We start from the raw sequence: 55747 nt of genomic DNA, 5'->3' as shown, positions 1-55747 counted from the left end.
TAATTAAAAAAGTGGGGATGGGCATCGCCTCACTCAAAAACGGTCAATCATCTCTTAAGGTGAAAGATAAGAAGCCTACACCATAATCTTTGATTCGGTGTAGGAGTATGTCACTAATATCTTCCTTAAATAATGTCCAAGTGTGAGAGTAGTTATCAGCTAAACGTTGTAATCTGACTGGATCTAGTTCAAATCCGTAAATATTTCTCACAACATGGCGAAAACTGAGGTATTCTTCTAATAAACGGGCGTTTTCTTTACTTAAAACAGGGGGACGATGATCTTGTTCTGTACTCATCCGAGTTAAGAGACGTCGATGCCAATCATAGCCCGATGGTAACCCTCCATTGAGTTCAGAGGCAATAATCTGAAAGATTCGTTCACAACCTGTATAAAAGTTATGCAATTTTAAGGCTAAACTTTCCCAGAAAATAGCCTCAAGTTGGGGATTTTTAGGTATTTCTGTTTGGATAAACTGAATTTGTACCTGTAAAACACTGATTTTGTCGATTTCACTGTTGATGTCTGTGATAATCTCCCGTAATTGTGTCGCTGTCATCTGACGCATAGATACACTCTCCTGTTGCTATTACTTTCTTGAGAAAATGTTCATCTAGAGATTCTAGAGGTTTTAAATCTACAGGGCGATCGCTGATATGATTAACTTTGGCTAAGGCTTCAAAATAAAGACTCTCAGGAATACCTGCTACGGCTAAATCAAGATCTGATTCGGCGTGAAAGTTGCCTTTTACCAAAGAACCAAATAAAATAATCTTTTGAATGGGATATTCTGCAATTAATAACTCGGCGATCTCTTGTACCTTCTCTCTAGCTGCTTTGGCTAGCTTCTGGTGATATTCTTGTTGCCTTTGTTGTCTTTTTCGCCAATAGTCTAGATATGGTATAGAGTTAGTCATTTGCTTTGGGAACTACTGATGACCTTAACTATCTATAATACTCTGACTCGTCATAAAGAAGCTTTTCAATCTATCGAACCTCAGCGGGTGCGTATGTATTGCTGTGGTATAACTGTTTACGATTATTGTCATTTAGGTCACGCGCGTACTTGTTTAATCTGGGATGTAGTACGGAATTATTTACAATGGCGCGGGTACAAAGTTCAATATATCCAGAATTTCACCGATATAGACGATAAAATCCTCAATCGAGCTAGATTAGAAGGTACATCGATGGAAGCGGTAGCAGAAAGGTTTATTGAAGCTTATTTCGCTGATATGGAGAGTCTCAAGATTAACAAAGCCGATGTTTACCCCAGAGCAACCCATAGTCTCGATGGGATCAAAAATTTAATCACTCAACTAGAAATTAACGGTTACGCTTATCAAGCAAATGGGGATGTTTATTACGCTGTAGATAAATTTACAGATTATGGTAAGCTTTCAGGTCGTAAATTAGAGGATTTACAAGCAGGGGCTAGTGGTAGAATAGAAGCAACAGAAGAAGCTAAAAAAAAGAACCCTTTTGATTTTGCTCTCTGGAAAAGTGCTAAACCAGGTGAACCCTCTTGGGATTCATCCTGGGGAAAAGGTCGCCCTGGCTGGCATATCGAATGTTCAGCTATGGTAAAAGAATACCTTGGAGAAACTATCGATATCCACGTGGGAGGCAATGATTTAATTTTCCCACATCATGAAAACGAAATCGCCCAATCAGAAGCAGTAACTGGTAAACCCCTAGCTAACTATTGGCTACATAATGGTATGGTCAAAGTTGATGGGGAAAAAATGTCTAAATCTCTAGGGAATTTTACCACTATTAGGGATTTATTGGCTCGTCCTGTAGATCCGATGGCGGTGCGTTTATTCATTCTTCAAGCCCATTATCGCAAACCTATTGACTTTACTAGCGAAGCTTTAAACGCTGCTGAAGCGGGATGGCAAACCCTTCAAGAAGGTTTATTATTGGGAAGTAATTTAAACTGGCAATTACCCTCTTTAACGATTATCCCAGAAATTGCTCAACGTTTCCAAGAGGCGGTTGATGATGATTTTAATTTCTCTGAAGGATTAGCTATTGTTTTTGAAATAGCCAAAGAATTACGCAAACAAGGTAATTTACTCCGACACCAGGGGGAAACTACTATACCCCTAGAAGATTTACAACAACAATGGGCGACTTTAGTTGAGTTAGCCGGAGTATTAGGCTTTATCCTTGAGACTAAAACAGAAGTAACCCCAACAGGTTTAACCGATGCTGACATAGAAGCTATTATTCAACAACGTCAAGAAGCCCGTAAACAGAAAAACTACGCCGAAAGCGATCGCCTTCGGGATGAGTTGCAAAAAGCAGGAATCACTCTCATTGATAAACCAGGAGGGGTAACCGATTGGTATCGTGAGTAAGGATAACACCAGCAGTATCACCTTAGAGAAATAACCTCAGCTTGACTAGACTCTCTAGCTACTCTCACTAATAATCCTGCTAGAAATAAACTAGAAACCATAGAACTACCACCATAACTAAACAAAGGTAGAGGTAAACCGGTAGTTGGTAAAACTCCTGTAGCAACTCCAATATGAAGTATTGATTGTCCAACCATAAAAACCATTACCCCGATCGCGATTAAAGCATTGATTCTGTCTTGAGATTTAGTAGCCACACGAAAAGCTACTGTAGCATAAATACTCAGTAAAATTAACAATAAAATACTACCTACGAAACCAAACTCTTCAGCAAAAACAGCAAAAATAAAATCTGTAGATTGAATCGGTAGATAAAACAATTTTTGTTGAGATAAACCTAAACCTGTTCCCCAGATTTTCCCTGATCCTATCGCTAAAAGACTCTGTACCAATTGATAACCGTTTCCCAAAGGATCAGCCCAAGGATCAAGAAAAGACGTTATTCTCATCCGTTGATAACTTTGTAAACTGATACTAATCAAAGCCATGATTAACCCCGCGATCGCTGTTCCCCCCAAATAACCTCCAGGTAACCCCGCAGCCAAAGCGATTAACCAGAATCCCATCCCACACAAAGCCGTAGTACTTAAATTAGGTTGTTTTAAAATTAGTAGTAAAAGTATCCCAAATAAACAGATCCAGAAGATACGTTTCCAAGGTTTAATTTTCAGCCAATTAGCAAATAGTACAGCACATTGTAAAACCAACCAAGGTTTAATCAATTCCGAAGGTTGAATCACGATAAATTTTAAAGACAACCAACGAGTCGCACCATAAACAGTTGTACCCAATCCAGGTACAAAAGTCAGAGTAATTAAAACCAAGACAATTAAAAAACCCCAGGGAGCAAAATCCAAAATCTGCTTAATAGGAGTTCTAACAATCACATTAAATAAGATACCCCCAATCGCGAACCAAATTAACTGTCTTTTTAAATAATATAGACTGTCATCGAAATTAACATAACCCTCAGCCGAAGAAGCCGAATAGAGACTGACTAAACCAATCAACAACCAAATAAAAGTCAACCAATGTAAAAAACGAGCGTGATGAGACCATTGATTGACTTCAGGAGTAACAAAAGGAATTAGATAGCGGAGTATAAACATTATTTAGAAAAGTAAGTACTCATTATTTCTGGTAAAATTTGGTCAAAAGCATTGAGCCTAAAACTAGGGGGTAAAAGATTGACTACTCGCGTAATTATTGTCCGTCACGGTCAAAGTAACTATAACGTCCAAAAACGCATACAAGGGCGTAGTGACAAATCTGTGTTAACCCGTAAAGGTGAACAAGACGCCCAAATACTAGGAGAAACCCTGAAAAATTACTCACTAAGTGCTATTTATTGTAGCCCATTACAACGGGCTTTGAGTACAGCCCAAATTATCCAAGGTTGTTTAGCTAATTCTCCTACCCTTAAATCCCTAGAAAAACTGCGAGAAATCGATCTACCTCAATGGGAAAACATGGTTAAGACAGATGTAGAGCAACAATTTGCTCAAGATTATCATACCTGGAAAACTCAACCGCAACAGTTGACTATGACTAGAGTAACTCCCGAAGGTAGTGAGGAATTTTTCCCTGTTTTATCACTATATCAACAAGCTGAGAATTTCTGGCAAGAAACCTTACCTCAACACGAGGGAGAAACTATTGTGATCGTGGCACACAATGGGATTAACCGTTGTTTGATTATGAGTGCACTAGGTATTGATCCTGAATATTATCACTCTCTGCAACAATCTAATTGCTGTATTAATATCTTAAACTTTACTGGTAAATGGGGAGACCCCGTACAACTAGAATCTCTTAATCAAACTGCTCATTTAGGTGTCGCTATTCCCCCGACGCGATCGCCCCAAAATCCCCTACGTCTCTTATTAGTGCGTCACGGTGAGACAGAATGGAATCGCGCAGGACGTTTTCAAGGTATCAAAGATATTCCCCTTAATGAAAAAGGTAGGGAACAAGGAAGACTCACAGGAGAGTTTCTCAAAGATGTTCCCTTGACTTTCGCTATTTCTAGTCCGATGTTACGTCCTAAAGAAACCGCTGAGATTATTTTACAGCATCACCCCCATCTTATCTTAGAAACTTTTGCTGATTTGGTAGAAATTTGTCACGGTCTTTGGGAAGGTAAGTTAGAAACTGAAATAGAAGCTGATTACCCTGGCTTGTTACAAGCTTGGAAGGATACCCCCGAAACCGTGCAAATGCCAGAAGGAGAGAATTTAACTCAGGTTTGGACAAGAGCGATCGCCTGTTGGCAAAATATAGTTAAAACTAAAAGTAGCGCTGCTGAGCCTCAAGTCGGTATAGTTGTAGCTCATGATGCTATTAATAAAGTGATTATTTGTGCTTTATTAGGTTTAAATCCTGCTAATTTTTGGAATATTAAACAGGGTAATGGCGCAGTGACTGTCATTGATTATCCCCAAGGAAGTGAAGGTAAACCTGTTTTACAAGCTATGAATCTTACTAGTCACCTTGGTTTTGGTATTCTTGATCAAACTGCAGCTGGGGCTTTATAAAATGTGGTGATCACCTCTATGCTGTATCTAGATAAAAGGCAATGAAACAAGAATCTCCCGTTATAATGCGGTAGCATTTAGCTCCGGGAGTGTCAATGGGTTTTGAAGACGAGTCGGAAGGGTGACCTTCCCACTTAGTTTAATAATTTTACATTCTTAATTGTTCATTTTTCATTTTCCTATTCCCTAATGAAAAAATCTCAGGTATATTAATGAATAATATTTTAAATCAAGCAAGTCAAGGAGTAACTAAGAATCTCTCATCTAAACCAACTCCTGACAAAGTTGTTGAAGCTTTACTATTAGCTGAAAAAAATAATAGACAAAAACAACAGAGTTATCAATATCAACAGTTAATCGGTAAATGGCGTCTCTGTTTTATCACAGGAACTCAGAAAACTCGTCAAAAAGCGGGAGTAATTCTCGGTGCGGGTAAATATATACCCCCATTTGTGAAGATCTATCTAACTTATTCTGAAGCAAATATAGGTGTAAATAATACTGTTAATTTAGCTGGAATTAATCTTACTTTAACAGGACCAGTTAAATTTCTTAGTCCTAAAAATATTCTTGCTTTTGATTTTACCAGAATTAATCTAGGGCTATTTAATAAGAACATTTATCAAAGTTATTTAGGAAAAGGTCAAGAAAAAGAAATGAAATTCCAACAAGAAAGAGTTGCCAAACAAGCTTTTTTTAGCTACTTTTTAATAACCGAAGAAATCTTAGCTGCCCGAGGTAGAGAAGGGGGATTAGCTTTATGGGGAAAAGAGTAAAAATTGGTTATGGTTTAATAGCAATTGTCAGCTTATTAATCACAGGAACTACTGCAGAAACTCAGCAGAAAATTGAACTAGAAAAACTTTCTGGGGACATTAGTTTAAATTTAAGAAATGGCTTGTGGAAAGATTGGTCAGGAGAAAGAGTTTATCAAACTATTACCGTTGATTTAACCTGCTCGCGCGGTGAATGTCAATCCACAGCTTGGGGTTACGCACCGAGTTTTCATCAAGATTTAGATCATTTAGGAACAGTAGAAGTCTTAGCAACAGAAAATATCTGGCGTCTGAAGGTTAAATTAGCTGTACAATCTTCACCCTGGACACCAGAAGAAACAGCCACAGCCGATTATATCATCGAATTGATACCCCTTGACGGAAAATTAATCGGTAGTTACGCAGGGGATTTTAATCGAGTACCCGTAAGAGGACCAGTTACAGGAATAGTTAAGAATCATTCTTCTCAACCAATCCCCAATCACCAACCTATAACCAAAGGTGAACATCCACGCTTAATTTTTCGTAGAGAAGAAATACCCGCAATTCGCGCTAAAATCCAAACAGAATTTGGACAACAAATCATGAACAGGTTGTCTGAAGCTTTAGAAAGTGAAATCTATTACGAGGGAATCGCACCTAATGGGGGCTCTCACGCAGCTAGTCATTGTTTTCTCGCCTTAATCAACGATGAACCCGAATCAGCGGCTAAAGCCTGGGAAATAGTCGAAAATACCTTAAATAATCCCGGACCTAGATTATTAGAAAAATCAACCATTACCCAAGGAATAACATTAGCCTATGATTTATGTTATCAATATTGGGACGAAACACAAATTAATCGTTTAACCACCTGGTTAGAGACAGAAACTACTAAACTACTCAATGGAGATACTCACCAAAGGGGTTGGAATGGTAATGCTTGGAGTAATTGGAATGCAAGAGCTAGAGGAGCAGCCGGATTAGCAGCTTTAGCTACTTTAGGGGAGTCATCCGAGTCTAGTAAACAGGTAGAAATTGCCAGAAGGAATGTACAAAGATATCTCCATACAGCTTTAGGCGATCGCGGTTTTGGGACAGAGGGAGATTTATATACTCGTGAATCCCTAAACGGTATTTTACCTTTTTTCCACGCTTATCAAGAGGTTTTAGGTCAAGATTTAACTACTAATTCTCCCTTAGTTTGGGTTATTCCTCATTATCTCAATCGTATGGTTAAACAAGGTCAAGAAGTGTCTGTACCAGCTTATGGAAGACATCGCATTGCACCAACGGGAGATTTATTAGTATTGAGTTGGCAAACCACACCTGCAGAATTTCTCCCCGCTGCATTATGGGTATTTGACGAGTACTTTACTACGAATGGCGTAGGCAATTTTGGTATAGATAATCATCAACCTCATCTAGCTATCTACGCTCTCACGGGTTATCCTGAAGGAATCAGAGCCGAAAATCCTGCTAGATTGATACCTAGGGTACAGGCTGATTCAGTCAGAGGTTTTGTAACCTGGCGTAATCAATGGCGGGATGAAAACGACTTTGTCAGCAGTATCTATCTTAAACGTAATCCCCTAGGTGCTTCTTGGTCTTATCCCGATGTGGGTAGTTTTCGGATCTGGGGTTTAGGGGAACGCTGGGCAATTTCAGGACCAGATCTACCCGAACCTGAAAACGAAAACGTTCTGATGCTGTCTCAGGGGGCTTTTTGGGAATCTGCAGAGCCAATTTTTTGGCAAGCTAATCCCAATGGTTCGGGTATAATCACCCTGAAAACCAATAATGTCTTTAAACCTGATAGCGCTCTTCCTTTGGGGATTACCGCATTAAGAACTTTTGCTGTAGATTATAGTGGAGTAGCTGGAGTACCTGGATTATTCGTGGTAGTCGATCGCTTAATGGGTGCTGTAGATAACGATTATTTTCAAGATAATACCTGGATTATGCACACCCCAGGAAAGGTAGAAATAGAGGGAAATACTTTTATGATTATTTCTGCTTCTGGTGCAACTATGAAAGGTACTTTTATAACTCCAGTATCGGTAAACATTACTTATCAAACCACGGAAACAGGAGGGGTAATTCAAGCTACAGGAGATGATCGCTTTTTTGTGGTCATGACAGTGCAATCACAACCACCACCAGAGTTAGAAATTGTTGGTACTGGTTTAAATTCCCTAGTAAAAATCGGTAATCAAACTATTACTGTGACTGAAGATGGGGTTAAGTTTTCAGTTTTTTGATCTGATACATTTATACTTAGGTGTTAGGTTTTAGGTGTTATTATTTCTATATAATATACTCCACTCCCTATTGCCTGTTGCTTTACCTCACAAATAAGTATGTTTTTAGAACAGGATCTGGTATTACCTCTTATCCCCTTGGCACCTCAATCCTGACGAGGACGAAAGATATGAGTATGTTCAGGGTGATAGAGACGCGATCGCGTTTCTAATTGTTCTTGTCTAGTGCGCAAAGCTGGACTAATAATATACATAGTGGTACGAACTAATTTTTCACTCCTAGTTAAACTAGCCATTTCTGTTAAAGGAACAACCCATATCTGTTCATCAGGCCAACCCACACGGAAACACACAGCTACTGGTGTATCAGGGGGATAATGTTCTAAGAGTTTTGCTTGAGCTGTTTCTACGTGACGTGCAGCAAGATATAAACATAAACTAGCTTGATGAGCTGCTAAACTAGCTAATTCTTCTTGGGGTGGTACGCTAGAAGCGTTACCACTAATACGAGTTAAAATGATCGTTTGTACTAGATCAGGTATAGTTAATTCTACCCCTAATTGGGCTGCTGCTGCTTGAAAAGCGCTAATCCCTGGAACTAGTTCAAAAGGTACGTCAGCTTTAACTAAAGCTTGGATTTGCTCGTGAATCGCGCTATAAAGGGTTAAATCTCCCGAATGGAGACGCACAACCGCTAAATCAGCTCGATATCTTTCAATCATTAGGGGTATAATCTTCTCTAGGGTGAGATTAGCTGTAGCGATTAACTCGGCATCGGGGCGGACATCCTGTAAAATCTGTTTAGGTACTAGAGAATCAGCGTAGAGTATAACATCAGCTTGAGTGATGATTTTTTGAGCTTTGACGGTTAATAATTCTGGATCACCTGAACCTGCACCGATGAGATAAACTTTGGGATTAAGCATTAAGATAAACTATTTTTGGCTTTAATACTTCTTCTATTAAACTACCAATTCCGAGAAATTCTCCTACTGAGTTGGTGACTACTAAATCAGATTTTTCCTCACCAACAGTGAGATTAAGTCTGATTTTTTGTCCTTGATACCAATTTTGGGTTAATTCTGGAGTCAGGGTAATCTTTTCTAAGTGTTGTAAAGCGACTAAGGGAGGAATCAAATTAAAAGTACCCTGTTGCAGTTGAGATTCTAGATCTTCTAGAGTTAAACTATCTTCTAGAGAGAAACCACAACTACGGGTACGAGTTAAACTAGCTAAAGTAGCTTCTATATTCATACTAGCACCTAAATCCCTAGCGATCGCCCTAATATAAGTTCCTCCTCCACAAGCGATCGCCACTTCTAATTCAGGATAAATCCCGGGATACCAACCCAATATCTCTATATCCTCAATAAATACTGTTCTGGTGGGTACTTCTACTTGTTCACCTTTTCTAGCTAATTCATATAATCTTTTCCCACCTACAGAAATAGCGCTATAAGCTGGGGGGATTTGTGGGATTTCTCCTTTAAAATCAGGTAATTTAGCCCGAATATCACTTAAGGTTAACCCGATTGGGGGGTTTTGACTAATTACTTCTCCCTCTAAATCATCAGTAGTTGTACGCACTCCAAAACGGATTCTGGCGCGATAAGCTTTATCAGGAGGTAAAAAATTTAATAACCGAGTCGCTTTACCTACGGCTATTGGTAACACTCCCGTAGCAAGAGGATCTAATGTTCCCCCATGTCCTACTTTTTTTAATCCTAACAACCTTCTCACTTTCGCTACACAATCATGAGAAGTCCAACCCGAGGGTTTATTTAAGTTCAAAAAACCTAGCATTCTATATAAAAACCAGAGGTTTATCCTGTAAAGGTGCAAAAGCTTCCGCGTCAAAACGGTAGAGAGTAGCCGGTCTTCCGGCCCCACGTGAGGTTTTCTCACCAGTATCGAGTAAAAAGCCTAATTTCAGTAAACGACTGCGAAAATTGGAATAATCAGCAAAATTTTCCCCCATCACGGTACTATAAAATTGGTATAAATCATTGAGTGTAAATACTTCTGGTAAAACTTCAAAAGCGATGGGACTATATTCGAGTTTATTACGCAAACGTTGATAACCGTAGGTGATCATCTCATTGTGATCAAAAGCTAATTGGGGGACTTTTTTGACTTCGTGCCAACTGCTATATTGATTAAAAGGTGTGAGTAGTTTAGCTTCGGGATATCTGACTAAAGCAAAATAACTCACCGAAAGATAACGACAACCAAAACTAGCGGGTGATTCTCGTGGATCGCGGTTTGGTCCACCAAAGGTATATAATTGTTCTAGATAAAGGTTATTGACGATAATTTTTTCAGCTAAAGTCCGATAAGCTGTTTCTTCTAAAGATTCTCCCTGACGTACTAAACTTCCTGGTAAACTCCATTTCCCTAAAAAAGGCTCTTCTCGTCTCTTGACTAAGAGTACTAAAAGACGATTAGTGTTATTGTCGATGGAGAAAATAACGTTATCAACTCCAACTTTAAAGTCTGCTAGTGGTTGACTCACAACTGCTGATATAATCCCTTCTGGTTGATATAATTAGCTACAGCTTCTGTTAGCATAGTTTGGTCTCCCTTTTCACGGTAGTTAGTGGAGGAGATGTCGGGAACAGCAAAATTGGCGATCGCGTATTTCCCCCCTAAATTACCCAACTTACTTAAAGATGGATTCTCTAGAGCATACCCTTGACGAGGTATAATCAGAATCTTAACTTGTGTGAGTAACTCCTCGATTTTATACCAACTCCTGATCTGTTCCACTAAATCTGAGCCTATTACTATAGTATATTCTGCTTGTTCTCCCCAAATCTGTTTAGCTTGCTTGAGACTATTGAGACTACGGCGATCGCTTAGTTCTTCTTTGAGGATAATCTTGTCTGAATTAGCTATTTCCCCTATTAACAAGCCTAACATTTTTTGACGTTCTACTAAATCAGCTTGATGTTGTTTGAAGGGGTTATCTGAAGCCCATACAGCTACTAGATCGTAATTTTGGGTTAATCCAGTGAGAATCCCCTGATGTCCGGCTGTTGGTGGATCTGCACTTGTACCAAATAGGGCTATTTTTAGGCTTTTGGGTTGATTTTCCGACATTTTTTACCAAATATAAGGAATCAAATTTGCACTCTTTTCTTGATATTCTGGATAATCTGGGTATTTCTCTGTCATAGTAGCTTCTTTTTGTTTAATTCTTTGATAATAGAGGATAGCGATGGATAGGGGTAAAATATATGACCACCACGAACCTGATATTATACAAAAGCTTAGATAACGTCCTAAATCTCCAAAATAGTTAATATTTCGCGAAAAACGCCAGATATTATCTTTTACTAAACCCGCACCCATTTCTTTAGCGATTAACTTCTGAGTATCTGCTACTGCATTGATTAAACTACCAAAAATATAGACAGGTAAAGCTATAGCTACACTCAAATAAGATATCCCTAGAGGATTACGAAAAGCTAAATAACCTGGCAAACTGTAAAACACACCTACAACTAGTAAAATCAAGATTAATTCTACAATAGTAATTTTTTCCTGAAATATTTGTTCACTTCTCGGAGGGAAAAACCATTGTTCCACCAACCACCACAAACAATAGCTGATGTGAAGACTTAAGTAAATAACCTGACGTAAATCAGAGATACCGTAAATTAGAGCGTAACCCAATAATAGTAAAACTGTTAAAATCTTAGCTAAATTAATTCCTGTTAATTGATTTAAGGTCATACTACTAGCTTTTTATGAAAATTAATCTTTATTATAACTGTTTTAGGTAGATAAGTTTTAAGATGTTGGTTAAGTTAATTATCTATTGGGATAGCTTGGTTACACTTGCTAGATATTTGTTAAATTGATATTTAATTATAACTAATTTTATCTAACCAGTTGTAATCTAGTTGACTGAAAAACTCAGTTGCTGTTTGACTATTAACGGGTTTGGAAAACAAATAACCTTGTGCTAACTTACAACCCAATTCTTGCAAAAAAATATGTTTGGTGTCTATTCAATAAAATTTATCTGTTTAAACTGGAGAGGAGAAATATTAATATGTAAATCTAAACAAGATAGTTCGGGATAATCTTCTAACCAGACTTGTAACTGACGACAAGCTTCATTTAATACCCAATTTCCCAAATGATTAATTAGCCCAGTTTCTTCTGCTCGGGAAATAAAGGTATGAGAATAAATTAAACCACGGGTAGGATGTTGCCAACGTAACAAAGCTTCAAAACCTGTCAATAATCCCGTAGAAAGAGAAATAATTGGTTGATAAAAGAGGCAAAATTCTTGATTATCTATAGCTTTACGTAAATCATTTTCTAACTCTAAAGTTAATACAGCCTGATTCTGCATTTCTGGAGCAAAAATAATCCATCTTTTTACTTTTTGGCTACACAGATGAAATAAAAAAGCTTACAGTATAATCTTTGATTCGCTGTGGGAGTATGTCACTAAATTAAGGTAATTTAACTAAACTTTGTGTTTTTCTCTGTTGAAATAACCCTGATTCCTTGCTATATTAGCGACAGAAAATTTAACTATCTAATGAGCTATTATGCTTTCTAATCAAACTCTCGTGTTTAATAAATTAGTAGGAATAACTGCTACTGTAGCTACCGTTGGGTTAACCCTAGCTACAGTCTCTCCCGCACAAGCTCAAACTCTCACTCTAAGTGTCAATGGTAGTATAGAATCAGGAAATTTACTCGGTACTACTTATACAGGTACTTTTAGTTTTGATGAACCTGTAGGTTCAATGGGCGAGGTTTTTGTCCCTGTCGATTCTTTAAGTATTACTTTTACTGATACCGAAGTTCCCCCCAATACAGCAACCTTTACTGAAGCTGATATGCCTAGTGGACCTGAGGTATTATATTTAGATGGTGATTTACTAGGTCTATCATTCTCTGTTGAAGATGCTCAATTGGGTACAGTTACTTTTGACTTCACTTTTAATCCTGGTTTTACAGAAGTGGGTCAAGCTAGTCTATTTTATAATATACAAGGTGGTGGTAGTGGTACTGGTACTGCTGAGTTTGAAGTTGTTCCCGAACCTACTACCATGTTAGCTAGTTTTGGTATTTTAGGTGTGCTTGGTTGGTATAGACGTAGATCTAAAAAACCAAGTAGGTAAGATTATTTTGGATTGGCGAAACACCCCTTCTTCGGGTAGGTTTTTAACCATGAGTAGATCCGAGGTGGGGTATTTCGTTGCCTGTAGGGATGCGGTACTCACTAAATAAGTTAAGATAGTTAAGGACAAAAATATAAAAAATTCTGTAAAATTTAAAACAATGTCTTTACCTATAGTAGCAATTATTGGCAGACCCAATGTGGGAAAATCTACCCTAGTAAATCGTCTCGCTAAAGATAAACAGGCGATCGTGCACGATCAACCGGGAATAACCCGCGATCGCACTTATCAAACAGCCTTTTGGCAAGATCGAGACTTTACCGTAGTGGATACAGGGGGTTTAATCTTCTCTGATGATAGCGAATTTATCCCCCAAATACGAGAACAAACGATGTTAGCTCTCAATGAAGCTACAGCAGCAATTTTGGTAGTAAATGGGCAAGAAGGGATAACCGCAGGAGATGTAGAAATAGCCACTTGGTTACGTCAACAGTCTGTACCAGTATTAGTAGCAGTGAATAAGTGTGAATCCGAAACTAGTGGAATGTTACAAGCTGCGGAATTTTGGGAATTGGGATTAGGAGAGCCTATACCAATTTCAGCCATACACGGAAACGGTACAGGAGAACTACTAGACGAGTTAATAACCTATCTCCCTACTACCACAGAAATAGAAGAAACCCCCGAAATCAAAATAGCGATCGTGGGCAGACCTAATGTGGGAAAATCTAGTTTATTTAATAGTCTCACAGGAGAAAATCGCTGTATAGTTAGTCCCATCTCAGGAACAACCAGAGACGCGATCGATACCGTTATCGAAAGAGAAGGACAAATCTACCGTTTAATAGATACCGCAGGAATTCGTAAAAAGAAAAACGTCGAATATGGGGCAGAATTTTTTAGTATTAATAGAGCCTTTAGAGCTATACGTCGTTCAGATGTAGTGCTATTGGTTTTAGACGCCTTAGACGAAGTAACGGATCAAGACTTAAAATTAGCAGGACGTATTCTAGAAGAAGGTAAAGCAGTAGTATTAGTGATCAACAAATGGGACGCGATCGAGAAAGACTCCTACACAATTTACGAATATAAAGAACTAATTAATAGTAGGCTTTACTATCTAGATTGGGCAGAAATGATTTTTGTCAGTGCTAAAACAGGTCAAAGAGTCGCCAAAGTCCTAGAATTAGTGCAAACAGCAGCCACAGAACATAAACGTCGCGTTAGTACAGCAGTAATTAACGAAGTTATCCAAGAAGCGATCGCCCGTCAATCACCCCCTACCAGTCGTCAGGGAAAACAAGGTAAAATCTATTACGGAACACAAGTAACCAGTGGACCACCCACCATCGCCCTATTTGTCAACGATCCTCAACGTTTTAGCGAAAACTATCGACGTTATATAGAACATCAATTTCGTCGGCAACTAGGGTTCACAGGGAGTCCGATTCGGTTACTCTGGAAAGGTAAAAAAGTCCGTCAAGCAGAAAAAGAAAGCGTTAATCGCGCGACCAAAGTCTAGCTAGAGGGTAGAATAAAAAAAACAAAAAGTCTAAATTAACAAATAACAATGGAGTCACTCTATCAATACGCCTGGTTAGTCCCCGTCTTACCCCTTGTTGGTGCAACTATAGTAGGTATGGGATTAATTTCATTTGGCAAATTTACCAGTAACTTAAGACAATTAAACGCATTTTTCGTAGTATTTCTAACAGGCACATCCATGGTGCTATCTTTTGCGTTGTTATGGAGTCAAATCCAAGGACACGAAACCTACTTACGCACTATAGAATGGGCATCAGCGGGAAACTTTCACCTCACTATGGGTTATACAATTGACCCTTTAAGTGCCCTGATGTTAGTAATTGTCACCACTGTAGCCTTTTTGGTGATGATTTATACAGATGGTTACATGGCTCATGACCCTGGTTACGTGCGTTTTTACGCTTATTTGAGCATTTTTAGCGCTTCGATGCTAGGTTTAGTAGTCAGCCCCAACCTCGTACAGATTTACATCTTTTGGGAATTAGTAGGGATGTGTTCCTACCTCTTGATCGGTTTCTGGTACGATCGTCCTGCAGCAGCTGATGCTTGTCAAAAAGCCTTTGTTACTAACCGAGTAGGAGACTTTGGCTTACTCCTCGGGATACTAGGGTTATATTGGGCAACAGGTAGCTTTGAATTTGGTGTAATTGGTGAACGCTTAGAAAGTTTACTCAACTCAGGTGCATTAGCCCCAGGCTTAGCCGCCTTATTGGGTATCTTAATCTTTCTCGGTCCTGTCGCCAAATCAGCCCAATTCCCCCTACAGGTGTGGTTACCCGACGCGATGGAAGGTCCTACCCCTATTTCAGCGTTGATTCACGCCGCGACTATGGTAGCTGCGGGAGTATTTTTAATAGCACGTATGTACCCAGTGCTTGAACATCTACCTTCAGTCATGACTCTAATCGCTTGGACAGGTTGTTTTACCGCCTTTTTAGGAGCAACCATCGCTTTAACCCAAAACGACATCAAAAAAGGTCTAGCCTATTCCACTATTTCCCAACTTGGCTATATGGTGATGGCTATGGGGATTGGAGCTTACAGCGCGGGTTTATTCCACCTGATGACTCACGCTTACTTCAAAGCGATGTTGTTTCTCTGTTCCGGTTCGGTTATCCACGGTATGGAAGCAGTAGTAGGACATAACCCTAACCTAGCCCAAGATATGCGGGTGATGGGGGGTTTACGTAAATTTATGCCCATTACCTGGTTAACTTTCCTCATCGGTAATCTAGCTATCTGTGGTATTCCTCCTTTTGCGGGTTTTTGGTCTAAAGATGAAATCCTCGGTCTAGCTTTTACAGCTAATCCGGTTTTATGGTTAGTAGGTTGGTTAACCGCAGGTATGACGGCTTTTTATATGTTCCGTATGTACTTTTTAACCTTTGAAGGAGAGTTCCGCGGTAACGATCAAGCAGCGCGTCAAGTAGTATTAGGTCAGCCAGCTTTCGGACCTGGAGCGATGAATGTTGCTGAGTTACACGAAGAAGATGAACACTCAGACCATGGACATAGTGAAAGTCCTCACGAATCCCCCCTATCTATGGCTTTACCTTTACTAGTTTTAGCCGTTCCCTCTTTCTTAATCGGTTGGTTGGGTAAACCTTGGGCTAACGTCTTTGAAGAGTTTATTTCAGCCCCAGGAGAAGAAATCGTCGCATCTGCTCACCATTTTGATTCTACCGAATTTATAATTATGGCGGGTAGTTCTGTAGGTATTTCTTTGATTGGTATCAGTATCGCGATTCTGATGTACCTAAGTAAGAAAATAGATCCTGCGGCGATCGCTGCTAAATTCCCCGCACTGTACAACTTATCTCTGCATAAATGGTACTTTGACGATATTTACGATCGCGTTTTTGTGAAAGGATTGCGTCGTTTAGCTAGACAAATCCTCGAAGTTGACTATCGAGTAGTAGATGGTGCGGTTAATCTAACCGGTTTAGCAACTCTAGTCAGTGGTGAAACCTTAAAATACCTCGAAAATGGTCGCGTTCAATTTTACGCTCTCATTGTCTTTGCAGGGGTGTTAGGTTTTGTCTTAGTATTTAGCATAGTCTAATTTAAATCTTAAGGAATTAGGCATAATCCCCTAGTTCCTTCTACAATAAATTGGTGATTTAATCAAAATATCTATGACATCATTTCCCTGGTTAACAACAATTATTTTGTTTCCTATTGTCGCCTCCTTGTTTATACCCTTCATTCCCGACAAGGATGGTAAGACAGTAAAATGGTACGCCCTCATTGTGGGCTTAATCGACTTTATTATCATCGTTTATGCTTTCTATAGCGGTTATGATTTAAGTACTTCAGGACTGCAATTACGAGAAAGCTACGCCTGGATACCCCAATTAGACTTAAACTGGTCTGTAGGGGCAGATGGTTTAGCTATGCCTCTAATTCTACTAACGGGTTTTGTCACTACTTTAGCTATTATGGCGGCTTGGCCGGTGACTTTTAAACCTAAGTTATTTTACTTCCTGATGTTAGCGATGTATGGTGGACAAATCGCCGTATTTGCAGTCCAAGACATCCTACTCTTTTTCTTAGTTTGGGAATTAGAATTAGTCCCTGTTTACTTGATTCTCTCGATTTGGGGTGGGAAAAAACGCCTCTATGCAGCCACTAAATTTATCCTCTACACCGCGGGAGGATCTCTGTTTATTCTGGTAGCTGCTTTAACCATGGCTTTTTACGGGGATACAGTCACATTCGATATGCAGAGTATCGCTGCTAAAGATTACCCCTTGAACCTACAGCTGTGGTTATACGCGGCTTTTTTAATCGCTTATGGCGTCAAATTGCCTATTTTCCCTCTCCATACTTGGTTACCTGATGCTCACGGTGAAGCTACTGCACCTGCTCATATGTTACTAGCGGGAATCCTTCTCAAAATGGGGGGTTACGCTCTTCTACGTATGAACGTTGGGATGTTACCTGACGCTCACGCCGTTTTTGCTCCTGTGTTAGTAATTTTAGGGGTAGTCAATATTATCTACGCGGCTTTGACTTCTTTCGCACAACGGAATCTCAAGCGCAAGATTGCCTATTCTTCTATCTCCCACATGGGTTTTGTCTTAATCGGTTTAGGTTCTTTTACCGAGTTGGGAACTAGTGGCGCTATGTTACAAATGATTTCCCATGGTTTAATCGGTGCTAGTCTCTTCTTTATGGTGGGAGCAACCTACGATCGCACTCATACCCTGATGTTGGATGAAATGGGGGGAGTAGGTCAAAAAATGAAAAAAGTCTTCGCTATGTGGACTACTTGCTCTCTGGCTTCCCTGGCTTTACCTGGTATGAGTGGTTTTGTCGCAGAATTAATGGTTTTCGTGGGTTTTGCTACTAGTGATGCTTATAATCCGGTTTTCAAGGTAATTATTGTCTTTCTCGCCGCTGTTGGGGTGATCTTAACTCCTATCTACCTCTTGTCTATGTTGCGAGAAATGCTCTATGGTCCTGAAAACAAGGAATTAGTCTCACATCAAGAGTTAGTAGATGCTGAGCCTAGAGAAGTCTTTATCATCGCTAGTTTGTTAGTACCTATTATTGGTATTGGGTTATATCCTAAAATCGTTACCCAAATCTACGATGCGACTATCACTCAATTGACTCTAAGAGCGCGTAATTCTGTACCTAGTATCACACAAGCAGTTGCCGTTAAACCTGGTCAACAATTATTCTCCTTAGAATCAGCTCCAGAAATTAAAACTATCAAGTAAGGTGAGTTAGGAATGAGCGAATGAGCGAATGGGAGAAAAATAATTAATTCTTCATTCTTCCCACACTCCCCCCTCTCTTACCTATAGATTGGCGCAAACAAAGCTGAAAATTTTTAGGTTTATTTAATCCTGTTACCTTAGCGTGATATGATAGCACGTGGTTTGTTTAGGATTGTTTCTGATTCTAGACAAAAATTTCTTTCCTAACCTCTAGTTTCCATCTAACCGTGTCTGACTCACCCGAATCAAATAAGCAAAACCCCATAGAAGAGTACTATCAGCTACAAAGAACCCTGCTGTTAGTTACCCTGATCTTAACTGGAGTAATTTTTCTAGCCGTTTGGCTAACTTATACTCTGGGGATAGCCCTAAACTATCTTTTGGGAGCTTGTGTAGGCTTAGTTTATCTAAGGATGTTAGGCAAAGATATAGAAGGATTAGGAGGAGGGAAAAGGCGTCTGAGTTCAACTCGTCTGGCGTTAGTTGCCGCTTTATTAATCGTAGCTTCCCAATGGGGACAATTACAAATAATGCCCGTATTTTTGGGATTTTTAACCTATAAAGCAGCAATTATCGTGTATGTAATTCAAACAACCTTGACGCCAGAACAGAAATAGCGCAATCTTTGGGAAAAGATGACCAAATGCAAATAATAGACAGTTTAAGTATGTTCAACGCTTTTCCCCTGGCTTCCCTAGAAGTAGGTAAGCACTTTTATTGGGAGATTGGGAATTTCAAATTACATGGACAGGTGTTTCTGAGTTCTTGGTTCGTGATTGCTATCTTGTTGATCGCTTCCATTCTAGCCACAAGAAACATCCAAAAGATTCCTACAGGTATTCAAAACTTTATGGAATATGTCCTAGAATTTATTCGCAGTTTGGTCAAAGATCAAATCGGGGAAAAAGAATATCGTCCTTGGGTTCCATTTATTGGTACTTTATTCTTGTTTATCTTTGTGTCAAACTGGTCAGGTGCACTAGTTCCCTGGAAACTTATCGAAATTCCTAATAGTGAACTAGCCGCACCAACTAACGACATAAATACAACAGTAGCACTAGCCTTACTAACTTCTCTAGCTTATTTTTATGCAGGAATTAGTAAAAAAGGACTAGGCTACTTCGCGGGGTATTTAGAACCTACCCCAATTTTAGCCCCTTTCAAGGTGTTAGAAGACTTCACTAGACCCTTATCACTAAGCTTTCGTCTCTTCGGAAATATCCTAGCTGACGAATTAGTAGTAGCGGTTTTAGTCGCACTAGTACCCTTGTTTGTACCCTTACCCCTGATGATTTTGGGGTTATTTTTGAGTTCAATTCAGGCGTTGATTTTCGCTACCCTAGCTGCTTCATACATCCATGAAGCATTAGAAGAACACGGCGAAGAGCACGAATGATTTATTAACTCAAAGTTACCGTTCTCTGGTTTAATCTATTTAGTTGACGTTCATTTTTGATACATAAAGGAAAAAAAACTCATGGATCCATTAGTCGCATCTGCATCCGTTTTAGCTGCTGCTCTAGCTGTTGGTTTAAGTGCAATCGGACCAGGACTAGGTCAAGGTAAAGCAGCAGGTCAAGCAGTAGAAGGTATTGCTCGTCAACCTGAAGCTGAAGGCAAAATCCGCGGTACTCTACTATTAAGCTTAGCCTTCATGGAAGCTCTCACCATTTACGGTCTAGTTGTAGCTCTAGTATTACTATTTGCTAACCCCTTTTCCTAATTAAGTTAAACACCAGCCTAGACTAATCCCTGTCTAGGCATCTATCTCACCTAAAGTTGATAAGCTGTCGAGTCAAACTTGAAAAATGACACAATGGACAATATTACTAGCCACTGAAGCAGTAGAAAAAAGTGCTGAAGGCGGGTTGTTTGATCTCAATGCAACTCTACCCTTAATGGCGCTACAGTTTCTCCTGTTAGTAGCGATTTTAAACGTGGTTTTGTATAAACCACTAGGTAAAGCTCTAGATGATAGAGCGCAGTACATTCGCAATCAATTAGGGCAAGCTCAAGAAAGGAAAGAAAAAGCCGAAGGTATAGCCCTACAATACGAGCAAGAATTAAAAGACGTTCGACGCCAATCCCAAGAAATTATCGCAACTGCTCAAGCTGAAGCCGAGAAAATCGTAACAGCCGAAATCCAAAAAGCCCAACAAGAGGTACAACAGGAAAAAGAAGCCGCGGCTCAAACAATCGAAGCCCAAAAATCTCAAGCCTTAGCCTCTTTAGAGCAACAAGTTGATGAGTTAACTCGTCAAATGATTGCTAAACTTTTAGGTCCAGAATTAGTCAAATAGCATAATTGAAAAGAGGGATAATGGGGACGTTTTTTTATCTAGCTAACGAAGGCTTTGGACTGAATTTAGACATCTTAGATACTAACTTAGTTAATCTCGGTATCTTGATAGGCTTATTGCTCTTTTATGGGCGAAAATTCCTTACTCAGTTGCTAACAGACAGAAGAAGCAAAATAGAAGCAGAGATTCAACAAGCAGAGCAAAAAGCAAAAGATGCGGCAGCAGCCTTAGCAGAAGCCCAACAAAAACTAGCTCAAGCTCAAACTGAAGCCGAAAAAATACATCAAAACGCTCTGTCTAGAGCTCAAGAAGTTAAAGAATCAATCCTAGCACAAGGGAAAGAAGAAGTAGCCAGACTGCAAGCAACAGCAAGTCAGGAATTGAGCACAGAAACAGATAAAGTAATCGCCGAGATTAAAGCCGAGATAGTATCTTTAGCTCTAGCCAAAGCAGAAACAAAACTAAAAGGAAATCTAGATAGTTCAGTGCAAGAAAAACTAACTGATCGATCGATAGCTCAACTAGGAGGTCGTTAATGAGTGGTAAAGTAAGCTCCCAAGTAATTGACCCCTACGCAGAAGCTTTGATGTCTCTAGGGAAAGAAAGAAATCTGACCGTAGAATTCAGCGAATCATTACGGGAACTCGCCTCATTATGGGAAAATTCACCAGAATTGAGTAGTTTTCTAGAAAGTCCCTTAATCAAAGCTGAAGGCAAAAAAGCAGTCTTAGGGCAAATACTCGGAGATAGTAATGTTTATCTGAAAAACTTTATGATGTTGCTAGTAGATCGCGGCAGAATAATGTTTTTAGATAAAATAGCTGAAAAATATCTAGAATTATTCCGCAAACTCAATAATGTAGTTCTTGCGGAGGTGACCTCAGCAACAACCATGAGTGAAGGTCAATTGCAAGCAGTAAAAGATAAAATAACCAGCTTATCAGGTGCAACAGCAGTAGAAGTAAAAACCACTGTAGAGCCAGATTTAATTGGTGGGGTCATCATTAAGGTAGGGTCTCAAGTGTACGATACTAGCATACGAGGACAATTACGTCGTCTCGCCTTGAATCTAAGTAAGGGATAATTTTAGGTAAAAGCAGAAGGGAAAAAGCAAGATGATTAGTATTAGACCAGACGAAATTAGTAACATTATCCGTCAGCAGATCGAATCATACGATCAACAAGTTCAAGTAACCAATGTAGGGACAGTACTACAGGTTGGAGACGGAACAGCACGTGTCTATGGCTTAGATAAAGTTATGGCGGGTGAATTAGTAGAATTTGAAGAAGGAACAGTAGGAGTAGCCCTCAACCTAGAACAGGATAACGTGGGTGTGGTACTGATGGGAAATGGAGTAACCATTCAAGAAGGCAGTTCAGTAAAAGCCACAGGCAGAATCGCTGAAATCCCCGTAGGAGAAGCATTAATAGGCAGGGTAGTAGATTCTCTAGGACGTCCCCTCGACGGTAAAGGAGAAATAAATACAGGAGAAACCCGCCTACTAGAATCTATGGCCCCTGGTATCGTAGATAGAAAGTCAGTATGTGAACCAATGCAAACAGGAATTACCGCGATTGATGCGATGATTCCTATCGGCAGAGGTCAACGAGAGTTGATTATTGGTGACCGTCAAACGGGAAAAACAGCGATCGCCGTAGATACAATCATTAACCAAAAATCAGAAGATGTAATCTGTGTTTACGTAGCCATCGGTCAAAAAGCCTCCACAGTAGCTCAAGTAATCGGGACTTTAGAAGAAAAAGGGGCAATGGCTTATACAGTAGTAGTAGCAGCTAACGCCAACGATCCCGCTACCCTGCAATATCTAGCCCCCTACGCGGGAGCAGCGATCGCCGAGTACTTCATGTACAAAGGTAAAGCAACCCTGATCATCTATGATGATTTATCCAAACAAGCTCAAGCTTACCGACAAATGTCACTGTTGCTACGTCGTCCCCCAGGACGTGAAGCCTACCCTGGAGACGTATTCTACCTTCACTCTCGCTTATTAGAAAGAGCAGCTAAACTCAACGATGCTCTCGGTGGTGGTAGCATGACAGCATTACCTATTATCGAAACCCAAGCAGGTGACGTATCCGCTTATATCCCCACTAACGTGATTTCCATCACCGATGGTCAGATCTTCCTCTCTTCTGACTTGTTTAACGCGGGCTTACGTCCAGCCATTAACGCGGGTATCTCTGTATCTCGTGTAGGTTCAGCAGCTCAAACCAAAGCGATGAAACAAGTAGCAGGTAAACTTAAACTAGAATTAGCTCAATTCGACGAACTAGAAGCATTTTCTCAGTTTGCTTCAGATTTAGATCAAGCTACTCAAGCACAACTAGCTAAAGGTCAACGTCTGCGTCAATTACTCAAACAACCTCAAAACTCACCTCTAGCACTATGGGAACAAGTAGTAGTTACCTACGCAGGTATTAAAGACCTACTCAAAGAAATTCCCGTAGAACAAGTGACAGCATTTACTCAAGGATTAAGAGAGTACATCAAAACCAGTAAACCTGAGTTAGCCGAAACTATTCAAACTGGACAAAAAATGAGTGAGGAAACTGAAAAACTCCTCGAAACCACCATCGCTGAATTTACCCAGACTTTTGCAGGTGCAAAAGCTTAAAACACAGGGGGATTGTGTTAAGCAATCCCTATCTTTTGTCCAGATATATTGAGCTTGTCAAAAAATGTCTAACCTCAAAGCTATTCGCGATCGCATTCAATCAGTCAAAAATACCAAAAAAATTACCGAAGCTATGCGCCTCGTAGCAGCAGCTAAGGTACGTCGCGCCCAAGAACAAGTTATCGCCACTAGACCCTTTGCCGATACCCTAGCCCAAGTTCTCTACGGGTTACAAACTCGTTTGAGTCTAGAAGATGTTGACTTACCCCTGTTAAAAGAAAGAGAAGTTAACAAAGTAGCCCTACTGGTAATTTCTAGTGATAGAGGTCTCTGTGGAGGTTATAATGTTAACGTGATCAGAAGGGCTGAACAAAGAGCTAAAGAATTAGAAGCATCAGGAGTAGAATACGAGTTCGTAATCGTAGGACGTAAAGCCAAACAATACCTAGAACGTCGTAATTACCCTATTAACCAAAGCTATTCTAGCTTAGAACAAATTCCCACGGCTTCAGAAGCGGCTCAAATTTCTGATCACCTACTCTCTCTCTTCCTCTCTTTTGCAGTAGATAGAGTCGAGTTGATTTATACTCGCTTCGTCTCTCTGATTAGTTCTCGCCCCGTGATTCAAACACTTTTACCTCTAACTACTCAAGGATTAGAAGTTAAAGACGATGAAATCTTTCGCTTAACTACTCGTCAGGGTGAACTAGATGTAACTAGAGAAACTTACGCAGCTCAAGTAAAGGTTTTCCCTAAAGATATGATCTTTGAACAAGATCCAGTACAGATTCTAGATGCACTCTTACCTCTGTATTTGAATAATCAACTTTTAAGAGCGTTACAAGAATCAGCAGCAAGTGAACTAGCAGCGAGAATGACCGCGATGAGTAGCGCTTCTGATAACGCTTCGGATTTGGTGAAAACTTTGACTCTATCCTATAATAAAGCTAGACAAGCCTCTATTACCCAACAAATCCTAGAGGTAGTAGCAGGAGCTGAAGCTCTCTAGTTAGGAACATATGCCCCCAAATCGTGTTAGAATCGATCAACAGCAAGCAGAACTAGTTAAATCATTGCTCAGTGAAAGTGGTAATACTGCACCTTTTCAAACTTACGCTGATGTACTAGTTTTTGCTGCTGCCTTGGGGGTAAGATATCAATGGCGGACTCCCATCACTACAACCGCTAAAGAACCAACCCCAATTAATCTCGATATTTTTGTCTCCCGTGGTTATGATTGGCTTATACAATTAATAGCGATCGCCACAACCAATAACCCTAAGATTCTTTCCCTCTACGATAACGAAGCAGAAAACGAACGCTTGCGTATTTTTGAAGAGTATGCTAATGGCGGGTTAATTAAATTACGGGATGAATTAAAAGGATCAGTAGATTATTCCGAAACAATTGCTCTATTGCTTAATCAAGAGAGACATAAACAATCAGAAACCGTAGGAGAGTTTGATTTAACTCGTTTTTTGTAGGTTAACAACGTATATTATGAAATGGTGGCAAAGACTCAAGAAAAACTCTCTAGCACGTTTAGGGGCAATAGTTTTATTATGTTTCTACGCGATCGTCATTGGTGCGGATTTTTTTGCTCCCTATGATCCCTATACTCCTCAAATCGATGGTTCATTATTACCACCTACAAAAATTTTCTGGCGTAACTTTCAACCTCATGTATATCCTACCACCCTCGGTCCTACTAATCTAGAAACAGGAGACAGAGAATTAACCAGAGACTATACACAACCTTCACCAATTCGACTATTCGTTAAAGGAAGAAGCTATAACTTTCTAGGATTAACATTAGATCGCCATTTATTCGGTACAGTAGGATCGGGCTATCTCAATCTTCTCGGTACAGATGAACAAGGTAGAGATCAACTGAGTCGTTTAATCTACGGTGGGAGAATCAGTCTTTTTGTGGGTATTGTTGGTATCACTATTTCTTTTCCCCTCGGTATGTTGATTGGGGGTATCTCTGGTTATTTTGGTGGGGTAGTAGATGCAATTTTAATGCGACTAGCAGAAGTGTTGATGACTATCCCTGGAATCTATTTACTGGTAACTTTAGCTGCGGTATTACCTCCAGATTTGACAAGCACCCAAAGATTTTTACTGATTGTCTTAATTACTTCTTTGATTAGTTGGGCCGGATTAGCTAGAGTTACTCGTGGACAGGTATTAACTATTAAAGAACAAGAATTTGTACAAGCAGCTAGATCTATGGGTGCTAGACCATTATATCTGATTATTCGTCATATTTTGCCTCAAACCGCTAGTTATATGATTATTTCCGCTACTTTAGCTATACCTGGATTTATTATCGCTGAATCAGTTCTGAGTTTAATCGGACTAGGTATTCAACAACCAGATCCAAGTTGGGGAAATTTACTCTCTTTAGGTACTAATGCTTCTATTCTCGTCTTACATCCCTGGTTAATTTGGCCCCCTGCTTTGGTGATTATTCTCACTGTACTTGCTTTTAATCTACTCGGAGACGGTTTGAGAGATGCCTTAGATCCTCGTGATTAATTAGAGTCTAATATTATAATAAAAATAACCGTTTTCTCCAAGAATAATGACTAATCGAGCAAAACAACCCTTTTTTCGTCTTTTAGCCTATACTAAACCTTATAATAAAGTTATTTGGCGCGCTACTATTTGTTCTGTCCTGAATAAAGTTTTTGATCTCGCTCCACCCGCTTTAATTGGTATGGCTGTAGATGTAGTGGTTCAACAAGAACATTCTCTACTAGCTCGATTTGGTATCACTAATGTTGTTCAACAACTACTATTTATCTGTTTTCTCTCTTTGATTATCTGGAGTTTAGAGTCTATCTTTGAATACGCTTATGAGCGATTATGGCGTAATTTAGCACAACAAATCCAAAATGATTTACGTATCCATGCTTATAGTCACTTACAAGAATTAGATTTAGCTTATTTTGAAGAAAGATCTACGGGTGGATTGTTAGCGATTCTTAATGATGATATTAACCAGTTAGAAAGATTTTTAGATATCGGTGCTAATGAGATTTTACAAGTATTGACAACAGTAGTAGTCATTAGTCTGGCTTTTTTTGTGATTACTCCTGATACCGCTTGGATGGCGATGTTGCCAATACCTCTAATTTTCTGGGGATCTTTGGCTTTTCAAAAGTTATTAGCACCTCGTTACGCTGAAGTTAGAGAGAAGGTAAGTTCTTTAAGTAGTCGTCTCAGTAATAATTTAAGCGGGATTACTACGATTAAAAGTTTTACTACTGAAACTTACGAAATTGAACGACTCACACAAGAAAGCGAAGCTTATAGTGTCAGTAATCGTAGAGCGATCGCCTTGAGTGCTGCTTTTATCCCTTTAATTCGGATTTTCATTTTAATTGGATTTTTGGCTATACTCTTTTTTGGGGGGATAGAAGTAATTGAGGGTAAACTAGCAGTAGGTAGCTATAGTGTCCTAGTTTTTCTGACCCAACGATTATTATGGCCTTTGACTCGTTTAGGACAAACTTTGGATTTATATCAAAGAGCTATGGCTTCTACTAATAGGGTACTAGATTTACTCGATACACCCTTAACGATTCATTCGGGATCTCAATCTTTACCTGTAGAAACTGTCAAAGGGGAAATTAAGTTAATTAATCTGAGTTTTGCTTATCAACCAGGTTTAAAGGTACTAGATAATATCTCTCTAGAAATACCCGCGGGTAAAACTATTGGGATTGTGGGATCTACAGGTTCGGGAAAAAGTACTCTGATTAAACTAATTTTACGACTATACGAAGTTAGTCAGGGACTAATTACTTTAGACGGTTATGATATTCAAGATATTTGTTTAAGAGATTTACGTCGTGCTATTGGGTTGGTTAGTCAGGATATCTATTTATTCCATGGTACAGTACAGGAAAATATCGCCTATGGTAGTCCAGTGGCTAGTTTAGAAGAGATTATCCAAGCTGCTAAAATAGCCGAAGCTCACGAGTTTATTTTACAATTACATAGGGGTTATGATACTATTGTTGGGGAAAGAGGACAAAAACTTTCGGGAGGACAAAGACAGAGAATAGCGATCGCTCGTGCTTTGTTAAAAAATCCCCCTATTCTGATTCTAGATGAAGCAACCTCCGCGGTAGATAATGAAACTGAAGCGGCAATATCTCGTTCTCTAGAAAAGATTACTTGTAATCGAACCACTATAGCGATCGCCCATCGTCTCTCCACTATTCGTCACGCTGACTGGATTTATGTCCTCGAATATGGAAGAATCGTCGAAGAGGGTCATCATGAGTACTTAATCGCTTTAAATGGTATCTATGCTAATCTCTGGAGAGTGCAAACTGGTAGTAGAAGTTCTGTCTTTAAAGCGTAGCGATTCCTTTACCTGCTAACCAACCTGTTGTCCAAGCATTTTGAAAGTTAAAACCTCCTGTCACTCCATCTATATCAAGAATTTCTCCTGCAAAATATAAACCTCGACAGATTTTACTTTCCATGGTTTTAAAATTGATTTCAGGGAGACTAACTCCTCCACAGGTAACAAATTCTTCCTTAAATACTCCTTTTCCTTGAATTTGAAAACGTCCTTGAGTTAATTCTTGACTAAGTTGTTGGATTTTTTGTTTAGATAATTCAGTCCAAGTGGTGGTGGAGGGAATACCTGTTACTTCAATTATACGTTGCCATAATCTTTTAGGTAATTCTAGGGGAGAAAAAGACTGTACCCGTTTTTTAGCTAAAGAGGTTTTTAATTGTAGTAATTTCTCTTTGAGAGATTCGGGATTTTCTGGAGGTAACCAGTTAATAACTACCGACATTTGATAATTATGTTCAGAGAGTATTCTAGCACCCCAAGCGGAGAGTTTTAAAACCGCAGGTCCACTTAAACCCCAATGAGTGATTAAAATTGGTCCTGTTTGAGTGATTTTGCCTTTTTCTGAGTTAAGAGTGATGGTAGCGTTAGTAACGCTTAATCCTGCCAATCCTTGTAAACGTTGATCTTTAATAGTTAAGGTAAACAAAGAGGGTACGGGTGGTTGGATCTGGTGACCGAAATGTTGAGCAAAACGATAACCTGATGGGTTACTTCCCGTAGCAAGTAAGAGGCGATCGCAGTCTATTTGTTTACCGTTATTTAATTCTAAAGTAAAGCGGTTGTTAATGTGCTTAACTACTTTGACACTAGTATTAGTTACTAATTTTACTCCTGCTTTAGTGGCGCTGTTTAGTAAACAATCGATAATGGTTTGTGAGTCATCAGTTACGGGAAAAATTCGCCCATCTGTTTCGGTTTTTAGTTTTACTCCTCTAGCTGTAAACCAAGCTATCGTATCTTGAGGTTGAAAGCGAGTAAATGCGCCTGTCAAGGTTCGACCTCCTCTAGGGTAATATTGTATTAACTCAGCAGGTTGGAAACAGTGATGAGTAACATTACAACGACCTCCCCCAGAGATTTTGACTTTACTTAGTAATTGGCGTCCTGCTTCTAATACTGTTACTTGTAGTTCCTTATTTAGTTCAGCACAATGGATCGCCGCAAAGATACCCGCTGCACCTCCGCCAACTACTATTACTTTCATAATTTGTCTAGGAGTCTATCAATAGCGAAATGTTGATTCATTAGTTCTTGAATACATTGTACCTTGATTGGTTCAGAGACTCTGACCCGACCAAATATACTATCTATTATTTCAACAGTAGTTAAAGTATCTAGATTTACTGATAAAATTGGTATTTCTAAGTCTTCAGCACGACTAAGTACAAAAGGTTGAGGGGCCCCTTGACCTGTGAGAATTAAACAATGAGTAGAACTTTCTAGGGCGGCGAGTTGGACATCAGCGCGATCTGCACCTGTTACTATAGCCATATTTTTCCATTTACGGAAATACTCCATAGCCGAGTTAACATTCATAGCCCCAATCGCCAGACTTTCTACCATTAAATCGAGGCGATCGCTACGACAGAGTACTTCTGCTGCTAATTGTTTTTTGATTTCTCTAACGCTAATACTGCGTAGTAGTTCACTTCTAGGTATTAATCCTAAAATCTCTATCCCTTGTTCTGCTAAAAATGGTTCGATAACTTCACTGACTCTTTCCATTTCCGCAATAGGTATATCGTTGATAATTACCCCTAGGAGAGACTCTCCTAAATCTTGTTTAGCTTTGAGTAAAATATCTACTAAACCTAAACGTCGATAAGCTGCTACTAATAAAACCGATGCTTCGATAAAATTAGCCATTTGGGGTACAGACAGATGGAATACTCCCCCTTCCCAAAGATTTCCAGGTCCTTCGATCATTACTAACTCCCCTGAATTTTGCTCTAGAATACTTTGCATTTGTTCAGGGTAATTAGTGGTATCTTTTTTAGCAACAACATCAGCGACATTTTCCCGAGAGAGAAAGATAACGGGAGGAGAAATAGCTTCTGTTGGTAAGGTTAATTGTTCAGCGATTAAATTAAGATCTGCTTCTTGATCGGCTGTTTTTTCTATACCGATTGGTTTAGCGTAACCGATGGCTAAACCTTGTTGTTTGAGTTGTTCACCTAGACCTAATATTGTAGCTGATTTACCACTATAGGCTTCTGTTGAGGCAACGATTAGATAGTTTTTGGTTTTTTTAAGCTTTTTCATCCACAAAATTTAGTAATTTTCTATAAAAATTACGAGGAAAGTCCACTAGACGAGTCCGATCATAATTTATTATCATATCAATCAGATGGTCAACGAGTTCGGAATTTTCTATAGTCATTTCATAACGAAACTCTGCATCTCTTTCAAATTGTAAAGCGCAGCGAGTGAATTCTGACGGTATAGAAGATACTCCCCAAGAAGCGACAAAAGTAATGTTGTCACCTCCTTCGATTTGACGTTCTCCTTCTAAATTGCCTTGTTGATAAAGACTTATAGCCAAAGGTAATACCCTGTGTTTGTCTTTGGAATAATAAGGCATATACATAATGACATCTGATTTACTAGCTGGTCTAAGTTGTTTAAGATTAGTAGCCATAACTGAAAATTAAAAATGATTATACGATGACTATCCTATCCAATTTAGTTAGCGTTGCACCAATGATGGATCGCAGTGATCGCCATTTTCGTTATTTGGTGCGCTTGATTACTCGCTATACTTTACTATACACAGAAATGATTACTACTGGAGCGATTCTTAATGGCGATCGCTCTAAGCTTTTAGACTATTCTCCCGCAGAAAAACCTTTAGTCTTACAATTAGGAGGAGATAACCCAACAGAATTAGCTGAATGTGCTAGAATTGCTCAAGATTGGGGTTATGATCAAGTAAACCTTAACGTCGGTTGTCCTAGTCCTAGAGTCCAAAAAGGTAATTTTGGTGCTTGTTTAATGTTAGATCCTCCTTTAGTAGCTAAAGCAGTTAGGGAGATGAAACAAGCTGTCACCATTCCCGTAACGGTTAAACATCGTATTGGTGTAGATGATCGCGATAGTTACCAAGATTTAGTTAAATTTGTGCAAATTGTTGCTCAAGAAGGTTGCGATCGCTTGACAATCCACGCGCGTAAAGCTTGGTTAAAGGGTTTAAGTCCTAAAGAAAACCGTACTATTCCTCCTTTACGTTATGATTTAGTCTATCATCTCAAAGAAGAATTTCCCCATTTGTCGATTGAAATTAACGGAGGAATTACCCAATTTTCAGCTATTCAAGAACATTTACAAGCAGTAGATGCTGTCATGATTGGGAGAGCAGTTTATGATAATCCTTATCTTTTAGCTAGGGTAGATGGGGAAATCTACGGTGATAGCTTCTCTATTCCCACCCGTCAACAGGTAGCAGCTGAGATGTTACCCTATATTGAATCCCAACTCCATAGGGGTGTTAGACTTAATTCCATTACGCGTCATTTACTTAATTTATTTACTGGTACACCAGGTAGTAAAGCTTGGAAACGATACATTACCGAAAATGCTCATCTTGAGGGTGCTAATCAAAATGTTATTATCCAAGCTTTAACTTATGTTAGGATTGCTTTAGTAGGTTGAACTTGTCAACCCACCCCAACCACCACCACCAGGGGTTGCGATGACGACAACATCTCCTTGATTGATGGTGATTATAGTTGTACCTACTAATTCTTCTACAGTACCATCTGAGCGCTCTAAGTAGTTATGTCCTGTTAAACCAGGATTACCACCTTCAAGACCAAAAGATGGGATAACACGACGACTAGAAAGAATACCCCCTGTCATTGAGCGTAAGAAGCGGAGACGACGAATTACCCCATTACCACCATTATAAAGCCCTTGACCACCACTATGGGGACGAATGCTAAAACTCTCTACTAGTACAGGAAAACGTAATTCTAACACTTCGGGATCTGTGAGACGAGAATTGGTCATATGGCTGTGTATGGCGTCTGTACCTGCAAAATGAGGTCCTGCTCCTGATCCTCCACAAATGGTCTCATAATATTGATACTGGTCATCTCCAAAGGTAAAATTATTCATTGTTCCCTGAGAAGCTGCCATCGCTTTTAATGCACCATAGAGACAATCGGTAATAATCTGGGAGGTTTCTACATTTCCTGCGACTACAGCTGCGGGATATTGGGGGTTTAACATACTCTGTTCGGGAATAATGATCTCTAGGGGTTCGAGACAACCGCTGTTGAGGGGTATATCATCATTAACTAAGGTTCTAAATACGTAGAGTACGGCTGCTTTACATACTGCTGTTGGTGCATTAAAATTATCTGGTAATTGAGGTGATGTCCCTGTAAAGTCAATTTTAGCGGTGCGATCGCTTTGATTAATCTCTATGTTTACTTTAATTTGCGCACCATTATCTAATTGACAACTAAATTCGCCGTTGTTAAGTTGGGCGATCGCCTTGCGCACACATTCAGCCGCGTTAGCTTGGATATGCTGCATATAAGCTTTAACCATTTCTAACCCATAATGTTGTACTAATTTTTGCAGTTCTTGTACACCTTTTTGATTAGCTGCTATTTGGGCTTGTAAATCGGCGATATTTTGCTTGAGATTGCGTACAGGGTAGGGATGATGGGTTAGAAGCTCTCTTAATTCTTGTTCTTGCCAAATTCCCGCTTTAACTAGTGGGAAATGGTCGATTAATACCCCTTCTTCGGTTATGTTAGTGCTAGTTGGTGGCATAGAACCAGGTGTTATACCACCTATATCAGCGTGATGTCCTCGGGAAGCTACATAAAAATCTGGGGAATTATTCTCTAAAAAAACTGGGGTAATGACGGTGAGATCTGGTAAATGAGTTCCCCCATTATAGGGATTATTGAGTAAGTAAACGTCCCCTGGTTGGAGATGATCTCCTTGAGTTTGGATTAAACTGGAGATACTCTCACTCATTGAACCAAGATGGACGGGTATATGAGGTGCATTAGCGACTAATTGTCCTCTACTATCAAAGATAGCACAAGAAAAGTCTAATCTTTCTTTGATGTTGACTGAATAACTGGTATTTTGTAGGGTAGTCCCCATTTGTTCAGCGATCGCCCGAAAGAGATTATTAAAGATTTCTAACCACACTGGATCAGGTGTAGAGAGATGATTACTAGTTACCTTTAATTGTTGATTATCCTGAGTCTTACCTAAAATTAAATACTGTTGGGGATTGATTTGCGCTTCCCATCCTGGTTCAACCATATTAGTCCCCGTAGCTTCAATAATTAAAGCAGGTCCTGTTATTTCCACTCCTGGTGCTAATTTTTCTCGTAGATAAACTGGGGTATCGTACCAACGGTTAGCGGTATATACTTTTACTATTGTTTCTGGGGTTGAACTTTTGCTCGTTTCTGTATTTAACTCCGAGATAGCTACAGAATCGTTAGGATAGATTAACTCTAGAGATACTGCTTCTACTACTAAGGGTTTATCGGGAATGGTAAAACCGTAACGTTGTTGATATTCTGCTAAAAATTTGGCTTTAGCTGCTGCTAGGCTAGTAAAATTAACTATTAAGGCTGAATCTGTACCCTCGTATTTGAGATGGATTCTGAGGATAGTTTCTCTAGTTTGACTACCACCACCTTGTTGATTTAATTCTGTGGTTGCTTCTGCTAGAAGATTTGCCCAAACTGACTCTAATTCTGGTAAGATTGCAGGAGATAAGGGAGCTTCGATGGTTTTTTCTCGCAATACCCGAATGTCGGCTAACCCAATTCCATAAGCTGAGAGTACTCCCCCATAGGGATGAATGACTATTTCTGGTATTCCTAATGCTGAAGCAATTAAACAAGCGTGTTGTCCTCCTGCTGCCCCAAAACTACAGAGGGTATATTCCGATAAATCATATCCTTTTTCGAGAGAGATTTTTTTGATCGCATTCGCCATTTTAGCTACAGCGATCGCCAAGAATCCTGAAGCTATTTCTTCTTCATTGCGATTATCGCCAATCTCTTCTACAAGTTGTTTAAATTTTTCTTTAACTATAGCTACGTCTAGGGGGGAGTTTCCTTCTTTTCCTAATACCTGTGGAAAAAATTCGGGTTGCAGTTTTCCCACCATTACGTTACAATCAGTAATAGTCAAAGGTCCACCTTTTCCATAAGCTGCAGGACCTGGATTAGCCCCCGCTGAAGCAGGACCTACCCGATAACGTCCTCCTTCATAATAGACTAAAGATCCTCCACCTGCTGCTACGGTGTGAATAGACATCATGGGAGTGCACATACGCACTCCTGCTACCAGGTTTGCTAAACTACGTTCATATTCTCCTGCGTAGTGACCAACGTCTGTGGAAGTTCCCCCCATATCAAAGGTAACTATTTTGTTATAACCCGCTAAAAGACTAGTTTTTACTGCTCCTACTATACCTCCTGCAGGTCCTGAGAGAATACTATCTTTTCCTTGGAAGTTTTTAGCTGCTACTAAACCTCCATTAGACTGCATAAATAACAGTTTATCTTCTGTATCTTTGCCTAAATTACTGATAAACTGGTCAATGTAACGTTGTAAAATTGGTGAGAGATAAGCATCGACTACGGTAGTGTCTCCTCTGGTGACTAGTTTAATAAGAGGACTAACTTTGTGTGAGACTGATACTTGAGTAAAATTGAGTTGACGGGCGATCGCTGCGATGATTTCTTCGTGTTGACTATAACGATAAGCGTGTAGTAAGACTATGGCGCAACTTCTGAACCCTTCTTGATAAGCTAAGGTTAAATCTTTGCTTATTTGTTCTCGATTAACAGGTATTAATTCTTCTCCTGTAGCGCTGTAGCGTTCTTCTACTTCAATAACCTTACTGTAGAGCATTTCTGGTAAGATTATTTCTCGGGCGAATAAATCGGGGCGATTCTGGTAAGCTATCCGTAAAGCATCTTTAAACCCTTTGGTGATAACTAATACCGTTGCTTCTCCTTTTTTTTCTAATAAAGCATTAGTAGCTACAGTTGTCCCCATTTTAATCTCGGCGATCGCTTCAGAGGGTATAGTTTCTGTGGGAGATATCCCTAGGATACGTCTAATTCCCTCTTGGGGTGCGTCTGAATATTGTTGGGGGTTTTCTGAGAGGAGTTTTTTGACGATTATTTTACCATCGGGACTTTTAGCGACAATATCTGTAAAAGTACCACCGCGATCTATCCAAAATTCCCAACCTGTAGTCATAATTTTTGAGAAAAATAATTTAAATTATATTCTTAATTGTATCCTTTATTTTACCTAATGTATGTCTCCAAGTATAAGGACGAAAAACAATACATCTCCTTGAATGAGGTATCCATGCTCTTAATTTGTTAGCATCTTTGTTAATGAGTCTAGCAATTTTTTTATATTACCAGAATAAGCGTGTAAAATCTTAGCAGGTTCTTGTAAAGTATTAATAAAACAGAATCTAGTATTCCATTCAGTAGATAGTGGATAAAATCTGGTCTGAGAATACATTAAAGCTTGTGTGCATGATGTTTGATCACTTTCTCGAATTTGAGGATTTTTAGCTAATTTTTCAGAATAAATTTTCAACCATTCTTGAAAAAAGTAATCATTAACCTCATTTTTCTTAAAAAAGATAACTCCAGTATTTACAGGTTTACAATCAATTCTCTCTCCTGAAGGTAAAGAAGGATAATAGGTATCAGGAGGATCTAAAGTCATAGATACATCAAAATAGTCTAAAATACTAAATCCCGACTCAATATCATTGACAAAAAAGGTATCAGTATCAACAAACAGAGTTTTCTGATAAGGAGATAATCTGTATAGATATTTAGTTTTAAATAGTAAACCTTCATTTCTACAGGCAACGATTTCATTAACTAAAATAATCTGGTCAAACAATTCCTGTTGCGATGGTTTGATATTGCAAGCTATTGATATTTTTAAAGCAGAATTAATTTGTTTTAAACTGACTGCTGAGTTACAAGCTTCATCAACGTATTTTTGACCTGCTGCAACATAAAAAACTCCACAATCGTTATTTTTCATGATTTTATGTCAAACTTTAGATTTTTTTAAAGGCGGCACCCAGATTCGAACTGGGGGATAAAGGATTTGCAGTCCTCTGCCTTACCACTTGGCCATGCCGCCATTTTTTCTAGCTTTTCTATTTTAGCACAATAAGTGGCATTTTGCCAAAGAATTATTTGACAGGGGTTAGGTTTTAGGTTTTAGGTATTAGGTTTTAGGGGTTAGGGGTTATTCTGAATGCGCGAATTAAGAATTAAGAATTAATTATTTTTTCGCACATTCACTCGTTCTACATTCTTCATTCCCCGTCTCCCCATCTCTCCATCTCCCCACACTTTCGCAATTATCTAATTCCTCTTTCTCGTTTAAATTGTTCAATACCCTCATTTAACTCCTCAGAAGATGCTCTGGTAATCAGATAAGCTCTAAATGGTTGATTAGTGCTTAAATAGTCTAAATAAGCAGATTGTAGAAAAACTTCGTATTCAGCATCACCTACAAGGTGTCTTTGCAAAAAAGCCAATGTTGTAGCCCTAGTATATTTATGTAATAATTCAGGTGGGGGTAGGGTAATATTGATATGAGCTTGAATGAGATTGTTAAAATCAGCATCTATTTTAGAAAAATCAACATGAGCTTGTCCTTCTTGTAAGAGTAAATACTTCTTGTCGGTGGTTAACCAAGGAAAAGAACTCACTTGTTCAAAGATAAAAGGTGTAGCGGGGTCAAAATTACCAGCTGCGATAAACACAGGAACAGAGATTTTAGCTAATCCTGACGGACCAAAAACAGCACTATTAACGGGATTAGCAGCATATACCGCAGCTATACGCTCATCTTGAAAGTTATATTCTTTTCTGTCTAATTCTAAGGCTCTACATTGTAACAATAAAGAAGTATTACCAGTCATTCTAGTTAAATCACATTCTTGCTCAAGATGGTTAAAATCAATAGTAGCTCCTGCTAAAGCTAAAATATTGTAACCACCAAAGGAATGACCAAATAGTCCGACTCTAGTTAGTTCTAATTTACCGTTGAATTGACTTTGGTTGCGTTTTTCGAGTTCGTCAAGGACAAAACTAATATCAAGTGGGCGATCGACAAATTCTTCAGTGATGGGTAGCGATCGCGTCAAACCATCAAGTAAATTTTCTACTTGAGTAAAATCACTACCTCGATGTTGGGGAATAGCCACTAAATAACCATAAGAAGCTAAATAAGTAGCTATCCAGCCAAAATCTTCTGGGGGTGATCCTAAACCATGAGAAATAATGACTACAGGGGTATCGGGATTTAATTCACCTTGGGGATAGTAAACTAAAACGCGGAAAGAGCGATCGCGACTAGGATCAGTAAGCATCCAGGTTTCTTGAGTTACTCTGTACTCCCCGGGTTGAGTAAGGTCAGGAAGTTGACTATAATCAACAGTAGGTGTCATCTGGATTTCTTGTGAGGCTAATCTGATTATTTCTTCACTAAATAAGATAGTGGCGTCAACAACAGTATTAATGCGATCGACCATATCTTGTAATTCCCGAACGTTAATCTCAATATTGACAGGAAGTTCACGTAAAAACCCGATGAAACTTAGACCTTCAGGATCAAAAGCAGCGTTGATTAATGCACCACGAAGAGGAAATTTACCGTTACTACCTCCCTGGATATTGATAATATGTCCTAAACGTGAGAGAAAATCTTCTCCGAGACGACTATTTAAAAGACGAGACAAACGAACTGGATCTACTTTTATGCTTTGATTGAGTCTTTCTTGAAAAGCGATTGTTTCCTCTTCTGTAGCATCAGCTAACCTGAGATAAAAGTCCAAATCAGGATTAATTGTCCCAGATTCGGCAAATTCTGTTAAAGAGTCGATACTCAAGGAGAGTCTGACGGGAGTATAGAGAAACAAGATATCTTCAGCAGCGACAGTAGATGTTGCTGTAACTGTATTTAATACTAAACCTGAAACAAAAGAAGCTAAAATAGCAGTTGTTTTACTGAAAATAGACATAAAAATTTAATTAAGGATGTTATAAATTATAATGGGGATGGATGCTTAATATATATTGGTTAATTGATGAATTCAGAAGAATTCCCTAAATTAGATAACTTATCTACCTCTGAAGAGATCACCGAATTATCTCTAGATACTCCTGATAATCCCTTGAGCGAATCTGAGGATGATTCACCAAAAGTAACAACAACTCCAGAGTCAGAAACCCTGACTCTTCTCCAAACTCAAAAAGACAATCTCCTAGAGGAAATAAATAGCTTACAAGAGCAGAAAAAACAATTACAAGCTAGTGTAAATCGTTTAGTCGAAGAAGGTTTAGTAGAATTAGAACAACGAAAACAAGCTTTATTGATTACTATTGAACAATTAGAACGTCGTCGCGATCGCATTGAACAAGAAATGCGTAGTAACTTCGCGGGAGTATCTCAAGAATTAGCGATTAGAGTACAAGGATTTAAAGACTATCTAGTAGGTAGTTTACAGGATTTAGCAGCTAGTGCAGAACAATTGGAATTATCCCGCTTAGATAGTTGGGAATCACCACCAGAAGCCAATATCAGAGAACCAAGTACACCCCAGTTTAGTCAACAAGCTTTTAAAAAAGAGAAACAACAGATTAAACAGTTAATCGAACAATATCGTAATCGTCCTGATTATTATGGACCACCTTGGCAATTGAGACGCACTTTTGAACCAATTCACGCCGAAAGAGTAGAAAATTGGTTTTTTAATCAGGGTGGAAGAGGTGCAATTCGTTCTATGGGATCGCGGTTACAAAATATTTTAGTAGCTTCAGCGGTTATTGCTATCCTTTCGCAAATCTACGGCGATCGCAGTAAAAACTTAATTCTAGCAGATAGTCCCGAAAGACTCGGAGAATGGCGCAGGGGTTTACAAGATTGTCTAGGGATATCTCGCAGCGATTTTGGACCAAGTCGGGGTATCGTTTTATTTGAAAATCCCGAAGCTTTAGCCCAAAAAGCAGAAAGATTGGTAGAAGATCAAGAACAACCTCTGATTATTATCGACGAAATGGAAGAAAAAGTTAGTCTATCTCTGTTACAATTCCCCTTGTGGTTAGCTTTTGCACCTGAGCCACAATCAGCGTCTAGTTATAATTATCTCTATTAGGGGGATTTTATGCTTACGAAGCTACTCGTAGCTATAGGATTAGTCTTACTTGGTTATCTACTCGGTTCAATTCCTACAGGTTATTGGATAGCTAAATATCTCAAAGGTATCGATATTCGGGAAGTTGGTTCTGGCTCTACTGGAGCTACAAACGTATTAAGAAGTGTTGGCAAAACAGCAGCGCTAATCGTCTTTGTAGTAGATTTGACTAAAGGGATGATCGCGATCGCTCTTATCCCCTTTTTCAATCAAATCATACCCCCTACTTGGCAAACTTGGTTAATAGTAGCGGTAGGATTAGCGGCGATTATCGGTCATAGTAAATCTATTTGGTTAAACTTTCAAGGGGGAAAATCTGTCGCTACTAGTTTAGGAGTATTTTTGATCATTAATCCCATAGTAGCTTTAGGGTGTCTAGGAGTTTTTCTGATCGTCCTAGGTATCTCTAGAATAGTCTCTTTAAGTTCTATTTGTGGAGCGATCGCCCTGAATATTTTCATGATCACCCTACAACAACCCCCGGCTTATATCTTGCTAGGGGTAATAGCAGGTATTTACGTGATTTGGCGACATCAAACCAATATAGAGAGAATTCTAGCAGGTACTGAACCAAAACTAGGAGAAGCTTCTACCTCAATCTAATCTATCTATCAGGAAGAGAAAACTACTAACATCTCGTAAAGGTTGAGTCAGCACATTAAACGCTGCAAAGACTTTACCTAATACAGTACGACCTATTACGATAACATCACCATCTTGTAAAGGAACTGCATAAGAAATGTCTCCTCTGAGGAGTCTTCTCACATTAATACTCTGAGTTACAACCTGTCCTCTTTCGGGGTCAAACCTCAATAAAGTAACATCAGTCACGTTAACTCGGAGAGTATCTACAAGAGGAACAGCAGCCAGAATATCGAGGAAATTACTGCCATTAGGTAAAGCGAGATTTTGTAAAATTTGACCCGAAGGCTCTACAGGAGCTAAAACCCTAACTGTTATGTCTTGTACTGGTAAAGTACTTCTTGCAACTAAAACTCTGTCATAATCTTGGGTATCGCCAGTTTCTAAACGAGAAACGATAACGGTATCTCCCCCTTGTAGGGGGATTTTGGGAACTGGAGCTCCAGTAATTAGAGGAGTATATAAATCTACTCTTTCTTCAATAACAGTACCATCAAAAAGGGTACGACGCACAATTACTTTTCTTAAATCAGCGGTTTCTTTTGTTCCTCCCGAAATAACCAAAATATCATTTAAAAGGGTTGCACTATCCACGGTATAAAATCCAGGTCGCGCGATTTCTCCAATCATCGTCACACTCACAGGACGAGGTGCAGCTAAAACAGCAAATACTATCGGTTCGGTAAGTAAAAAGCGATTACCCAATTCAGAACTGACTTTTCTTTCTACTTCTTCTAAGGTTAAACCTGCGATATTGACTCGACCTAAAATCGGTATAACAATATTCCCTTCGATATCAATTGGACCGATAAAATTAAATTCGGGGAATTGTTCTACGTTGATAGACACCACATCATCTACATCCAAACGATAGACACTAAATTTTCTGGAGGTATCATCTTCTCTAGGAGGAAAGACACGACTACTAGGGATAGGGTTAATTAAACTAAAAGTTGGATTAGGTGGAGTTGTTGGGGTGGGTGTTCCTTTCGCTGGTTTGGGTAGAGAAAAGGACTGTTGTGCTAGGCTTAAACTAGGGAAAAGGGTATATTGAGTTAAGCAAAGTACAGCTACTTGTAAGGCGATCGCAGAAGATTTTAAGATTAGAGATGGACGTTGCATTATATTCATAGACAATCACTACTTTAGCTTTTTAGTTTATAACAATTTCTCAGTTTACCCTTTTCCTAGGTATTTTAGCGTCTAAAGCAAAAAACTGATTATTAGATAAATAGCTGCTACTGTCAACTGTATTAACATCAACGGAAACCCATATTTAAAGAAGGTTTTAAAACTAATTTTTTGACCATGTTGTTCAGCTATTCCCGCGGCGACAATATTAGCAGAAGCTCCCACTAACGTACCATTCCCCCCTAAAGTAGCTCCGAACATCATCGCATAAAATAGGGGTAAAACTTCTGGGGGAAATGATCCGCTATAATTGTGAGCGAGAATTTCTGAACCTGCTAAACCTACTGTAACTAAATGTTGTTTTAATAGGGGTATCATTGCTACTACTAAGGGAATATTAGGAACTAAATTAGATAATAATCCCACAATAAATAGTAGTAATAAAGAACCCACAAAAACATTTTTACCAATTATGAATGATAAAGTTCCTGATAAACTACTAATAACTTCTGTTTTCTGTAACCCTCCAATTAAGACAAAAATAGACATAAAAAACAGTAGAGTACTCCAATCTACATCTCGCAAAATATTCTGAACTGTATCAATTTTGCTATGATGAGCTAATAATAATGCCAAAGTTGCACCCATTAAAGCTACAGCAGCAGGAGAAATCGGGACAACAAATGATTCTCCTATCACGAAAAATACTAACACAAATAGCATAATTACTCCACCCATAGCTAACACTCTAGGATGATTAATTTGAGGATGGGGTAAGTCTTCTAAATGTCTATATTTAGTTCGCCACATTTTTTTAAATAATATGGGTAACATTAAGCAGATCACAATTACTGCTAGTATTCCTCCTAAACTAAGTCTTTGCATATATTCTAAGAAACTAAGATTAATAGAATGTCCGACAATAAAAGTAGCTGGATCTCCTACTAAGGTTAATAAACCTGCACTGTTAGAGACTAAGACCATTAAGATTAGTAACGGTACAAAATTGATCCCTAAATCTTGAGCTAGTGGTGGAATAACTGGAGCTAATAACATTACTGTGGTTGCATTAGGTAAAACCGAACAAACCACCGTAGTCACCAGGACAATTCCTATTAATAATAATTTACCTGAACCTTTAGCAAATAAAATAATTTGTGTCGCCAAATACTCAAATATTTTAGTAGGTTCAAACGCCCTGATTAAGACCATAACCCCAAAGAATAAAGCTAAGGTAGCGTAACTAAAGCTGATATATTCTACCGCTTCTTGTAAAGTCATTACGTGAGTAAAAACTAAGATTAATGCTCCTAATAAACCTGCAATAGTTAGATGCAATTTATCGAAAATAATTACACCAATTACTATCATAAAGGTAACAATTGATATCACAGCTGGTAAATTATTAATCATTTCCATAATTTCACCTTAATTGCTAATGGTACAAAATATTCAAGAATTAGCCATAAACAGGATTTAAAAAAATGCTTATGACGATATTGTTAGCTTTATTTGCTAAATTAATAAATAATTATCTCCCTCCTTAAGAAAGGGTGGACATAACAGAGCTATTGATAATTAATTAAAATTTGTGAGTAATTCCCGACATAAACAACGTCTCCAATCAAAAGGTATGGTAAGCACAGGGTGAAACCCTTACAGTTACGAGCGATTTGACTGACTTTATCAAGACATTGTTTGTGTAATGTAGTGATATTGTCGTCTTCCCTCTTTGCCTACGAAGTTAGCTGACGGGCTAGGATTGAGAGATATCCTTCTTTAACTTTGGTTAAAAATAAGCCCCAAAATTGGTTCCTCCGCTCCTGATTCAGGATTAAGCAGACTATTTTATAAATAACCTAAGTATAACAGTTATTTTTATAAATGTCTATGGCTAAAATATATATTAATGAACTGAGGCTAAAAATGTGTTAGTAGATAATCGCGCTGGGGTTAGAAAAGTTTTACTGATAACCCTCTTTCTCAACATCCTAGTTGTGTTATTAAAAGGGGTAATAGGTTGGATTACTGGTTCTTTAAGTTTACAAGCAGATGCTTTACATAGTGCCACAGATGGCGCTAGTAATGTTCTCGGTTTAGTAACCAATAGCTTATCCTCACCCTACCCTGATCGAGATCATCCCTATGGACATCAGAAATATGAAGCTGTTGGTGCTTTAGCTATTGTTGCTTTTTTGGCTATTGTTAGTTTTGAAATTCTTCAAGGTGCAATCAAGAGAATTTTTGAGGGGATTACAGAAGTTAATATTGGACCTACCGAGTTATGGATATTATTAATAGTTTTGGGTATTAATATTTTTGTGACTTTTTATGAAAGGTCTGTAGGAAAACGTTTAGGAAGTAGAATTTTAATCGCTGATGCTGAACATACTATGAGTGATGTTTGGGTGACAATTACGGTTTTAGCTGGTTTAATCGGGATTTGGCAAGGAAATGCTCTGGGTTTTCCACAGTTACAGTGGTTGGATGTAATTTTGTCTTTTCCTGTGGCTTTTTTGGTGTTTAAAAGCGCTTGGACCGTATTAAAAGAGAATTTACCCTGGTTAGTGGATGAAGTAGCGATCGCTCCTGAATCTATCTATGAGTTAGTGATGCAAGTTCCAGGAGTAGTTAATTGTCATGAGATCGCTTCTCGCGGTGTGGTAGGAAGACAAGTTTTTATTGAAATGCACTTAATTGTTAAAGCAGAAGATGTAGAAACTGCTCATCAAATAACTGAAGAGGTGGAAAGGAGGTTAGAGCAAAAATATGCACCAGTAAGGGTTATGATTCATGTTGAACCTCCAGACTATCGTTCTGAAGCTATTACGTTTTGATCCCTCCCCGAGACCTTAAAATTAAGTAAATGAAATTTGCCTCTGTTATTCGTAAATTACCACTGCGAGTAGTCTTAATTGCTCCTTTTGTAGTTCAAATTGTCACCACCGTAGGATTAGTGAGTTATTTATCTTATAAAAATGGACAAGCAGCGATCAATGACTTAGCTAATCAGTTAATGGTAGAAACAGGCGATCGCATTGAAGAGAATTTAACTAATTATCTAGCTATTCCCGAAAAAATTAATCAGAGTAACGCTGCAGCTTTAAAACTTGGCATTTTAGACCCAAATAATCTTACACAAATTCAAGAGCTATTTTGGGAACAAATGCACATTTACTCTGAAGTAAGCGGCATAATGATTACTACTGAGAATAACGATTTTGTAATTATAGAGCGTAGTCAAGATAACGAAATCTTTCTAAGGATATTTAATGAATCAACCGCAGGAATGTTAAATAACTATCTACTCGATAGCGAAAGTAACCCTATTAAAATGACTGCTAGTTACCCCTATGATCCTCAGAATGCTCCACCACAAGATCCTTGGTATACAGCTACTCAAAAAGCTCAAGATTCCTTATGGAGACATACAATATCAGCACCGAAAGGTCATGAACAACCTATCATTATCCTAGCTAACTTTAGAGCTTTTTATGATCAAAATAATCAATTTGCTGGGATTATAGCTGTAAGCTTTTACTTAGAGAAAATTAACAAATTCTTAGAAAGTCTAGATATTGGTAAAACAGGAGAAGCGTTTATTATTGATCAGGAAGGATTTTTAATCAATACTTCTACTGGGGAGAAAACTTTTGATGAAACACCCCAATCTAATCAAGCGGAAAATGTTCAGGTCACAAACCGTCGTCAAAAAACTAGTGATAGTGAGAACTTACTTACTCAAGCTGTGGGTAATTTATTAGAAACCAAGTTAACCAAATTAACAACTCTTAACCAGAGTCAAAACTTAACTATTAACTTAAATAATCAAGGTTATTTCCTGAGAATTAAACCTACTCAATCGGAACAAGGATTGCAATGGTTTATTGTGATTGCTATTCCTGAAGAAGATTTTATGCAGGAAATCAATGAGCAGAATCGCACTACTATTTTCTTATCACTTTTAACTTTATTAATAGCTATTATATTAGGAATTCTGACAGCTAGTTGGGTAACTCAACCTATCTTAACCTTAAATGAAGCTTCTAAAGAGATTGCTCAAGGCAACTTTTACAAACATATACCCCAAGATAGAGAAGATGAATTAGGAGAATTAACCACTTCTTTTAATCTTATGGCAAAACAACTGCAAGAATCCTTTGAAAATCTCGATGATAAAGTTAAAGCCAAAACCAAAGAATTAGTTATCGCTAAAGAAAAAGCCGAAGTCGCTAATCAAGCCAAAAGTACTTTTATCGCCAAAATGAGTCATGAGTTGAGAACTCCTCTTAATGCGATTTTAGGCTTTTCCCAAATCATGATCCGCGCTATTGAGTTGCCAAAAGAACATAAAGAATACACAATGATTATCAATAAAAGTGGTAATTATTTATTAACCTTGATTAATAATATTCTCGACCTATCTAAAATTGAAGCAGGTAAAATAGCTTTTAACCCCAAAGATTTTGATTTGTATGCTCTTTTAGATGAAGTAGAAGATTTATTAAGCATCAGCGCTCAAAATAAAGGTTTAGAGTTGATTATTAAACGGACAATCGATTTACCTCAATATATCAATACCGATGAAACTAAACTGCGCCAAGTTTTAATTAACTTAATCAATAATGGTATTAAATTTACTAACCAAGGAGGAGTATATCTAATTGTTAAGCATAAACAGCAAATTGAGCAACCAGACAAAGCAACTATTTATTTTTCTATCAGAGATACAGGAGTGGGAATTCCGTCAGATGAATTAGAGCAAATTTTTGAAGCTTTTACCCAGACTCAAGTGGGAAGGAATAGTCAAGAGGGTACGGGTTTAGGTTTAACCATCAGTCGTCGCTTTATTCAACTCATGGGAGGAGATATTAAGGTAGATAGTCAGGTAGGAATCGGGACAACTTTTGATTTTGACATTCAAGTTGATCTTGTTAGTGATCAAGATTTAGCAGAAGAAATACTCTCCCCTCAAGTTATTGGTTTACAACCTAATCAACCAACCTATAAAATATTGATAGTGGATGATCGTGCTGTCAATCGTTTATTATTAATTAAATTACTCGAGCCGTTGGGTTTTGCTGTAAAAGAAGCAGCCAATGGTCAAGAAGCAATTGCAATTTGGGATGATTGGGAGCCTCATTTAATTTGGATGGATATGAGAATGCCGATTATGGATGGTTATGAAGCTACTCAAAAGATTAAAAGTACTACTAAAGGGAATGCTACAGCGGTTATTGCTTTGACAGCTAGCGTTTTAGAAGAAGAAAAAGCAATTGTTTTATCAGCAGGATGCGATGATTTTGCCAGAAAACCTTTTGAGGAATCAATAATCTTTGAAGTGTTACACAAACACCTAGGGGTTAAATATATTTATGCTCAAGAAAATACCTCTGAATCTGCGAGTCAATCTACACTTTTGAAAGTAGAAGATTTAGCTATAATGCCTCAAGAATGGCTAAACCGATTATATCAAGCTAGTAAACTTTTAGATGAAGATACTATCAGAGAATTAAGCCAAGAAATTTCTGCTGAACATGAATTTTTAGCTATTAAAATAAATGATTTAGTTAATGATTTTCAATTCCATAAAATTAGACAAGTAATCGAAAAACTCAATAATGAATAAAGATGTATCGGAAACAATTTTAATAGTTGATGACCAAATTGCTAATTTAAAAGTCTTAGCAACTATGTTAGAAAAAGAAGGTTATCAAGTCAGAAAAGCGATTGACGGGGAAACGGCTTTAATCGCTATAGAGAATTATATACCTAATCTGATTCTTCTAGATATTAAGATGCCTGATCTTGACGGCTATGAGGTTTGTCAAAGAATAAAAAATAATCCGCAAACTCAGTCAATACCGATAATCTTTATTAGTGCGTTGAATGAGGTATTTGATAAAGTCAAAGCCTTTGAAGTTGGAGGTATTGACTATATCAATAAACCTTTTCAAGAAGAAGAAGTGCTGGTACGTATTAAGAGTCAGTTAACTATTCAACAACAACAAAAATTACTAAGAAAAGAAATTCAATATCGCCAAGAAACCGAAGCAATTTTATATCAATCTAGGGCTTTGATTGCTAGTATTTTAAATGCTTCTACCGATGGAATTGCGGCTTTACAAGCGGTCAGAAATAATCGAACAGGAGATATTGTCGATTTTAGTTGTATAGTTGTGAATCCCGTTATCGCTGCAACCTTTAACCGTGAACCAGATGAGTTACTGGGAAAACTAGTAATCAAAATGTTTTTAAATAAGTTTAAGCACAATCTTTTTGCTGACTTTGTTAAGGTGGTAGAGACGGGAAAACCTCTAGAGAAAGATATTTGTTTAACTAATCAAGAAGAAGTGGAATGGTATCACTTAATAGTGGTTAAATTAGGGGATGGTGTAGCTATTACTGCTAGAAATATTACTGAGAGAAAAAATCTTGAATTTAAACTAAATTATCTCGCTAATATAGATGGTTTAACGGGGATTGCCAATCGACGTAATTTTGACCAGACTTTACAAAAAAAATGGGAATGTTGTCAAAGAAATCAACAACCTTTATCCCTAATCTTAGCTGATATAGATTATTTTAAAGGGTATAATGATCGATATGGGCATATAGCAGGGGATGATTGTTTAAAAAAAGTTGCTCAAATTATCTCTAGTTGTATCAGAGAATCTCTAGATTTAGTAGCGCGTTTTGGTGGAGAAGAATTTGGGATTATTTTAGCTAATCTGGATCAAGATGGTGTGATAACCCTAGTTAAATCTCTTCAAGATCAAGTTAACCTTGCAGCTATTCCCCATGAAAAATCACCGATTAATCCAACTCTATCTTTGAGTTTTGGGATTGTTACTTGTATCCCTACTTCACAACATCAACCTTTAGAGTTAATTAAATTAGCGGATCAGTCTTTATACTATGCTAAAGAAAAAGGTAGAAATCAATATGTTATTGCTACTAATTTTAATTCTGAGTGATAGAAGAAAAAACCAAATTTAGTTATTATGTGCTAAGTTCTTTTTTATATACCATTATTTATGACACTGGTTACCATACTAGCAGGAATCATAGCAACTCTAGGTTATGAAGATTTTCCCTTAATCCTTAGTCAAGAATCAACAGCAGAACAACTAAAACCAACTTCACCACTACGTAACCAGCAATTTCAGCTACCAACCGCAGAACACCTCAATAGGGGTGATTTTCTCTTTAAAGTGGGTGCGCGGGTATTCTTTTTTCAGGGGGCGATCGAAGATGAAGAAACAGTAATCTATTCCTACGCGGGTTTGAGTTGGGGGATCAGCGATCGCACTGAGTTAACCTTTATTAGTCAATTAACCGATAGTGGTTCAATTGGCAATCAAGGAGACTTCCGCGTCACTAGTAGAGCTAATGAGGGTAATTTCTTTGACCTGACTTTAGAATTAAAACAGAGATTATATATCAGTAACAACGAAAAATTTAAACTCAGTGGGATTGTCTCCGCTTCCTGGGGTCAACGTGGTTACACTTTTAGACAGGATGGAGTTACAATAGACCAGGGAGTCTATGAGAGTATCGTACCTGCTTTAGCTTTACCCTTAACCATGAGTTTAAGCGAAGACATTCGCTTCACTATCTCACCAACGGTAGCATTTTTTAGCGAAAATCACGCACTTTATCTCCATACTCCCCCCATTGATCACCCTGGATCTTTTGGGACAACCTTTGGGTTGACTACAGCTATTTCCTACGCAATAAGCGATCGCTTTACCCTCTGGGGAGATGCTTTCTTTCCTCTGACGGGTAATAATAGTATCAGTAGAGAGTCAGGACGTCCTGCTAAGGCGATCGCTTATAATCTAGGTGTACGTTACCTGGTTAATCCTCAAGTTGGTTTAGACGTTTTCGCCTCTAATACCTATGGTATCACTGCGCCTATGGCTTTAACCGCGGATCGTAGTTATATGTCTATTGGTGCTAATTTGATTTTTCTTCCCGATTTTATCGCTGCTAATCGACGTTATCGCGAATCACAACCAGATCCAGGTACAATCGATGGTCTAGGCTTTTTTGATGGTGGAACTATCCCTACTGGAACTTTTCTGTTTCATCTCCAGGGTGGAAGTAACGGAATCATGACAGCTTTACGTTATGGGATAGTTAGAGATGTAGAAGTTGGTGCTTATCTAGATTATGTCTTCAGTAATGTAGATGAGTCAGAGCAGGGAATTAGTGCTAAAGTACGTTTACTCAATCAAGCTGAGGGAAAACCTCTGACTATGAGTGTGGTAGCTACTCTAGGACAAACTAACCAACCTTTTGTCAACTTTTTTAACAACGATCGCGATACATTCAACAAGAGAAATTTAGAGAGAGAGATTCCTGTGTTTTTCAGAGCTGATAACCTCTTTGAAGGAAGACTCTATATAACCACTATCTCTCTACCCTTACACTATCAGTTTGATAATGGTGGTGCACTGTGGTTAACTCCTATTTGGGGATATGTACAAAGATCTGGTACAGAAGCTGCAGGTTTTAATCTAGGTGGTGCAACACCAGTTTTTGCTAATTTTAGTGTTATTGGTGAAGTTGGGGCTAATTTTACAGGGGAAGGTAACGCGATCATCGGGAATCGACGCACTGACGCTATTCCCTGGACAGCTGCTTTAAGATGGTATCCTTTGGGTATAGAATCAGATACACCTTTACAGTTAGAATTATACTTGACTAATCGTCTTGGTTCGTCTCCTTGGCATCAGTTACGAGTACGTGAGCAAAATGATACAGCAATCGGTATCGGTTTATCAGTCCCTTTCTCTTTCTAAACCCGTTGATATCCTGATTCTCTCTAATGGACCAGGGGAGGTGACTACTTGGGTTTTACCTGTAGTTAAAGCTTTACGCGCTAAATTTGGAGATAACCGCGATTTGGTGCGCATCTCAGTAGTATTATCTCCTTGTCCTCATGCTAGTGGTAAGGAAGAGGCGATCGCTTCTTCTTTCCCTGAAGTAGATAGGGTACAATCTCCTGATTATTTCTTGACTTTTCTTATCAAGGGGAAAACTAGGGATAATTGGGATTGGCGATCGCAGGGTCTGGTTATCTTTCTCGGAGGTGATCAGTTTTTTGCTTTACTCATTGCTAGACGGCTACAATACTCTAGTTTAATTTACGCTGAATGGGACGCGCGCTGGTTATCTTGGGTAACTCATTTTGCTTTAGGTCAAGATTTGGTCGCTAATAAAATCCCTCCTAAATATCGTCATAAATGTACAGTGGTGGGGAATTTAATGGCTGATTTGGGGGATATCTACCCTTTATCTTCTTCAACTGAGTTAATCGGGTTGTTACCTGGTTCTAAAAGTGCTAAATTAGCTCAAGGTGTACCTTTCAGTTTAGCTATAGCAGAGGCGATCGCTTCTCAACGTCCTCAGACTCGTTTTATCTTACCTTTAGCCCCTACTCTAACTCCTGAAGCTTTAGCGCGTTTTGCTTCTGCTGAAACTAACCCTTTAGTAGCTAAATTAGAGGGGATGGGTGGTGAGTTGATTTCTACCCCCGAAGGCTATTTTTTAGTAAGTCCCCAAGGAGTCAAAATAGAGTTGGTTACTCGTTTTCCGGCTTTTGATTTATTATCTCAATGTAGCCTATGTCTTACTACTGTAGGTGCTAATACCGCTCAATTGGGTAGTTTAGGTGTACCGATGCTGGTGTTAATCCCTACGCAACAACTCGACGCTATGCGCGCTTGGGATGGAATTCCAGGTATTTTGGCTAATTTACCCCTATTGGGTAATTATTTCGCTACTGTGATTAATTGGTTGATTCTACGCCAAAAACGCTTATTCGCTTGGCCCAATTTGTGGGCAAAATCAGAGATAGTACCTGAATTAGTCGGGGAATTGTCTGCTAGGGCGATCGCCCAACAAGTTCTAGATTTACTGGATAATCCTACAGAATTAGCCAAAATCCACGATAATCTGACTCAATTTCGACCTCAACCTGGTGCAGCTACTCGTCTAGTTGATATTATTAATCTGGAAAATAATAAAAATCACCATAATTAATCGCTCCACTACCAGTTACAATGGGGTCTCCTGAACTATATCTAGGTACAGGTACATTTAATTCTTGCGGTGAAACCCAAGCATCTGCGGGACTTCCTCCATTTATACCAAGGTTATTATAGTCCAAATTTTCTGGCTCAAATCCTTCTAATAATCTATCTACTTCTTCTATCAATCTCTCTGTTTCTTCTCTGGTTGCATCTATTTCACTAGTATTCTCAATAATAACATTACCAATATCATTAAAAATATTTGCTCTTCTTGCTCTATCTAAACTGATTTCAAAGTAATCTAAAGATTCTGAAAGATCATTTTCATCTATTACTATGGTTTGCAGAATTTCTCCTGGATTAAATCTGATTCTCCCTTGGTCAACTTCTACAAAATCTTCATCAATAAACTGTTTAATAGTATAGTCAACTGTGATTCTTTGTCGTGGTAATGTTTTGTTTAAAAAGACTGGTATCTCAACTGTTTCTGTAGAACTTTGCTGTAAATAAATTGATTCATTAATCATTACACTTGGTCTAGAATTTCTTCTTGGTTGATAAAAGTTATTTAAATTTAGGTTAGGGTTTTCTACCAAGATAATCTGTTCTGAATCATTAATTAAAGAATTGGTATAATCAACTAAAATTTCTAAATCATTTTCTAGATCATCTCCCAAGATAATAGTAGCTTGATCGCTGAAAAGATCAGCACTTCCAGGTCTATTTAAAGTAATTTGCAAAATCTGATTATTATCAGTAACATTTATATCTATAGTTTGAGAGATTTCTCCTGGATTAAATCTGATTCTCCCTCGGTCAATTCTATTAACAACATTGTCATCGCTAATTGCTTCAATAATATAATTAACTCCAACTCGTCTTCTAGGGCTTTGATTCAATAAAACAGGAATACTGATTGATTCGGGAGCATCGGTATTAACATAAAATAACTTATCAATCAAAATTTCGGCTCTGTTATTTTCTATACCTTGTTGATAAAAGCTAGCCAACTCTGGATGGGCAAGAGATAATGAAGGTAACATAATAACTTTTTAAAATGTTTTGAGATTATGATAACATAAAAAATGATTATAGTTTAACTCGCTATGGTCTTAAATTTAGGCGCAAAAAAACAAAAATAACCTAAATTAACTATTTTCTTCTTTAAAACTTCTTGATTCTTGGATAATCTTAATTCCTCCCCACAAAACTAAAGCAGCAATACCAAAACCTACTACTAAATCGGGGATACCAGAATTAAAGATACTCACTAATATACCCGCGACAATCACGCTGATATTAGCAATCACATCATTTTTAGAAAATATCCAACTCGCGCGCATATGTACTTCTTCGTTTCTGTGTTTGGAAATTAACCATAAACAATAAATATTAGCTATTAATGCAATTAAACCAATTCCACCCATTAACCAGGATTCGGGAAGACTACCTAACCAATATTTTCTAACTACGTCAAATAAGACTAGGAAAGCTAAAGTAATTTGAAAGACTCCACTTAAACTAGCCGCGCGCGCTTTGTGAAGATATGATCGACCTACTACATATAATGAGATAGCATAAACAATAGCATCAGCTAACATATCTAAAGAGTCGGCGATTAATGCTGTTGATTGGGCAACCACTCCCGTAATGCTTTCGACAACAAACATCACTAAGTTAATCAACAGGAGTACTCTGAGAGTTTTACGCTGTTGCTTATTTTTAGCTTCTATATGACAACCGCAATCAGACATTGTTTTATTTTGAACCTAATAATAAATATCCTACACCCTTTGATCAGATATAGGAAAATATTGGTTAAAATAGTTTTTTGTGTATCCAGATACTATCGCGTTGGTGAAAGTAAATTGGTTCGTTTTCATGTAAAGCGATCGCCCGATTAAATGACTCCATCGCGTTACCGTAAGCCCCCATTTCTTTGAGAACTAGACCTCGATTATACCAAGCTTGGTGATAGGTAGGCAACAAAGCGATCGCCTTGTCATAAGCTGCGTAAGCTTCTCCTAAACGTTTTAATTCACAGAGAACATTACCGAGATTATTCCAAGCAGGAGGGTAATTAGGATCAAGAGCGATCGCTTGTTTATAAGCGTCTAAAGCTGCTAGATATTGTTTGTTTTGAGCGAGATTATTACCCTGTTGATGCCAAGATTGTGCGTCCATAATTGTTATTAAACCGTTTCTACTTCAATTGCGTCTGAGTCTTGTTTTTTCTGGCGACGATTCCGATAATCCATGACTAAGTCTGTAAATTCACTCAATAATAAAGTAATAACTACTCCATCATCTAACCATCCCAACACAGGTAAAAAGTCGGGAGAAATATCTATTGGAGTTACTAGATAAAATAGAGACCCAAGAATTAGTAACCAACGATATTTAGAGTTACGTAGATTTTTGCCAAACCAGTTAAAGAAGAGTTTGATAATTGCTTGCATTGATGTACCTTGTTTACTTCGATAACTTGATCTTGCCATTTTTTTAAGGGTAAAAATAGTGTAGATATTACCTCACAACAGTACGGTTTTACATAACATAAGGTTTATATCTCTCTACGTCCTTCTAAAGCTCTAGCTAAGGTAATCTCATCAGCGTATTCTAAATCTCCTCCCATTGGTAAACCAAAAGCGATTCTCGTAACTTTGGTCAGAGGTTTTAATAATTGACCTATATATAAAGTAGTTGTATCTCCCTCTATACTAGGACTAATAGCTATAATGACTTCGGTAATCTCCTCTTTACCAATTCTGTTAACTAGAGATTGAATATTTAATTGTTCTGGTCCTATTCCTTCCATGGGGGAGATTACTCCTCCTAAAACGTGATATAATCCTGTATATTCTCTAGTTTTTTCTAGGGCGATTACGTCTCTAGAATCTGCTACCACACAGATAGTTTTTTTCTCTCGGTTAGGGTTAGCACAAATTTCACAAATTGGGGTAGCGGATAAATGAAAGCAAATTTTACACAATCCTATTTGTTTTTTAGCGTCAATGAGGGCTTGTGCTAATGCTATTACTTCTGTTTCAGGTCGTTTAAGAATGTGTAAAGCTAAACGTTGAGCTGTTTTTGCTCCTACACCAGGTAAACGCTGTAATTGTTCGATTAAACGGGCTAAAGGTGGAGTATAAATGGTCTTATTTCCTTTTTATTGACGATGATTGGTCAGAAATTCTGGATCTAATATCTGTTCGGTAGTAAACTCACATTCCACAGGAAAAATAGTAATAGGTAACCCTGTTTCATCTGCTGCTAATTCCCGTGCATCTTGATATGCTTCTGCTAATATTTCTTGATAATAATTTTTTAACGAAGGACTTTGTTTTAAGGTTTTGAGAATTCTCTTACGATGTTCTCTGATAGTATATTGACAACTATTAGTTCTTTTCTTATCTTGATAAATCCATTTTAAAAGATGCATTAAAAGAATTCTTAGATTACTTGTCTTAGCTAGTTTTTCAGCTTTGCCCATTCCTTGTATTTCAATGATTAAGTTAGCTACATCTAGCTTGTCTAAAGCTAATGATTCTAGAGAGTGGACCTGTTCCTCTAGCCAAAGATAATAATCTTGTTCATATAAACTAGAAATAACCTGTATCATCTTAATTAGATTATTATTTATTTAGGTTATTATAACACGAAAAAAGATGTATATTTATCCTTTGCCTCCCCAACCCGCGATCGTTATTGTCGCTGAGAATACCTCTGTTACCTATTTAAATGAAGGACTTAATAAATATCAACAGGGTGATTACCAAGGAGCACTTATTCAGTTTAATCAAGCTCTCAGGGTTAATCCTAGAGATGCTCAAGTTTATTATAATCGAGCCGTAGTTTATTACGAGTTGCAAAAGTATCATTTAGCTCTAGAAGATATTAATAGAGTTATTGCAATCACTCCAGAGGATATTTCTGCTTATTATCTCAGAGGTTTGATTTTATCTCAATCATTACTGGAAATTGATGGAAGTATAGCTGATTTTACTCAGGTAATTAAGCTTGATTCTCGTTTTGCTCCCGCTTATTTTCAAAGAGGTAATCTCTATTATCAACAGCGCGAGTTAGACAACGCTTTTAAAGATTATACTAACGTGATTAATCTTGCTCCTGAGTATCCCCACGCCTATTATAACCGCGCTTTGGTTCGTTATCAAATGGGCGATCGCAATGGAGCATTGCAAGATTTAGAGCAAGCTTCCCAACTTTATTTTAACCTAGGAGAGCAAGCTTATTATGAGCAAGCTACTAGGGCGATCGCTGCTTTAGCTACCAGTAGATAAAGACCTTTTTGTCAAGACATTTTTAACAATCCTTTACAAACCCCCCAAAAATTGTTAAGTTGTAGAGGAAACTATCAAGACTGTCTCCCTATGCACCCACAAGTACAACTCACTCCCAATCAAAAAACCATACCCCAAAACTTAAAACAACGCTTAGATTGGGGAGAGCCTGCTCTAACGATTATTGACGCGAGAGCCAGAAGCGCTTTTAATATTAGTCATATTATGGGTGCTATCTCTCTTCCTGAAACTGAATTGATACCACGAGCAATAAAAACTTTAGAATTAACCAGAGATATTTACATATATCATTCTACTGACGAAAAAACTAGCACCATAGCCAACCTACTCAGAACAGCAGGATTTAAAAACGTATTTGAATTGACAGGGGGTTTAGCCGCTTGGAAAGCGGTAGGTTATCCCATTGAGGGCAATTGTGCAATTGTTGCTTAAAGAGAAGTGTGTTATGATTGTGATGAATCTTAATCGATAAACTAAGTGATTCTCAGTCATGACCAAAAAACTATCTCAATCATCTAGAGACTTTTCGCGGATACGTCGTGCTTTGATTTTGGGATGTTTTGGTTTAAGCGGAACATACCTATCTAAAAAGCTTTCTCCAGCTTTTAGCTTAACCGCGAGAAGCCTCAAGCTTTATTTTCTCAAATAAGCGTGAGATGAATCGCGTCCTTATTT

The 55747-nt window shown here is 38.3% G+C and carries 52 protein-coding genes and 1 tRNA gene; 29 read left to right on the top strand and 24 right to left on the bottom strand.

Going from position 1 to position 55747, the window contains the following annotated elements:
• Positions 1–43 precede the first annotated feature (43 nt).
• Positions 44–568: a hypothetical protein gene (locus EA365_03665; GenBank protein ID TVQ47579.1), complete on the bottom strand. Its 525-nt coding sequence runs from the start codon at positions 566–568 to the stop codon at positions 44–46.
• Positions 513–917 (bottom strand): nucleotidyltransferase domain-containing protein, encoded by a 405-nt coding sequence (locus tag EA365_03660; protein ID TVQ47578.1) that lies wholly within the window; start codon positions 915–917, stop codon positions 513–515. The genes EA365_03665 and EA365_03660 overlap by 56 nt, the downstream gene beginning before the upstream one ends.
• Before the next feature lie 18 nt (positions 918–935).
• On the opposite strand from EA365_03660, the gene EA365_03655 reads away from it, so the two are divergent.
• Positions 936–2363, top strand: a complete 1428-nt coding sequence (locus tag EA365_03655; protein ID TVQ47577.1) for a cysteine--tRNA ligase — start codon at positions 936–938, stop codon at positions 2361–2363.
• Between the two features lie 17 nt (positions 2364–2380).
• Here EA365_03655 and EA365_03650 read toward each other — a convergent pair whose 3' ends face one another.
• Entirely contained in the window at positions 2381–3535 is a 1155-nt protein-coding gene (locus EA365_03650; GenBank protein ID TVQ47576.1) for a cell division protein FtsW, read from the bottom strand.
• 75 nt (positions 3536–3610) lie between these two features.
• Here EA365_03650 and EA365_03645 point away from each other — a divergent pair, with 75 nt between their 5' ends.
• The 3 genes from EA365_03645 to EA365_03635 all read left to right on the top strand — a co-directional run bounded on the left by EA365_03645 (position 3611) and on the right by EA365_03635 (position 7973).
• Complete coding sequence (locus tag EA365_03645) at positions 3611–4957, top strand: histidine phosphatase family protein (GenBank protein TVQ47575.1); 1347 nt, start codon at positions 3611–3613, stop codon at positions 4955–4957.
• Between the two features lie 212 nt (positions 4958–5169).
• Positions 5170–5733 carry a hypothetical protein gene (locus EA365_03640; GenBank protein ID TVQ47574.1) on the top strand — a complete coding sequence of 188 codons (564 nt, stop codon included), beginning with the start codon at positions 5170–5172 and terminating at the stop codon, positions 5731–5733.
• Positions 5718–7973, top strand: a complete 2256-nt coding sequence (locus EA365_03635; protein ID TVQ47573.1) for a hypothetical protein — start codon at positions 5718–5720, stop codon at positions 7971–7973. Before EA365_03640 ends, EA365_03635 begins: the two co-directional genes overlap by 16 nt.
• A gap of 146 nt (positions 7974–8119) precedes the next feature.
• On the opposite strand, the gene cobM is transcribed toward EA365_03635, so the two are convergent.
• From cobM to EA365_03605, 6 genes are all read right to left on the bottom strand, one after another.
• Entirely contained in the window at positions 8120–8899 is a 780-nt protein-coding gene (gene cobM, locus EA365_03630) for a precorrin-4 C(11)-methyltransferase (GenBank protein TVQ47572.1), read from the bottom strand.
• Positions 8892–9776: a tRNA pseudouridine(55) synthase TruB gene (gene truB / locus EA365_03625; protein TVQ47571.1), complete on the bottom strand. Its 885-nt coding sequence runs from the start codon at positions 9774–9776 to the stop codon at positions 8892–8894. The genes cobM and truB overlap by 8 nt, the downstream gene beginning before the upstream one ends.
• Before the next feature lies 1 nt (position 9777).
• Positions 9778–10500, bottom strand: coding sequence for an NUDIX hydrolase (locus tag EA365_03620; protein TVQ47570.1), 723 nt, complete (start codon positions 10498–10500; stop codon positions 9778–9780).
• The gene (locus EA365_03615; protein ID TVQ47569.1) at positions 10482–11072 is read right to left on the bottom strand and encodes a nicotinate-nucleotide adenylyltransferase; all 591 of its coding nucleotides are present in this window, start codon (positions 11070–11072) and stop codon (positions 10482–10484) included. The genes EA365_03620 and EA365_03615 overlap by 19 nt, the downstream gene beginning before the upstream one ends.
• Before the next feature lie 3 nt (positions 11073–11075).
• On the bottom strand, positions 11076–11708 hold the full coding sequence (locus EA365_03610) for a DUF1295 domain-containing protein (protein ID TVQ47568.1): 633 nt from the start codon (positions 11706–11708) through the stop codon (positions 11076–11078).
• 274 nt (positions 11709–11982) lie between these two features.
• Positions 11983–12336 (bottom strand): EAL domain-containing protein, encoded by a 354-nt coding sequence (locus EA365_03605; protein TVQ47567.1) that lies wholly within the window; start codon positions 12334–12336, stop codon positions 11983–11985.
• Between the two features lie 202 nt (positions 12337–12538).
• Here EA365_03605 and EA365_03600 point away from each other — a divergent pair, with 202 nt between their 5' ends.
• From EA365_03600 to EA365_03530, 15 genes are all read left to right on the top strand, one after another.
• On the top strand, positions 12539–13117 hold the full coding sequence (locus EA365_03600) for a PEP-CTERM sorting domain-containing protein (protein TVQ47566.1): 579 nt from the start codon (positions 12539–12541) through the stop codon (positions 13115–13117).
• Positions 13118–13277: 160 nt separating this feature from the next.
• On the top strand, positions 13278–14639 hold the full coding sequence (locus EA365_03595; GenBank protein TVQ47565.1) for a ribosome biogenesis GTPase Der: 1362 nt from the start codon (positions 13278–13280) through the stop codon (positions 14637–14639).
• 48 nt (positions 14640–14687) lie between these two features.
• Positions 14688–16724: an NADH-quinone oxidoreductase subunit L gene (locus tag EA365_03590; GenBank protein TVQ47564.1), complete on the top strand. Its 2037-nt coding sequence runs from the start codon at positions 14688–14690 to the stop codon at positions 16722–16724.
• A 67-nt stretch (positions 16725–16791) separates the two neighbouring features.
• A complete protein-coding gene (locus EA365_03585) occupies positions 16792–18387 on the top strand; it encodes an NADH-quinone oxidoreductase subunit M (GenBank protein ID TVQ47563.1) in 1596 nt (531 codons plus the stop codon).
• A 194-nt stretch (positions 18388–18581) separates the two neighbouring features.
• Positions 18582–19004, top strand: a complete 423-nt coding sequence (locus EA365_03580; GenBank protein ID TVQ47562.1) for an ATP synthase subunit I — start codon at positions 18582–18584, stop codon at positions 19002–19004.
• Between the two features lie 32 nt (positions 19005–19036).
• Positions 19037–19783 carry a F0F1 ATP synthase subunit A gene (locus EA365_03575; GenBank protein TVQ47582.1) on the top strand — a complete coding sequence of 249 codons (747 nt, stop codon included), beginning with the start codon at positions 19037–19039 and terminating at the stop codon, positions 19781–19783.
• Between the two features lie 81 nt (positions 19784–19864).
• A complete protein-coding gene (gene atpE / locus EA365_03570; protein TVQ47561.1) occupies positions 19865–20110 on the top strand; it encodes an ATP synthase F0 subunit C in 246 nt (81 codons plus the stop codon).
• 85 nt (positions 20111–20195) lie between these two features.
• A complete protein-coding gene (locus tag EA365_03565; protein TVQ47560.1) occupies positions 20196–20687 on the top strand; it encodes a F0F1 ATP synthase subunit B' in 492 nt (163 codons plus the stop codon).
• A 20-nt stretch (positions 20688–20707) separates the two neighbouring features.
• Positions 20708–21223: a F0F1 ATP synthase subunit B gene (locus tag EA365_03560; GenBank protein TVQ47559.1), complete on the top strand. Its 516-nt coding sequence runs from the start codon at positions 20708–20710 to the stop codon at positions 21221–21223.
• A complete protein-coding gene (locus EA365_03555; protein ID TVQ47558.1) occupies positions 21223–21771 on the top strand; it encodes a F0F1 ATP synthase subunit delta in 549 nt (182 codons plus the stop codon). Before EA365_03560 ends, EA365_03555 begins: the two co-directional genes overlap by 1 nt.
• Before the next feature lie 31 nt (positions 21772–21802).
• Complete coding sequence (gene atpA / locus EA365_03550; protein ID TVQ47557.1) at positions 21803–23323, top strand: F0F1 ATP synthase subunit alpha; 1521 nt, start codon at positions 21803–21805, stop codon at positions 23321–23323.
• A 64-nt stretch (positions 23324–23387) separates the two neighbouring features.
• A complete protein-coding gene (locus EA365_03545) occupies positions 23388–24332 on the top strand; it encodes a F0F1 ATP synthase subunit gamma (protein TVQ47556.1) in 945 nt (314 codons plus the stop codon).
• Positions 24333–24342: 10 nt separating this feature from the next.
• The gene (locus EA365_03540; GenBank protein ID TVQ47555.1) at positions 24343–24807 is read left to right on the top strand and encodes a DNA phosphorothioation-associated protein 4; all 465 of its coding nucleotides are present in this window, start codon (positions 24343–24345) and stop codon (positions 24805–24807) included.
• A gap of 16 nt (positions 24808–24823) precedes the next feature.
• Positions 24824–25864: an ABC transporter permease gene (locus EA365_03535; protein ID TVQ47554.1), complete on the top strand. Its 1041-nt coding sequence runs from the start codon at positions 24824–24826 to the stop codon at positions 25862–25864.
• A 46-nt stretch (positions 25865–25910) separates the two neighbouring features.
• A complete protein-coding gene (locus EA365_03530; GenBank protein TVQ47553.1) occupies positions 25911–27701 on the top strand; it encodes an ABC transporter ATP-binding protein in 1791 nt (596 codons plus the stop codon).
• On the opposite strand, the gene EA365_03525 is transcribed toward EA365_03530, so the two are convergent.
• The 3 genes from EA365_03525 to EA365_03515 are packed head-to-tail and all read right to left on the bottom strand — an operon-like array spanning position 27691 to position 30342.
• On the bottom strand, positions 27691–28908 hold the full coding sequence (locus EA365_03525) for an NAD(P)/FAD-dependent oxidoreductase (protein ID TVQ47552.1): 1218 nt from the start codon (positions 28906–28908) through the stop codon (positions 27691–27693). The two genes, EA365_03530 and EA365_03525, sit on opposite strands and share 11 nt — an antisense overlap.
• Complete coding sequence (locus EA365_03520; GenBank protein TVQ47551.1) at positions 28905–29966, bottom strand: phosphotransacetylase family protein; 1062 nt, start codon at positions 29964–29966, stop codon at positions 28905–28907. Before EA365_03520 ends, EA365_03525 begins: the two co-directional genes overlap by 4 nt.
• Entirely contained in the window at positions 29953–30342 is a 390-nt protein-coding gene (locus tag EA365_03515) for a hypothetical protein (protein TVQ47550.1), read from the bottom strand. Before EA365_03515 ends, EA365_03520 begins: the two co-directional genes overlap by 14 nt.
• 26 nt (positions 30343–30368) lie before the next feature.
• On the opposite strand from EA365_03515, the gene dusA reads away from it, so the two are divergent.
• Positions 30369–31352 carry a tRNA dihydrouridine(20/20a) synthase DusA gene (gene dusA, locus EA365_03510; protein TVQ47549.1) on the top strand — a complete coding sequence of 328 codons (984 nt, stop codon included), beginning with the start codon at positions 30369–30371 and terminating at the stop codon, positions 31350–31352.
• Here the strand turns inward: dusA and EA365_03505 are convergent.
• From EA365_03505 to EA365_03490, 4 genes are all read right to left on the bottom strand, one after another.
• Positions 31341–34955 carry a 5-oxoprolinase gene (locus EA365_03505; GenBank protein TVQ47548.1) on the bottom strand — a complete coding sequence of 1205 codons (3615 nt, stop codon included), beginning with the start codon at positions 34953–34955 and terminating at the stop codon, positions 31341–31343. The genes dusA and EA365_03505 overlap by 12 nt on opposite strands.
• A 120-nt stretch (positions 34956–35075) precedes the next feature.
• A complete protein-coding gene (locus EA365_03500; GenBank protein ID TVQ47547.1) occupies positions 35076–35771 on the bottom strand; it encodes a hypothetical protein in 696 nt (231 codons plus the stop codon).
• 30 nt (positions 35772–35801) lie between these two features.
• A tRNA-Cys gene (locus tag EA365_03495) sits at positions 35802–35873 on the bottom strand.
• A gap of 223 nt (positions 35874–36096) precedes the next feature.
• Entirely contained in the window at positions 36097–37764 is a 1668-nt protein-coding gene (locus EA365_03490) for an alpha/beta hydrolase (protein ID TVQ47546.1), read from the bottom strand.
• Between the two features lie 66 nt (positions 37765–37830).
• On the opposite strand from EA365_03490, the gene EA365_03485 reads away from it, so the two are divergent.
• Positions 37831–38898, top strand: coding sequence for a DUF3086 domain-containing protein (locus EA365_03485; GenBank protein ID TVQ47545.1), 1068 nt, complete (start codon positions 37831–37833; stop codon positions 38896–38898).
• A gap of 9 nt (positions 38899–38907) precedes the next feature.
• Positions 38908–39540: a glycerol-3-phosphate 1-O-acyltransferase gene (plsY, locus tag EA365_03480; protein TVQ47544.1), complete on the top strand. Its 633-nt coding sequence runs from the start codon at positions 38908–38910 to the stop codon at positions 39538–39540.
• Here the strand turns inward: plsY and EA365_03475 are convergent.
• Both EA365_03475 and EA365_03470 read right to left on the bottom strand, forming a co-directional pair.
• On the bottom strand, positions 39532–40710 hold the full coding sequence (locus EA365_03475; protein TVQ47543.1) for a polysaccharide export protein: 1179 nt from the start codon (positions 40708–40710) through the stop codon (positions 39532–39534). The genes plsY and EA365_03475 overlap by 9 nt on opposite strands.
• Before the next feature lie 72 nt (positions 40711–40782).
• A complete protein-coding gene (locus EA365_03470; GenBank protein ID TVQ47581.1) occupies positions 40783–42123 on the bottom strand; it encodes a transporter in 1341 nt (446 codons plus the stop codon).
• A 515-nt stretch (positions 42124–42638) separates the two neighbouring features.
• Between EA365_03470 and EA365_03465 the strand changes: the two genes are divergently transcribed.
• Genes EA365_03465 through EA365_03445 form a run of 5 tightly spaced genes read left to right on the top strand, consistent with a single transcriptional unit; the run spans position 42639 to position 50760 of the window.
• Positions 42639–43547 (top strand): cation transporter, encoded by a 909-nt coding sequence (locus EA365_03465; protein ID TVQ47542.1) that lies wholly within the window; start codon positions 42639–42641, stop codon positions 43545–43547.
• Between the two features lie 29 nt (positions 43548–43576).
• Complete coding sequence (locus EA365_03460; GenBank protein ID TVQ47541.1) at positions 43577–46339, top strand: response regulator; 2763 nt, start codon at positions 43577–43579, stop codon at positions 46337–46339.
• Positions 46332–47687, top strand: coding sequence for a diguanylate cyclase (locus tag EA365_03455; GenBank protein ID TVQ47540.1), 1356 nt, complete (start codon positions 46332–46334; stop codon positions 47685–47687). The genes EA365_03460 and EA365_03455 overlap by 8 nt, the downstream gene beginning before the upstream one ends.
• Before the next feature lie 60 nt (positions 47688–47747).
• A complete protein-coding gene (locus EA365_03450) occupies positions 47748–49517 on the top strand; it encodes a hypothetical protein (protein TVQ47539.1) in 1770 nt (589 codons plus the stop codon).
• Positions 49471–50760 carry a lipid-A-disaccharide synthase gene (locus EA365_03445; GenBank protein TVQ47538.1) on the top strand — a complete coding sequence of 430 codons (1290 nt, stop codon included), beginning with the start codon at positions 49471–49473 and terminating at the stop codon, positions 50758–50760. The genes EA365_03450 and EA365_03445 overlap by 47 nt, the downstream gene beginning before the upstream one ends.
• Here EA365_03445 and EA365_03440 read toward each other — a convergent pair.
• From EA365_03440 to EA365_03415, 6 genes are all read right to left on the bottom strand, one after another.
• Entirely contained in the window at positions 50726–51793 is a 1068-nt protein-coding gene (locus EA365_03440) for a hypothetical protein (GenBank protein TVQ47537.1), read from the bottom strand. The two genes, EA365_03445 and EA365_03440, sit on opposite strands and share 35 nt — an antisense overlap.
• Positions 51794–51898: 105 nt before the next feature.
• A complete protein-coding gene (locus tag EA365_03435) occupies positions 51899–52504 on the bottom strand; it encodes a cation transporter (GenBank protein TVQ47536.1) in 606 nt (201 codons plus the stop codon).
• A gap of 64 nt (positions 52505–52568) precedes the next feature.
• The gene (locus tag EA365_03430) at positions 52569–52937 is read right to left on the bottom strand and encodes a tetratricopeptide repeat protein (protein ID TVQ47535.1); all 369 of its coding nucleotides are present in this window, start codon (positions 52935–52937) and stop codon (positions 52569–52571) included.
• Between the two features lie 5 nt (positions 52938–52942).
• Positions 52943–53209 (bottom strand): DUF1232 domain-containing protein, encoded by a 267-nt coding sequence (locus tag EA365_03425; protein TVQ47580.1) that lies wholly within the window; start codon positions 53207–53209, stop codon positions 52943–52945.
• Positions 53210–53313: 104 nt separating this feature from the next.
• A complete protein-coding gene (recR, locus tag EA365_03420; protein TVQ47534.1) occupies positions 53314–53904 on the bottom strand; it encodes a recombination protein RecR in 591 nt (196 codons plus the stop codon).
• A 15-nt stretch (positions 53905–53919) separates the two neighbouring features.
• Positions 53920–54372 (bottom strand): DUF29 domain-containing protein, encoded by a 453-nt coding sequence (locus tag EA365_03415; protein TVQ47533.1) that lies wholly within the window; start codon positions 54370–54372, stop codon positions 53920–53922.
• 46 nt (positions 54373–54418) lie between these two features.
• On the opposite strand from EA365_03415, the gene EA365_03410 reads away from it, so the two are divergent.
• Both EA365_03410 and EA365_03405 read left to right on the top strand, forming a co-directional pair.
• Positions 54419–55051 carry a tetratricopeptide repeat protein gene (locus EA365_03410; protein TVQ47532.1) on the top strand — a complete coding sequence of 211 codons (633 nt, stop codon included), beginning with the start codon at positions 54419–54421 and terminating at the stop codon, positions 55049–55051.
• Positions 55052–55141: 90 nt separating this feature from the next.
• Positions 55142–55504 carry a rhodanese-like domain-containing protein gene (locus EA365_03405; GenBank protein ID TVQ47531.1) on the top strand — a complete coding sequence of 121 codons (363 nt, stop codon included), beginning with the start codon at positions 55142–55144 and terminating at the stop codon, positions 55502–55504.
• The last annotated feature ends 243 nt before the right edge of the window (positions 55505–55747 follow it).

Origin of the sequence: Gloeocapsa sp. DLM2.Bin57, assembly GCA_007693955.1 — a bacterium.
Taxonomy (GTDB): domain Bacteria; phylum Cyanobacteriota; class Cyanobacteriia; order Cyanobacteriales; family Gloeocapsaceae; genus Gloeocapsa.
Note: the sequence above shows the minus strand (reverse complement) of the source record. Positions and strands in the feature narration are given on the sequence as shown.

Coding starts and splice junctions, on each gene's coding strand:
- EA365_03665 (TVQ47579.1), bottom strand. CDS start 568: ATGCGTCAGATGACAGCGACACAATTACGGGAGATTATCACAGACATC.
- EA365_03660 (TVQ47578.1), bottom strand. CDS start 917: ATGACTAACTCTATACCATATCTAGACTATTGGCGAAAAAGACAACAA.
- EA365_03655 (TVQ47577.1), top strand. CDS start 936: ATGACCTTAACTATCTATAATACTCTGACTCGTCATAAAGAAGCTTTT.
- EA365_03640 (TVQ47574.1), top strand. CDS start 5,170: ATGAATAATATTTTAAATCAAGCAAGTCAAGGAGTAACTAAGAATCTC.
- EA365_03635 (TVQ47573.1), top strand. CDS start 5,718: ATGGGGAAAAGAGTAAAAATTGGTTATGGTTTAATAGCAATTGTCAGC.
- cobM (TVQ47572.1), bottom strand. CDS start 8,899: ATGCTTAATCCCAAAGTTTATCTCATCGGTGCAGGTTCAGGTGATCCA.
- truB (TVQ47571.1), bottom strand. CDS start 9,776: ATGCTAGGTTTTTTGAACTTAAATAAACCCTCGGGTTGGACTTCTCAT.
- EA365_03615 (TVQ47569.1), bottom strand. CDS start 11,072: ATGTCGGAAAATCAACCCAAAAGCCTAAAAATAGCCCTATTTGGTACA.
- EA365_03610 (TVQ47568.1), bottom strand. CDS start 11,708: ATGACCTTAAATCAATTAACAGGAATTAATTTAGCTAAGATTTTAACA.
- EA365_03605 (TVQ47567.1), bottom strand. CDS start 12,336: ATGCAGAATCAGGCTGTATTAACTTTAGAGTTAGAAAATGATTTACGT.
- EA365_03600 (TVQ47566.1), top strand. CDS start 12,539: ATGCTTTCTAATCAAACTCTCGTGTTTAATAAATTAGTAGGAATAACT.
- EA365_03595 (TVQ47565.1), top strand. CDS start 13,278: ATGTCTTTACCTATAGTAGCAATTATTGGCAGACCCAATGTGGGAAAA.
- EA365_03590 (TVQ47564.1), top strand. CDS start 14,688: ATGGAGTCACTCTATCAATACGCCTGGTTAGTCCCCGTCTTACCCCTT.
- atpE (TVQ47561.1), top strand. CDS start 19,865: ATGGATCCATTAGTCGCATCTGCATCCGTTTTAGCTGCTGCTCTAGCT.
- EA365_03565 (TVQ47560.1), top strand. CDS start 20,196: ATGACACAATGGACAATATTACTAGCCACTGAAGCAGTAGAAAAAAGT.
- EA365_03560 (TVQ47559.1), top strand. CDS start 20,708: ATGGGGACGTTTTTTTATCTAGCTAACGAAGGCTTTGGACTGAATTTA.
- EA365_03555 (TVQ47558.1), top strand. CDS start 21,223: ATGAGTGGTAAAGTAAGCTCCCAAGTAATTGACCCCTACGCAGAAGCT.
- atpA (TVQ47557.1), top strand. CDS start 21,803: ATGATTAGTATTAGACCAGACGAAATTAGTAACATTATCCGTCAGCAG.
- EA365_03545 (TVQ47556.1), top strand. CDS start 23,388: ATGTCTAACCTCAAAGCTATTCGCGATCGCATTCAATCAGTCAAAAAT.
- EA365_03540 (TVQ47555.1), top strand. CDS start 24,343: ATGCCCCCAAATCGTGTTAGAATCGATCAACAGCAAGCAGAACTAGTT.
- EA365_03535 (TVQ47554.1), top strand. CDS start 24,824: ATGAAATGGTGGCAAAGACTCAAGAAAAACTCTCTAGCACGTTTAGGG.
- EA365_03530 (TVQ47553.1), top strand. CDS start 25,911: ATGACTAATCGAGCAAAACAACCCTTTTTTCGTCTTTTAGCCTATACT.
- EA365_03525 (TVQ47552.1), bottom strand. CDS start 28,908: ATGAAAGTAATAGTAGTTGGCGGAGGTGCAGCGGGTATCTTTGCGGCG.
- EA365_03520 (TVQ47551.1), bottom strand. CDS start 29,966: ATGAAAAAGCTTAAAAAAACCAAAAACTATCTAATCGTTGCCTCAACA.
- EA365_03515 (TVQ47550.1), bottom strand. CDS start 30,342: ATGGCTACTAATCTTAAACAACTTAGACCAGCTAGTAAATCAGATGTC.
- dusA (TVQ47549.1), top strand. CDS start 30,369: ATGACTATCCTATCCAATTTAGTTAGCGTTGCACCAATGATGGATCGC.
- EA365_03505 (TVQ47548.1), bottom strand. CDS start 34,955: ATGACTACAGGTTGGGAATTTTGGATAGATCGCGGTGGTACTTTTACA.
- EA365_03500 (TVQ47547.1), bottom strand. CDS start 35,771: ATGAAAAATAACGATTGTGGAGTTTTTTATGTTGCAGCAGGTCAAAAA.
- EA365_03490 (TVQ47546.1), bottom strand. CDS start 37,764: ATGTCTATTTTCAGTAAAACAACTGCTATTTTAGCTTCTTTTGTTTCA.
- EA365_03485 (TVQ47545.1), top strand. CDS start 37,831: ATGAATTCAGAAGAATTCCCTAAATTAGATAACTTATCTACCTCTGAA.
- plsY (TVQ47544.1), top strand. CDS start 38,908: ATGCTTACGAAGCTACTCGTAGCTATAGGATTAGTCTTACTTGGTTAT.
- EA365_03475 (TVQ47543.1), bottom strand. CDS start 40,710: ATGAATATAATGCAACGTCCATCTCTAATCTTAAAATCTTCTGCGATC.
- EA365_03470 (TVQ47581.1), bottom strand. CDS start 42,123: ATGATTAATAATTTACCAGCTGTGATATCAATTGTTACCTTTATGATA.
- EA365_03460 (TVQ47541.1), top strand. CDS start 43,577: ATGAAATTTGCCTCTGTTATTCGTAAATTACCACTGCGAGTAGTCTTA.
- EA365_03455 (TVQ47540.1), top strand. CDS start 46,332: ATGAATAAAGATGTATCGGAAACAATTTTAATAGTTGATGACCAAATT.
- EA365_03450 (TVQ47539.1), top strand. CDS start 47,748: ATGACACTGGTTACCATACTAGCAGGAATCATAGCAACTCTAGGTTAT.
- EA365_03445 (TVQ47538.1), top strand. CDS start 49,471: ATGATACAGCAATCGGTATCGGTTTATCAGTCCCTTTCTCTTTCTAAA.
- EA365_03440 (TVQ47537.1), bottom strand. CDS start 51,793: ATGTTACCTTCATTATCTCTTGCCCATCCAGAGTTGGCTAGCTTTTAT.
- EA365_03435 (TVQ47536.1), bottom strand. CDS start 52,504: ATGTCTGATTGCGGTTGTCATATAGAAGCTAAAAATAAGCAACAGCGT.
- EA365_03425 (TVQ47580.1), bottom strand. CDS start 53,209: ATGCAAGCAATTATCAAACTCTTCTTTAACTGGTTTGGCAAAAATCTA.
- EA365_03415 (TVQ47533.1), bottom strand. CDS start 54,372: ATGATACAGGTTATTTCTAGTTTATATGAACAAGATTATTATCTTTGG.
- EA365_03410 (TVQ47532.1), top strand. CDS start 54,419: ATGTATATTTATCCTTTGCCTCCCCAACCCGCGATCGTTATTGTCGCT.
- EA365_03405 (TVQ47531.1), top strand. CDS start 55,142: ATGCACCCACAAGTACAACTCACTCCCAATCAAAAAACCATACCCCAA.